The sequence below is a fragment of the Methanoregula sp. genome, assembly GCA_026625165.1.
In the GTDB taxonomy this organism is placed as follows: Archaea; Halobacteriota; Methanomicrobia; order Methanomicrobiales; family Methanospirillaceae; genus MVRE01.
Genome location: CP112999.1, coordinates 1,151,580 through 1,207,886 on the forward strand (window position 1 = coordinate 1,151,580; position 56,307 = coordinate 1,207,886).

The window sequence follows — 56,307 nt, forward strand, 5'->3', positions numbered from 1 at the left end:
ATGCGGGCATCAGGATCAACCGCTCCATCCTGAGAATATCCGGGATTTCACGAAAAAAATAAAAGAATGTCTGGTACGCGTTTAAAAGATCAGATACCAAGAGTTCGTTGCGCAACTCTGGTACAAGCCCGTCAAGTTTTTCTGCGAGCATCCCTTCATCCTCCCCACACTCATCAAGAAGCCGGTCGGCAATTTCGATAAGTTCGTGATATGGGACGGTGCATGCAGCCTTGTATATCATATTCAATTGAATTCCCATTTAAGGAAAATAATTGGATCGTATTCTAGAGTATACTACAATAATAAACAATATGTACACCAGCAGGGAATGATTACAGGTGAAAGACGAGCACATTGACTGGCTGATCTACCACCTAATCGAACCCATGGGTCCGGTGACAGTAGAGGAACTCGCTAAAAAAAGTGGTCTGGATCCTGCCACGGTCGAAAAGTCAATTTTACGGCTTGAAAATGACCTGCTCGTTGAACAATACAAAGGCAGGATACGCCTGCTCTCTTTTGGTGAATCCCTGATCCGGTGTCAGGTGAGATACGACCCTGCCCTCCCGTACACAATCGAAAACGGGGTCATAAAAGAAAAAAAGAGGCCGGACCCTTGACCCGTGTAGCAGTCCTGCGGATTGGCCATCGACCGGAGCGTGATCAGCGGGTTACCACGCATGTCGGGCTGACCGCCCGTGCGCTGGGCGCGGATGGGATGTACCTTTCCGCGGATGACAAGGGGGTGGTGCAGAGCATCGCTGATGTCGTGGATCGCTGGGGCGGGGTATTCTATTGTCAGGATAAAGTAAAATGGCGGCGATGCATCCTTGACTGGAGGAAAGAGGGAGGCTCGGTTGTTCACCTTACAATGTACGGGTTGAAACTGCCGGATGTCATCGGGAAAATACGTCGTGAGGACAAGGTCCTTGTGGTTGTTGGTGCCGAGAAAGTTCCGGGTGAGATTTTCGGGCTTGCGGATTATAATGTCGCGGTCACGAGCCAGCCCCACTCGGAGATTGCAAGCCTTGCTGTCTTCCTTGATAACCTCTTTTGTGGAAATGAATTGACCCGGGAATTTGCCGGTGCAAAAATCCGGATTATTCCTTCTCCAGCAGGGAAAAAAACGGAGTGAACATGAAAGGGCGTGCGCTGGTAGCCGGGTTTGCCACCCGCCATGTGGCGCAGTCAGCGTTCCGTGCCGGCTATGCTGTCTGCGCGGTTGATCATTTCTGCGATCAGGACCTGAACTGGTATACACAGGACCATATAAAATTTGATGAACTCGAAGAACTCCCTGCGGCAGTAGAGGAAATGTCAAGCAGGCACCAGTTCGATTTGCTAATTGTGACAAGCGGTGCAGAAGACCTGCAAACCGATCTTTCTATTTGTGGCACATCCCGTGAAAAGGTCGCAATGTTCCTTGATAAACTCGATACACAAGCCTTTTTTGAGGAACTTGGAGTGCCTGTTCCCGGCCTTATGAAGGGGGGGGATTACCCTGCCATGGTAAAACCCCGACGGGGTGCAGGGGGTTGGCGCAATGCCATCATCTCCGGAACGGAAAATCTTGTTACATGGCAGAAGCTCTATCCGGGTGTACCCTACCTGTTGCAGGAGGTAATTGAGGGTATACCCTCAAGTGTGTGCTGTGTGACTGATGGCACACGCGCCCGCGCGATCACCACAAATGAGCAAATTCTGAGGGGAGAGAACGGTTCATCATTCGGATTTTCCGGATCCATAACTCCGTTGATACACCGGGAAAAAACCCGCATGATGACCCTTGCAGAGAAAGTTGCAGCAGCAAGCGGTTGCAGGGGAACAATCGGTGTTGATTTTGTGTGTGGAACCAAACCCTGTGCAATTGAGATCAACCCCCGGTTTCAGGCAACTGTGGATACGGTTGAGCAGTCAATGGGATGCAATATGTTTCAGCTTCATGTGGATGCATGCCGGGGAGTTCTGCCGAAATCTCTCCCACGGCCGTTACAATTTTCTGCCCGAAGCATACTTTTTGCGGACCGTGATCTGACCCTTCGATCCAATCTTGCGCGTCTTTCACCTATTGTCGCAGACATCCCGTATCCTGATACATACTTTGAAAAAGAACAGGCAATTGTAAGCGTCTATGGATGGGGAAAGACCAAAAATGCAGCTCTTCTGTTGCTGGATAAGCATATTAAAACGGTTCAACAATATCTACGGTGATGGATGCCGCTGAAGATATGTTAAAGGATCCGGCGATCCGTGCGTACCTGCACAGGTTGATCGGTGATGAAGGGCTCGATCTCCTGATACGTTTCCCTGATGAAGGGGAGCATAGCGATGAAGACCTGGCAGCAAAGACCGGGATCAACCTCAATACCGTAAGGCACACCCTTTATACCTTGTATGAAAAGCGGCTGGCAGAATATCACCGTATAAAGAATAATGAAACAGGCTGGCTCACGTATCTCTGGCAACTCAGGGTTGACAAGATATACGATGCCATCCGGGAAGACCTCCAGCTCGTCCTTGATAAACTGGAACACCGTGCCCAGTTTGAAGAAGAGAACGATTTTTACATATGCAAGGACTGCGGTATCATCTATCCCTTCACCCGTGCACTGGATAACGAGTTCAAATGCACGGAATGCGAGAACCATATTGCGCACTTTGACAATGATGCGCTCCTTGTTGCCCTCAAACAACGTGTCCGGAGCATTCAGGAATCACTTGGTCATGTCCAGTCCTCGTGAACAATACGAGGATTTGCTGCGAAACGCCGGTTGCAGCCCAAAAGTGATCGCGCACTGCAGGGCTGTCACGGATTGCGCGCTTGAGTATGCAGGGAACAACCCGCTTATTGACCGGAACCTGCTTGAAGCTGGAGCCATGCTCCACGACATCGGGCGCGGGAAAACGCATTCTATTCATCATGCACAGACAGGGGCAGATATATGCCGCGCCCTTTTGTTTACTGAACCGGTGGCCCGGATTGTCGAATGCCATACCGGTGCAGGCCTGACTGCTGATGAGTGCACTCTCCTTCACCTCCTCCCCCGCAACTGTACTCCGTGCACTGCAGAGGAACGGATTCTTGCACATGCTGATAACCTAATGGTGGGGACTCATAAAGGCAGGATTGAGGGGACGCTTGGTTCTGCCATCCACCTCAGCAGGAAAATCCGAAGACGGCTGTACCACCTTGCACTCGATGTCGAGTGTTTGTGCAAAAAATAAAATTAAAAAAATATTCAGATGATAACCTGTTTAACCTGATGCAGGGCACGAATTTTTTCAACAACACCTTGTGGCAGAGGTTCTTCGACAATGATCACAAGCTTTGGTTCTTCTGAGAGGTGAGGGTCTGTCACAAAAATCTGGCGAATAGAGAGAAGATGATCCGAAAGTACCCTTACCGTCGCACCGACAATTCCGCGCTCGCTGGCATTTTTCGGCAGAACTGTGATGACTGAATACCCTAGCGCTTCAGCCACATGGCTGAGGTCCGGGGTGGCACGCATGTTGATAAATATCTCTTTTAACACGGGGCGATCGAGAATGCGGTGCGCTGTCGAATCCACGACACGACGGTCTGACCCGATTGCCTTGGCAACAGCAGTTGCAGGGACCTCAATACCATTGCAGCTGATCCTGCCATCCTCCGTAACACCAAATCCATTTTCCAGCAAAAACCTGACAACCCGGCTCTGTGAAGGGGAATCCGCAAATTCGTGGATGATGTCTGACCACATACAAAGCACTGGGCATGGCGTATATAAATATACATCTATGCTGGTTGAGCAGCATTCCGATAATGGTTTCGAGGGTTTAGGTATTTTTATTCACACTGAATAAAGATAAAATCCTTTTTTGGAATGTTAGCCATACAGCGTCCGTATTTGATTTTTAAAGAGCGGACGTTACATAAATTTCTTTAACATAGACAGCCTCTTTGTTATGGCATAAAAGCGAGGGTTGCCAAGCCAGGTCAAAGGCGCAAGGTTGAGGGCCTTGTCGCGCAGGCGTTCGAGGGTTCAAATCCCTTCCCTCGCATCGTTTCTTATTAAATTTTCACTTTATAGACCATTCATTACGCTGTCTTTTTTAATTTTCTGGATCTTTCAAATAATTTAAAAAAGTTATTGGGAAATTGCCGGAACATCATACGATCCAATGCCGGATTGCAGCTCGCCCTTTGCAATGACCCAGCCGTGGTTCTCTCCAGATATCATGGCGGAGATCGAGTTTGTGTACCGGTTGTACGCAGGTTCGAAAATCTTCCACTCGTTCTTCCCGGTGACCGTAGAGCTGATCTCTACCTTCACGATTTGGGAGGACTCGTAATCCGCGTAAACCGCGCTTTGGTACTGGTGACAGATCCCACCGAACCCTGAGTTTTTGAATTCAGGGCAGCTGACCTCTTTTGATTCCTGTACCGGCCGGAGCACGATATCACTATCCTGTGGAGATTTCGTATCAATGACCTTGCTGGCTCGTGCATCGGAAGAGGCATGTACGCTGAATCCCGCCCCGCCGCCCCCTAAAATGACCGGTGCCTGGATCTTTAACATGGTCGCCTTGCTGGATCCAAGAAGCGTGGTATCCCACCCCACAGGAATCCCTGTAAAGTTCCCGATGCTGAACTGCTCGACAAACGGTGAATTACCATTCGGGTTTGCCGGCACCGGGATAAAGAACGTGACGTTCCGCAACTCCCCGCTCGTTGAGATTGTCAGAGTGTACGAGTACGTGCTGACAAGCGTCCTCCGGTACTCCTTTTCCACGTAGGAACCGTAGAGTGTGGTTCCGGCAAAGATGACAATAATCACAATAAAGATGGAAGCTGCGATTTTGATGATCTTATCCATACTCTCCCCTTTTTTAGAACAAAATGGTCCTGCATTATACACAGGTATTCATCTTTCCATTAATGAAAACCTGTCGGAAATCGACAATTCACACTTTTATCGATAAAGATGAACAAGCAGATTATCGGATGTTTAAGGCACTATACCTTTATCCTGCGGCGTGAAATCATGTTATGATGACAGGTCGGACTACACTCGTCCTCTCTAATGTCACATTGCCGGATGGAAGGGTCGCAGACATTTCCTCTGGCGGGGGATACGTCACCCATATCGGTTCGGCGCAATCGTGCGATCGAATTATTGATTGCACAGGTCTTCTGGCACTCCCGGGTGCAATCGACATGCATGTCCATATGCGCGGGGGCAAGCAGTCTGCAAAAGAGGACTGGCAGACCGGCAGCCAGAGTGCCCTTGCGGGAGGTGTGACGGTTGTTGTTGATCAACCAAATACCGTCCCACCGGTTACCTCCCCCATGGCACTACAGGACCGGGTCCAAGATGCAAAGGAACATTCTCTCTGCCATTTTGGAATTAACAGCGGGGTAAATGCCAAAACCTCTCTTGAAATGATGTGGCAGGCAGGAGCGCTCGCGTTCGGGGAGATCTTTTTTGCTCCATCAAGTTATGGAGAGGCGATTGGAAAAGAAACACTTATACAGGTATTTGAAAGGATCTCGTCGCTGGGGGCACTTGCAACCATTCATGCCGAAATGATCTCTCCCGTACCGGATCAGGACCTTCGATCTCATGACCGGGCCCGCTCATCTGATGGAGAGACCGAGGCGGTCAGAACCGTGAATCAATGCAACAGATCCAGGTGCAGGGTGCATTTCTGCCATCTTTCATCGTCCGCTTCAATTGAAGCCGCATCAGGTTCAGTGGAAGTGACACCACACCACCTCTTTCTATCACAGGACTCCTTTGATCCCTCAAGTGCATTTGGCAAGGTAAACCCCCCTTTGCGCACTGAAAACCAGAGGAGAGATTTATGGAAAAGATGGGAACGCATCGATGTGATCGCTTCCGACCATGCTCCCCATACGGCAGATGAAAAACATACGGCATTTCCTGACGCACCTGCGGGCATCCCAGGAGTTGAAACCATGATGCCCCTCCTTGTTGCAAAGGTTATTGAACGGAAAATATCAGTTCTATCGCTGGCCAAGAAAACATCGTTTACCCCCGCAAATCTTCTCGGTATTCCTAAGGCGGGATTTTCCATTGGCAATCGCGCGGATTATGCCTTATTTCCCAAATCACCGGTACGGATTACCATAGATACCCTTCACAGCAAATGCGGATGGACCCCCTATGAAGATCAAATGGCCGTATTCCCAGATACGGTTATCATGGGAGGAGAACCGGTTTATCACAAGAGGGAATTTCTGGAAGGTTCACCCGCATGGTTCCCGGGAGCCGGTTATCGTTATACAGGACAATAACTCCCTGGAAGATACCACCCCAAAAACATAAATATTGGAGGCGCACAGGTGAGATGGTGCCGAGATAAGCGCTTCCATAGGTCCCCGGGTGATCGATTGGCGGATGCCTGGATGTGATCCATGGGACAACCCGGTTGCGCGACAGGCACTGCCCGGCAGAGGGTTAATTCATAGGTGATGAACGGCAGCATGCCACAGGTGATCCACGTGTGTTAATGCCGGGCAACATTCTCTTTCTTATAAAGGTGACCCGTGATGCCATCATGTGCTGACGCGATATCCAATACAAAGAACGGTATTATCATCACAATTGAAGTTACAGCAGGAAGTAGGTCCAATACTTTTCCAGCCGGATTTAACAGATGGAGAAAAGCTATCGGGTGCCGGGTGACTGCTCCCGCACTGGAGGGAAGAGCAAACCGGGCAGTTATTGCTGTGATTGCAAAAATGCTGGAGATTCCCGAAAGCACAGTCCATATACAATCTGGCGCCACTTCACCGGTTAAGAAAATTCTCATTGAAGGGATGAGTAAGCCTCATATTGTTTTATGGCTCGAGTCCCTGCTTGACTCCTGAACCCTTCAATTCAATTATAAAACTTGTTAGTTTATGGATATCCTTTAAGTAATTTTACACAAAATATATTTTTTATACCTATGATCAGGCATTTCATTCATCGCATGATCCATGGGGGTGCGTTTACTTGTATTCACCGGATACTACCAAGTACCTTATTCATATCAACCTCACCGCTGAGGGGGTGGTCGAGAAACCCGATGTAGTTGGTGCCATATTCGGCCAGACTGAAGGGTTACTCGGCGAAGACCTTGACCTGCGTGATCTCCAAAGGACCGGACGTGTCGGAAGAATTGACGTCCAGATAACAAGCAAGAAAGGCGAGACAAAGGGAGAGATCATGATCTCCACATCCCTTGACCGGGCAGAGACTGCAATCCTTGCCGCTTCGCTTGAGACCATTGACCGGGTCGGACCCTGCGTTGCTCGCGTAACCGTTGGTTCAATCGAGGACATACGTGTCAGCAAGCGTAAAAAGATTGTGAACCGGGCAAAAGAGATCCTGATTGAACGGTTTGATGACGGTACTATTGACAGTAATGAACTTCTCGACGATGTGCGGCAGAGCCTTCGTATTGAAAAGATCGGCTCGATTGGCGAAGAGAAGATGCCATCAGGACCAAACGTGCTGGACTCGGACGCAATCATCATTGTTGAGGGAAGGGCGGATGTTTTAAATCTGCTCCGTTTTGGGATCAAGAATGCCGTAGCGGTTGAAGGGACCAATATCCCAAAAACCGTCATTGACCTGTGCGAGAAGAAGACTGCAACTGCATTTTTTGACGGGGACCGCGGTGGTGAACTTATTCTCCGCGAACTGTTGCAGGTGGCAGATATTGATTTTGTTGCTTTCTCCCCGCGCGCAAAAAGCGTGGAGGACATGACCCGCAAAGAGGTGATCAAGACCCTCCGTAATAAGGTGCCTGTCGAATACATCCGCGAACATTATTTCGAAGACAGCGCCGAACTTCCCCCGGATCTCAAACTGGGGCGTGGGGGAGAAGATTTGGCATCACCTGAAAAAAGTGCAAAAATCTTCTCCACCGGAAAACGGGCACGGGAATCTGCACACCGGATACCCCAGACTCTGCGGGACCATATGGATGATGTGAGGGGTCAGCACCTCGCACGGTTCCTTTCTTCAGACCTTATCATCATGCGGGAGATCAATTCTGATGAGATTGAGAAAGCGGTAGAGACTATTGATGACACGGTAACCGGGCTCGTGGTCGACCGCTCAGTTGACCAGAGACTGCTTGACCGTTTGGTGGTGAAGGGGGTGGAATATGTCGCTGCCCGGGATTTCAAAGGAATCATTAAACGCCCGTTGAATATCAGGCTTATGAAAATAGGTTCATAGTCTTTTACCCAGACAAATTATTTAACATCAGGTACACTACGCTGATCTCCGGATGTGGTACGATGCACAAAGAAGAACTAATCCAGCTTCATCAGATGCTCTACGACGTCAAAACCTATCTAGAAACATTAAATCCGAATCTGAAATTCACCCAATATCTGTCACTGAAGATCACACCCTCCCAGCAGCACAAGAGCAAGATGGAGCACAAATACGCCATTTTTGTGCTCGGAACTGAAATTGCCAATGCCATGAAGGATGTGGATTACACTTCATCAAGCCGTATATCTGCACGGATGAAGGAGCTTGCCGATAAGGCATTAAAAGAGATGGAATATTCATAATCCATTATCTCCCTTTTTTGCCTGATACCATTTTTAAAAATTTTTCTACAATTTTTTTTAGGGCATATCTTAAAATTTTTGAAAATTCGATTAACGGATATGAAATATTTTACGGGCACCGATAAAGGACTCGATCTCAAACAGGTTAATTCCGCTGTTGAGCATGCATTTGCCGATCACGGGAACGGCCTTGTCCGTATGCCCCCCAAGATGTATGTAATGCTCCCACAGGGGGATTTCCGGACGATGCCCGCTTACCTTCCCTCTCTGGGCGTTGCCGGTGTTAAGGTTGTTAACGTCCATCCCCATAATCCTGAAAGGGGATTACCCACAGTTATGGCGCTCACAATCATCCTTGATATTCCGACGGGAAAACCGGAGGCAATCATCAACGCAACCCAGCTCACCGATATGAGGACAGGAGCTGCAGGTGCAATCGCGTGTAAGTATCTTTCTCCAAAAAAAGAAGTTGTTATGGGGCTTATCGGAACCGGCAGACAGGCTCAGGCGCAGGTAGCTGCCATTGAGCAGGAGATTGCAATCAGCGAGATACTAGTATGGAGCAGGAATCCTTTGCATGCCGAGCGGTTCTCAACCAGTATAAAAGGGATCGATTGCCATAGTGCATCCATCGAACGTACTTGTGATTGCGATGTTCTGGTAACGACGACCCCCTCAAAGGAACCGGTGGTAATGAGCGATCTTGTTCACGAAGGGACGCATATCAATGCCATCGGAGCAGATGCCCCGGGGAAGGAAGAGCTGGACCCGGCGCTGCTTTCGCGTGCTTCCGTCTTTGTTGATGATATCGCGCAGGCTGTCCATTCAGGAGAGATCAACGTTCCCATTAAAAAAGGGCTGTTTACAGAAGAGAATATTTCCGGTACCCTTGGAGAAGTAGTGATTGGGAGAAAAAAGCGGAGGCGGCCTGAAGAGATAACAATCTTTGATTCAACTGGGCTTGCAATCCAGGACCTTGCGATAGCAAAGATCGCGATGATGCATGGGACAGCTATCGTGCTGCCATTTCCCTGAATAAACAAAAAGGAAAAATTATTTTGTTTTTTTAGCAAATTTTTTCCAGACCTGTTCCCGGTACACTGGACCGCTGTTGTATGTGCAGAAGGGAATGAGCCTGCCATCCGGTGTTGCATAATGGATGCAGCACCGCTGAACACGTTCGAGGTCGTAGTTGTACCGGTCCATGAAGTGCATGGTACCGATAAAGAGCGCATTCCAGTGAAATTCCCTGAGAGCATCAAAGTTCTGCCCGATCAGTGTCTTTCCAATCAACTTCCAGAACTCAGCAGTATTGCTCTGATCACCTTTCTTCACAGAGTCATGAAGGTTTTTAACGCCCTCGATCAATGCCTTGTATTTGTTGATGGTCCCGCCTTTTTTCAGGGTATCTGCCATTTTTTCAATCGATTCAAAAAGGCTCTCGACATCAACCATTCGGTTTACGGTAACCATTCCATCCTTGGTAATAAAGACATACGTGGCCGCCCCACAGTGCTGGTGAGCAGTAAACCTGACCTGAGGCTTCCCGGTGTATGACTCAGCAAGGTCAGAGAACGGCAGGACGCAGGGGACCGGATAAAAATCATCCTTTTTAATAATGCCATGCGTCTGTGCCTCGATTCCGCTTAATACTTCAGGAATGGTAATTCGAGATTTTTTAATGTCATCGTCACTTGCTGCACCCGTAAACGCGACTGGCTGGAAATTGACGCCGCGCACAACAGAGATATGATCGGCAGCAAACCGGATTATTGCTCCAAGCTCCCCGTCATTTTTTCCACGTATAACGGTGGGCACGAGAACGCACCCGAGACCGACGTTCTGAAGATTCTCAATCGCCTTTTTATGCATTTTTAAGAGGGGGTTGGTCTTTTGGGAAATTCCATCAAAGTGGAGGTATAATGTGTTCAGCCCTGCCTCTTTAAGTTCGCGGACATATTCAGGTTCTTCTGCTATCCTGACACCATTTGTGGCTATTTGTACCTGTGGAAACCCCATCTCTTTTGCCTTTTTGATGATCTCAACGAGATCTCCACGCATTGTGGGCTCTCCTCCGGAAAACTGGACTGCGGGAGCAGGTACCGGTTTTTCAGAGCGTAGCAGACTCATCATCCTGACTACATCATCAAAGGAGGGCTCATATTCAAAGCCGCATGCCCGGGCATTCGCAAAGCAGAAATCGCAGTCGAGGTTGCAACGGTTCGTCAGGTCTATATTTGCAAGAAGGGTCTGCGAATGGTGGTGATTGCATAATCCGCAAGATGAAGGACAAAGGTCATCGGGGACAATGTTCTGGGGGTTTGATACCCCGGTTCCTACTGCATCGTATCGTTCGAACCGGTGATACATGACAGGATCAGACCAGTAAATGTTCCGGAATGCCCCGTGCTCTTTGCATGTACGCTTCAGCCAGATCTTCCCCTCTTCCTCAACGATATCCGCCGAAATTACGGAGTTGCATACGGGGCAGAGACTTTTTGTACGTTTGATGAACATCCATGTCCCCCTGTCATCTGTATTTTGTCAGGAAACCAGATGGAGTAACTTTAATGTTGGTATCTGCTGTTTATTACAGGTATTGGAGTGCTACATTATTAGTATTGAGTTCTTCATATTACCATTGTTCTCGGCGATTTGGATTATGCTGCCCGCGTACGTCCCCAACCCGGTTGCTGCATTGTGTGGAGGAGGGACTCCTGTGGACTTTGGAAAGACCTCTTCTGACAACCGCCGTATCCTCGGCAATGGCAAAACATACCGTGGCCTCTTTTTTGGAATTCTTGCAGGTATCGGGATCGGCCTTCTGCAGATCTGGCTCTCGAACACTTTCGGTTTACCCGAACTCCCCCGACACACCCCTCTCTCAATTACGCTTCTTGCATCCGGTGCACTAATCGGAGATATGTGCAAGAGTTATTTTAAACGAAGACTCGGTAAGGAGCGGGGCGAGAAATGGCCGATTGCCGACCAGTATGACCTCGTCATTGGCGCCTTCATCCTTATGCTTGTATTTGATCCTTCGTGGCTTTTTACAAATGTGACGCTTCTTACCTTCATCATTATCCTGATTCTCACCCCAATCCTTCACAGGGTTGTCAATATGGTCGGTTATTTTATCGGAGTTAAAGAGGTACCATGGTGAACCGGATTGCAGACATGCTCATACAATTCAAGGCAGTTGAGTTCGGCGACTTCACGCTTGCCTCAGGTGCAAAAAGCCCGTATTATATCGATGTTAAATCAGCGGCAACAAACCCGGAACTTCTTGTTTCTATCGCAGCGGCAATTGCAGAGTCATCTGAGTTTGAGATGGTGGCTGGCGTGGCAATCGGGGGTATCCCCCTTGCTGTGGCAACAGGAATCTTCACCAAAAAACCGTATGCAATCATTCGCGCTTCGGAAAAAGGCCACGGTAAAAAGAATACTATCATCGGAGACGTAAAGAAAAAGACAATCCTTCTTGTCGAAGATGTCACAACATCCGGGAGCTCCGCGCTTTATGGAGTTGAGGTATTGAGGGGCGCCGGAGCCCGGTGCGAAAGGGTTGTCACCGTGGTTGACCGTGGCCAGGGGGCAGAAGAAATGCTCTCGTTGCACGGCATCCAGCTTGTACCTCTTGTGAGGATTGTGGAACTGCTTTAAGCATAAGAAATTTTTAGAAAGGGATCGTAGATATGGACATGAAAATCCTCGTGGTCGGCGGAGGTGGGCGCGAGCATGCCATCGCATCCTCACTTTCCCGTACCAGCGGGGTCAATCTGTTTTCGGTCATGACAAAAAAAAACCCGGGCATCTTAGGGTTGGCAAAAAAAACTCTCCTTCACAAAGAGACCGATGTTCCTGCAGTGATCCGGTTTGCCAGGGACATCCGCGCTGATTATGCATTTATCGGACCAGAAGCCCCGCTTGAGGCAGGTCTGGTTGATGCACTTGAACATGAGGGCGTGGCATGTATCGGCCCAAGTCGTGCAGCAGCGAGACTTGAGACTGATAAAGGGTTCTGCCGTGAAATGATGGAGCGGCACAAGGTTGCCGGTTGTCCCAAATACCGCATATGCCATAGCGTTGATGATGCTGTCTCGTTTGTCAAAAATTTTGGAGGTGACCTTGCGATAAAACCGATCGGGCTCACTGGCGGTAAAGGAGTGCGGATTATGGGCGAACAGGTCGACATGGCTGGTGCAATTACTTATATTCAGCAACTGGGCGGAAACGTTATCCTCGAGGAGCGGTTGATTGGTGAGGAATTTACCCTGCAGGCATTTGTTGACGGAACGCACCTTGTCCCTATGCCTCTTGTCCAAGACCATAAACGTGCATTTGAAGGCGATATGGGACCAAACACCGGGGGCATGGGGTCGTATTCCATGCCGGACCACATGCTGCCTTTTGTGAACAAATCTGACTATATCACTTCCCTCAGTATTATGAAATCTGTGGTTACAATGATGAAAAAGATTGGACAACCCTACAAAGGAATACTATATGGGCAATTCATGAACACCACAGAAGGCCCCAAAGTCATAGAGTTCAATGCACGGTTTGGAGATCCCGAAGCAATGAACGTACTCTCGCTCTTGACATCGGACCTTGTGGATATCGTCACGGATATCGCCGGGGAGACGCTCTCATCGGCAAAGGTGACGTTTGCCCATGCAGCTACCGTCTGCAAGTATATAGTCCCGGAAGGCTATCCCGATGCTCCTCATGCAGGTGACAGGCTTACCCTTGGCACGACAGGTTCAGCCCTGCTTTATTATGCCAATGTTGATGAAAAAAACGGACAACTGTTTACCCAGACCTCAAGGACACTCGCTTTCGTTGGTGTGGGTTCAACTCTTATTGAGGCAGAGGAGAAAGCTGAACGTGCGGCATCATCTGTGACCGGACGCATCCGGTACCGCAAAGATATAGGAACAACCGATCTCCTCAAAAAGCGATGTACCCATATGGAGGAGCTGCGATGAAGAAGGATTTTATCTCGATTCTTGACATTTCGGAGGATGAACTAAAAAGTATCCTTTCTGATGCAATGCATTTAAAAAAGCTCAGAAAGGCCGGGACCCCCCATGAATTCCTGAAAGGAAAAAGCCTTGCCATGATCTTTGAAAAATCTTCGACAAGGACCCATATCTCCTTTGAAGTCGGAATGAATGAACTGGGAGGACATGCCCTTTTTCTCTCGACTCGGGACCTGCAGATCGGGAGGGGCGAAGAGATCCGGGACACCGCACGTGTTGCCTCTCGCTATGTATCAGCAGTGATGATCCGCGCATACAAGCAGAGCACTATCGAGGAGTTCGCACGGTATGCGACCATACCGGTCATCAATGGTCTTTCAGACCGGGAACACCCCTGCCAGCTCCTTGCAGACATCATGACCATAAACGAGCACTTTAAAGAAATGAAAGGATTGCGGGTCGCGTGGGTAGGTGACGGTAACAATGTCTGCAACTCCTTCATCCTCTCATCAGCCCTGACCGGTATGGATGTGTACGTGGCAAGTCCAAATGGATACACCCCGAAAAAAGATGTCCTCGATCATGCTAGAGAGATCGGAGGCAAGATACATGTATCACGGTCACCTCAAGATGCTGTCAGGGATGCAGATATTATCGTAACCGATACGTGGGTATCAATGGGTGATGAGGATAAACACGATGAACGGATCAAGGCATTTTCCGGATATACTGTAGATGAACACCTGATACGGCTCGCATCTTCTGATGTCCGGGTGCTCCATTGCCTCCCCGCCCATCGTGGAGAGGAGATCAGCGACGGGGTCATTGATGGGAACCAGAGCCTTGTCTGGGATGAAGCGGAAAACCGGCTGCACGCACAAAAAGCCCTGTTATTATCGCTCCTCAAAAAAAGTTAGGGGATTTACAATTGATCAGGCTGGTCTGATAAAATCATCCAGCCGTTGGAGCAGAAATTTTTCAACCTGCTCCATAACTTCACGTTTGCCACGAAATGCAAGGAGCTCGCGTTCATCCCCTTCCATATTTGCAAACCGCATCCGTTCCTTTCGTTCCACTATCTGGACATCAAATTTTTTCATCACTTCAACGATGATTGAACGCGGCACCCCTGGCGGGATGAGCACATCAAACAGAGGTTCTGATTTAAGGTCGTCTGCCATATTTCTTACCAGCCTTATTTTCCAATTTTTATCCTTCGGTTCATAATGCAGGGGCCACCCCGCACACCCCCGACAGGATTTTTTGGTTTTCCCAGCGAGTTCATGCACCTGCCCATGAGCGCGGCGCCACGGGCAAGTCCGTCATCGACAAAGACCAGATGGTCGATTGGGTCGTCAAAGAGGTCGCGTTCAATAATTCCCTCAAGAATATAATCCGGTTTTCTACCGGATATCGCTGCCCTCCCGGTGAACCCTATGGAGGAATTACGGGGCACAAGATTCTGATCCACGGCCACATCGATGAGGCGCAGTGCCATCCTTGCACAGACGCGGTCCACTACCTCATTCAATGTTGCGAGGTTATATTTCTTATAAATTTCCGAGCCAAGCAAAACAAGCCGATCAAGGTCGCTGCTGTTTACTCCGCAATCGCACCCGATCATCGCAATACCGGACTCCTGCGCGAGCTTCGCATTCACCGGCACCCTCCCGAAACGGTCGCGGTCCGGAGGAACAATTCGAATATCGATATACTTATGGCTTTGTTCAACATACTCGTCCACCACCTTACGGTTACCACCTCTGAACAGTCCGCCCGATACACTGTGCTCCCCAAAGACATCGAGCGCGGTGCCAGTTCTCTGATGGACAAGCCCAGTTCCCCGCACGATTGCATCCGGGATAGCACCTGCGAGTCCGCAGAAATTTCCAATTGTCTTGGCAAACGGGTTTTGTGCGTCAGGAGCTATATCGCTGGTAATCCTCCCGTCAAGAGTTGTGCCAAAATCTATTGAAACACAGGGATTACGGAAATCCACGGCAGTCCATTTTGCACCTTCCTTGATCCCTGCCATCGCAAGTTCCCCCTCCATCTCGTTTGCAACCATTTCAACCCCGGTCGAGCCAACTGGAGGGATCACTCCGGCAACTGCGCCAACAAAGACCACCTTGTCTGCAAAACTGAATGGCTGTAGCTTTTCAGACTGGTTTTCTTTTGACATCGGCGGCGTCATTTTCCGGGGCGGGACACCTGCAATCAGGCAGCCGTTTGCCAGGGCGATAACAAAATCACCTACCTGATCAGGGGATTCCATTTCCGCAACCACACCGGTACTGCGGACAACAAAATCCAGATCCGTATTCACATCAAGGTGGGCTTCCTCATGGCACTTGAGCAGGGTGTCCCGCACCAGTTCTGTCACAGATTCCCGTGTCAGTTCGGTTCCGTCCAGCGTCTCACCAAATATTGTCTCACCGGGTTTTGGCTTGCGGATATCCCGTGACATGCTCACGTGTTTATTGATAACATATGACATCCCGGTTTCGAGGTTTACACCGGTGAGGATGCATTTGGTAGTCGTATTACCCATTTCTACGGATGCCACAATAAAATAAGGTTTATTTTTATATTCGGGAAACATCATCCCTGGGCCATGGACGATTGAGGGAGGAGGGGGGCTCTGGACAATATGGGGTTTTGGTTTGATGAAGCGACTAAAAAAACTCGCGCACATAGTAACCGATTTTGATTGTATCTTGTTATAATTTTCTATTCGATAAGACAGATGAAAAAGGTCGAAAATCGCACAAATTCTTTGCCAGGGCAAATTTCATCCATTTTATAATCCTCCTTGTCCTTCAAACGCAAAGCATTAACATATCAAAACACCATGAAAGGGTAACGGCAGTCAATTCCTGTCGAGAAGGAGGGAAAACGATGGTGACACTAACTTCGGAAATGAAAGAAGTATTTGCCAAGAATAAACCTTATGCTATTGCCACAGCATCTAAAAACGGGATCCCCAATGTAGCACCGATGAGCACGGTGCAGCTTGTCGCTGATGATACGATCTGGATAGGGGACAACTACATGGTAAAGACGCTTGCAAATGTGAAGGAAAATCCCCATATGGCGCTCTATGTATGGGACCCTGAAAAGAAGCGTTGTTTCCAGATCAAGGGAACCGTCACCGTGAATACCAGTGGCCCTGATTATGAAAAAATCAAGGCGCAGATAAAAGCAAAGGGGCCTCACTATCCTGCAAAGGGATTACTGATCTTAAAGATTACTGAAATATTCGATTGTACTCCCGGACCAACCGCTGGGAAAAAAGTAGCTTGATTTTTATTTTTTATTTTTAGCTCTTTTATTTCTCATACCCTGCACCATACGTGCCTGTATACCATAGTACTGGGAAACACCGATTGCATGGCACTGGTCAAGTGAGGTGCTGTCAAACGAGACCATATCATCTGAATACAGCGCATCCGGCGAACTCCTGCCAAGAACGCGGACACTGCCCTTAAATAATCCGATATCAACAGTCCCGTTTACCCGCTCCTGTGTTGTGTCGATAAAAGAATTGAGTGCAAGATACAAAGGTTCGTACACCAGTCCCATATATGCAAGTTCTGACCACTTGTCATCCACCATGCGTTTGAACGCGAGTTCCTCACGGCTGAGTACAAGGCCTTCAAGGTCCCGGTGGGCTGTCAGGATTACAGTTGCTGCGGGATGTTCATAGTTTTCCCGTGCTTTAAGACCAAGGATCCGGTCCTCAATCATGTCATTCCGGCCGATGCCGTGTTTGCCTGCAACCGCGTTTAAGTGCTCAATGAGGTCATATCCCTTCATCTTTTTCCCATTCACCGCAACAGGAACCCCACGTTCAAACGAAATTTTGATAGTTTCCGGTGTATCAGGGGCTTTTTGCGGGGATACTGTCCACAGATAGATTTCTTCAGGGGGATGGTATGCCGGATCTTCCAGTCTGCCACCTTCAATGCTCCGGCTCCAGCAGTTCTCATCCATACTCCATATCTTGCCTTTTTTTACAGGCACTGGTATCTTGTGTTGTTTTGCATACTCAATCTCCCAGTCCCTGGTCAGATTCAGTTCCCGTATAGGTGCAACCACGTCCAGTCCGGCTCCCCGGATTATAAAATCAAACCGAAGCTGATCATTGCCTTTTCCTGTACACCCATGCGCAACTGCCGCGGCTCCTTCTTTTTTCGCGATACTCACAACTTCTTCTGCTATCAGCGGGCGCGTAAGTGATGTGCCCATCGGATAGCCTTCGTAAGAACCATTTGCCTTAATAGCGGGAAAAATATGGTTTTTGACAAACTTCTCCCGTGCATCGATGGTATAGTGTTTGTCTGCAAGTTTTTCTCCTTTTTCTGCTGCTATTCTGATCTCCTCATCCCGTTGCCCGACATGCACCGCAACAGTTATGATACGATCATAATCATATCTCTCCCTTAACAGAGGTATGCAGATAGATGTATCAAGCCCGCCGGAATATGCAAGAACAATAGTCCCTTTTGACATAGATCAACCCAAAATACATGATTTTTAATAGTTAATAATCCCACTTTTTTTTAAAAAAAAGGGAAACAACAGAATAAAAATTTTGATTTTTAAATTATTGCACGGTTATGGTTCCCTTAAACGCGCCGTTGGTAGTTGAAATCCAGTCGTAGGTCCCTGTCTTGTCAAATGTGTAACTGAACGAGCCTCCAGTGTAAATAGCCGGGGATGTAAACAAACCCTCTACTTTGATGATATTTTCCCGTGCCATCATCTGATTTACCCATTCAACTTTAGTTCCTTTCTTAACAACAACCGTACCGGAAGGGTCTACAGTATTATAATTGGTCAATTTAATGGTGACAACGATCTGAGGGGTAGGAGTTGCTGTTGGTGCAGCAGTTGTATTTACCGGGGCGGGGGCTGCTGTGGTCACTGCTGCTGTTGGTACAGCAGTGGTTTCCACTGCTGTTGGTGCAGCAGTGGGTGCGGCAGTCGCCGGGGGTGTGGCAGGTTGCGAAGTACATCCACAGAGCAGAATCCCGACAAACAGGATCATCAGGACAACAAGTAATTTCTTCATGCATCTCTTTTTTGTTATTTCGGTATATAAGCATATTCAATTCTCATCAGGTAACCAACATAATCCCTGACATAAACTCCCTATTCAGGATGCTAAAAAATGCAGAATTGAACATTAAAAAGGATAAACAACGAAAAATTTTTAATTATTTATTTTAATATAAATGCTTGAGCTTCCCGATAACACGATCGACCTGCCCCACAGCCGTCCCGATATATGTATCAGGAGACAGTAACCGCTCGAGGTCCTGTTTTGAGCAGTACCGCATCACTATGCTATCCACCGCAAGCACCATCGCAAGCGGCCGGTTTTCGGCAAGCGCCTGCATGCTCGCAAGACGCACCCGTTCGTGGGCGTCCTGCCGGTTCATACCCTTTTTGGTGAGCTCGATCATGACCGATTCTGCCATATTGATACCCTGCAGAAGCGCGAGGTTTTTGCGGATCGCAGCACGGTTGATCAAGAGCCCTTCTAGCACAGTTGTCATCAGCTGGAGACAATGATCGGTGAGGATCGAGGCTTCGGGAAAGAGCACACGCTCGCACGAGGAGTTGGTAAGGTCACGCTCGTCCCAGAGTGTATTATTCGCAAGCGCCGGTCCAACCGCAGACCGGATGATACGTGCCAGTCCGCAGACCTGCTCGGACCTGATCGGGTTGCGCTTGTGCGGCATTGTGGATGAGCCCACCTGCTTTGCTCCAAATGCTTCCTCAACCTCCCCGATCTCTGTGCGCTGGAGAGAGCGCAGTTCAATGCCGATCTTGTCAAGTGTTGTCGCCACACCGGCACAGAACATGAAATATTCCGCGTACCGGTCACGGGATATGACCTGGTTGGAGACGTCCACCGCACCTATCCCCAGATTTGCCATCATCGTTGCCTGGACCTCTATACCTTGTGAACCAAGTGCCGCCTGAGTGCCAACGGCACCGGTCATCTGCCCGACAACCACACGGGAGCGCATCTGGTCGAGCCTTTCGATATGCCTGCCGACTTCGCTCGCCCAGATTGCAAACCGGAGCCCGTAGGTCGTCGGGACTCCATGCTGCCCGTGCGTCCTGCCGATAGCAACAAGCGTCTTTGTCTCGTCCGCACGCCGCAGCAGGACCTTGAGGAGCCGACGGAGCTTTTCATCGATCAGGTCGAGCGTTTGCCTGAGCTGAAGACCGGTTGCCGTATCAAGGATATCGTTTGAAGTTGCACCGTAATGCACCCACCCGCCGCCATCCCCGCATACCTCAGAAATCGCCCTGACGATTGCCATCATGTCATGGCTGATATCTGATTCAATCTCTTTGGCTCGTGCAAGCGATGCCCTGCCTGCATTCTGCGCGATCGCGTCGGCAGCAGATGAAGGGATCATCCCCTGTTCTGCTTCAGCCTGCGCGAGCGCAACCTCGGCAGCTACGATGCATGAAAACCGGTTCTCTTCGCTCCAGACAGCGCGCATCTCTGCTGTGCCGTAACGCTCCTCGATGGGGTGGACTGCCATGTGAACAGATCTGTATTAGACCATAATAAAAAGAGTCCGGACAAATGTGTATACCATGGATGCATTCGACGCATTCTTCCCGTACGTTGAATACCGCCCGCACCAGCGCGAGATGCTGGAATTTGCAGCACAATGCGCACGCGGGGGCGGTATCGCAATGGTCGACGCACCGACCGGCAGCGGAAAATCAAGCGTTGTCGCATCCCTGCTCGCCGAAAGCAAGGGGCGCAAGGTGGTTATCGCGGTGCGCACGATCAGCCAGCTGAGCACATTCATCCGTGAACTTACGCTGATTAAAAAGAAACAACCCCAGCTCAGGACGGCATATCTCATTGGGAAAGCAAGCATGTGCCCTCTTGGTGGCGAAGGGGATGTGTACCGCAGGTGCGAAGGTGTTAAGGTGTTCTCATCGTCCCTCATGCGCGACCGTGCGGAGAAAGGCGTGCTTGTACCGTCAAAAGATCCTTTCATCATCCAGCAGATCCGGCGCATGGACAGGGAACATCCGCTCATCTGTCCCTATTTTATCCACAGTAAATCCTTCGTTCAGGCTGATACCGGTGGTCTGAAGATGGTCCCCTCAAATTCCCTGCGCATAAAAGCGGACCATATGGCCGGGCAGCAGGTGAGCCCTAGTGAACTGGCGGAGTACTGCAGTGACCTATGCCCGTACGAACTGATGCTGCATGCCGCGCGGAACGCCGATGTGATTATCCTGAACTACCATCACCTCTTTGATAACGCGATACGGGACCAGCTTTACCTGTCTCTCAACATCGAACCGGAGGATGTGATGCTGCTGATCGATGAAGCACACAACTGCGGGGATGTAATCCAGTCCATAGGAAGCGTGGGATTGGCAGAACACGATCTCGAAAAGGCATCCCGCGAATTGTCCGGCATGCGGAGGCGCCACAAGGGTGCCGATGCGGTTCAGCATGTGCTTCCCCGGCTCACCGGTTTCATAAGGGGGCTGGGTAACTCGACCGAGGCAGAGGACTGGTTTGACCCTGCCATTTTTGACCGGATGGTAGTTAAAGGCTCGCTGTATAAGGACCTTGAGGAGATCGTCGATGAAGTGATGGGTCTGGCCGAATCTGTCCGAGAGAAGAACCAGAAGACCGGGGATTACCGGGAGACTGCTATCGAACGGCTGACATTATTTTTATTACGGCTTTCGCAATCGGCGCATGATCCTGCCTACCTCACAATCTACCGCAGGGATAATGAGGGGATTACACTGGAAGTAAGAAATATTGACCCTTCCGCACCCCTTCAGGAGATCTGCAGCTCCCATGCCTGTTGTATGTTGATCTCAGGAACCCTGTCCCCAGTCCAAAGTTACCGACGGTATTATTTTGGCAGCCTGGATGTGAAGACCCTGATCCTGCCAAACATGTTCCCTGAAAAGAACCGGCTAATCTGTTGCGCCAGTGATGTTACAACAGCGTTTTCGTTGCGGCAGGACATGAAAAATTATGAAAAAATTGAACAGTATATAATCGCTTTTTCTGCGCTACCAGGAAATGTTGCAGTGTATTTTCCCAGTTACCAGATCCTTGAATCATTTGCACAAAAGTGTATACCGGGAATCAGGAGAAAAACAGTATATATTGAGCCCAGGGGTGCCACCGATGCCGGGTCCGCACTTTCGGAATTCATGTCATTGCCATCCCGGGGCGGGGCGGGCGTGATGTTTGCAGTCTGTGGAGGAAAGTGGAGCGAGGGTCTTGATTATCGTGGTGAGATGCTCGCCGGGGCAATGGTTGTCGGGCTCCCGCTTGCACCATTTAACCGTGTCCGCAGGATGGTGATCGAATATTTCCGGCATAAATTCGGATCGGAAGGGGAATTCCTCTGCTACACGCTTCCGGCGATTAGCCGCGCCCTCCAGGCGCTGGGCAGGGTGCTGCGCACCCCGCAGGACCGCGGTGTGCTGGTGCTGGCTGAACGACGTTTTTTGGAAAGCCGGGTGAGAAACGCGCTTCCCGGCTGGATATCTGATGAGATGATCGAATCCGACATCAGTCGGTTCCGACAGGTTGTGTCTGCATGGAAGTGAACGGGGGATCATGCCGGTTCGGGCTCTGGTATGTCCATGTCTGGTGGAGCGGAAACCTGATCCACAGGGTGAGATTTTCAAAAACCGGTATCCCAGGCCCGGTTCCAGCTCCATTTCTCCAGTATTGTGCCGGATTACCAGTCGACCTCTCAATATTCAAAAGCATCGCCCGAAAAGGGGACACTCTTTATGCAAAAATTTACCGTGCAGTACAGGATGTGCCTTATGGTTCACAAGCGACATATGGCGAGATCGCGTTAATAGTTGGCACCGCTCCCCGGGTTATCGGTCGGGCAATGATGCAAAATCCCACTCCTCTTGTTGTTCCCTGCCACCGGATCATCGGAGCGCGGGGTTTGGGCGGTTTTACGCCTGATATAGAGATCAAGGAGGCACTGCTTGCGATGGAAAAGAAAGGATTACAGAAGAAATAGCCATGAAGAAATGACCAGAGATCTTCGTTACATTGAACAGGTTTTCCTCCAAATCCTGTACTGCAATCAAAAGATGCAATGAAAGTACTTGTACTGTGAAATTTATTTTACTGTAAAATTATTTGTACAGAAAATCGATGCAGCCGGGATTTCACCAGCGGAAAAGGGGGATATTGCATGAGATCTGCAGTCGTGTTGGTAGGGGGAGAGGCAAGGCGTGTCAACGGACAGGAAAAGTATTTTTTCATGTATGAAGGAAAGACATTCATCTCCCGTCTCATCGGATCGCTCTCGCAGGTGGTCGACGAGATCGTGCTGGTTGCCCGCGACCCGGAACAATGCTCCCGGTTTGGTCATTTCGAAGCCGTCCGCTGCATCACGGATATACGGAAAGGGATCGGCCCTGTGGGGGGGCTCCATGCCGGTGTGCTTGCGGCAAAAGGAGACCTGATATTTGTTGCGGCGTGCGACATGCCATGCATCAACCCGGACGTTGTTGATTGCCTTTTTGACCTCATCGGTGGTTCTGACGCAGCAATTCCCTGCTGGAACAAGGAGATGTACGAACCCCTGCATGCAGTCTATTTGAGAAGCGCCCTTTTAACCTATCTAAAAAGCCATGAGTCGCGATCATTGCGTGATATGGTCAGGAACTTAAAGACGGTCTACGTGCCAGTTGAAACGCTTCGCAGGTATGACCCCGCTCTCACAACATTCACCAATATCAACCGTCTCGAGGAACTGGATCAGTTCAATAGTACAGACACGGTATAAGGGGGCAAAACCTCCAAATCGTTCCGATGGCCGTTTTTCTAAAGTATATATATATTGAGTTTGTAAGGTATTGTTTGATTTATTGTCTCTGAGCCGCGGGTGTTAAAAATCAAGGTAATGAAGAATCCAAAAGGATACATCCCGTAAGTAAATGAAAACAAACGAAGGATACCATATGGATATCAGCAGACATGTGACAAACGATCTCATCGAACTTTTTATTGTAACTGCCGCAGTCATCGGTGCAATCCTTTCATCGGTCTTTTCCCTGTCGCATGGAATCTTTGAGGTGTTCCCATTCCTTTATATTCTTCCAATAATTCTTGTCGTTTATTTCTACCCGGCATATGGCAAGCTGTTCACGCTATGCATCGGCCTTGTCTATATCGTGCTGGTCTGGTTCTACTCCACAGCCTATACAAACCAGATAATCATTGCTGCTGCCTGGTTTGCAATTTTTATTATCATTGGCGTTGTGGCATCTTCATATGCAAACCGGCTGCGGGACGAGGAAAAAAAGATCAAAAAAGTCCTGGAAACCGCACAGGACGGGATCTTCTGCTTTGAGCTCCGCTCCAACCGCCTACATGAGATTAACTCTCGGTGTGCACGAATGCTCAAATATGAAAGGGAGGAGCTTTTGGGAAAAGATCTTTCCCAGATCTGGTGGAGCGAAACGGAACGGGCGGATTTTATTTCCTGTATCAGGATTGGACAGAGCCCGTGTAAAAAGGAAGTCCTGCTTGTATCAAAGGATGGCTCCCCCAACCACTATCTCATCTCCGCAATCCTTACCACAAACCATGTTGTTATATGTTCCGCGATCGACACGGCAATCCAGAAAAATGTGAATGAAGATATCCGCCATGTTTTCGAAGAACTGGAGCAACAAGTCAGGGAGCGGACTGCCCACCTGGAGAAGAGCAATGAGCAGCTCAGGGCAGAGATCGAAGAACACCGGCGTATCGAGAATACCATTCTGAATGGGAAACAAAAGAACGATCGCGGGGAGCGGGAACCATGATGGATCGGGTGCTGAACCGGCAGGTATTCTGGATCTCTGTCATCGGACTGACGGTCATTGGGGCGGTTTATTCAACGATATATTCCCTCACCCATGGAATCCTCGATGTATTCCCGTTCCTGTATTTCATGCCCATCATTCTCGTAGTCTATTTTTACCCAAAACGGGCAGTGGTATTTTCACTTCTGCTTTCCACAACATATATCTTCATCGTCTACTTTTACGGGTTCTCCGATCCGAAACTTGTTGCCGTATCCACTGCATGGTTTGTAATCTTTATCACGATCAGTGTAGTGACATCATCATTTGCCATCGGGCTCAGGGCGCAAGAACGGAAATTCCAGCGAATCTTCGAAAACTCACAGGCAGGCATTTTCACATTTGACTGCCGCACCCTTATTATGAGGGAAGTCAACGAAAAATGTGCGCGATTGCTCAGGTACGAGTGCGAGGATCTTATCGGGCGCCACCTTTCCGTCATTTTACCGGAATCCATGGAACGGGACAGGTTCATTTTAAATTTGAGGGAGAGGTCAGTCACAGGAGAAATTGAACTACAATTTGCCGCCCGCGACGGCACAGTTCGCCAGCTCCTTTTAACAGCTTCAATTGTACCCAATTTCATTGCCATCTGTTCTGCGATCGATATTACCGAACGAAAACTTGCAGAAAAGGTCATCCAGAAAGCGCGAGAAGAACTGGAGATCCGTGTGAGTGAGCGGACCAATGAACTGACCATGGCAAACGAGATACTCCGGGCAGAGATCTCCGAACGTAAACGTTTTGAAGAGGCAATCCAGCTTGCAAACAAAAAATTAAACACCCTTTCGTCCATCACCCGTCATGACATCCTCAACCAGATTACAGCACTGGGTATGTATCTCTCGCTTGCCAAGGAAATTGAAAGTGATCCTGCCGTTAATGAATACCTTGTCAAGATCGAACAGATCACCCAGCTGATCCAGAGGCAGATCCGTTTCACCCGGGATTACCAGAATATCGGTACGACAACCCCACTCTGGCAAAAGGTTCAGCTCATCATAGACAACACGGTCACGGACCTGCAGTTTGGCAAGGTCGCACTCGAAACTGACCTCAATAATCTTGAGATTTATGCTGACCTGCTGCTGGAGAAGGTCTTTTACAACCTCATGGACAACGCCCTGCGTCATGGTGAGAAACTGACAAAGATCCGGTTTTATTTCCGAAAGGATGATGCAGGAATTACCATTGTATGCGAAGACGATGGCGTGGGCATCCCGGAGCATGCCAAGGAGAAAATTTTCCGGAGGGAGTTTTATCGGAACACCGGGTACGGGCTCTTCCTTGTTTTAGAGATCTTAGGTATCACCGGACTGTCCATTAAAGAGACGGGAGAACCCGGAAAAGGTGCCCGGTTTGAGATTGTTGTGCCCCCGGGTTCGTACCGGTTCGGGAAATAAAAGTACGGTATGAAGCCCGTTTAAGCATCATGTAAAGAGCCCGAATTTTAAATTAGGAACAAAGAAATTTTATTATTAATTCTTAATAAATCACTCATTTCAAAGGTCATGATGACACCTCTCTATTAAGGAAACTTGAAATAGGGTTATGAAAGGGATATGTAAGAGATGATATATTAGCCAGAGCCTCCCCTTTAAATTCTTTTTTAAATTATTGTATCCCTGAAATCACCCCAATGTTTATATATTCATATACGCAATATCGTGGTATACATTGTAATGTCCGGATTACGGGCATAATAATTGAGGTGTACAAATGAAACTCATGAAAAATGATGATGCAGTATCACCCGTTATCGGTGTGATCCTGATGGTAGCTATTACGGTTATTCTTGCAGCAGTCATCGCTGCATTCGTGTTCGGCATGGCCGGCAACATCCAGAAGACTAAGGTCGTTGCGGCGACGGCAGCCCAGTCAGGAAATAATGCAATTATTACCTACCAAGGGGGACAGGATGGTCCAGTTGTGAATTGGACTTTCGTGACTGTCACAAGTTCAACCGGAACAGTACTCAAAAATAGAGCTTCACTTGGAAACACGACTGGATCTTCTATTACCATTTCCGGAGCGACTTCGGGTCAGGATCATGTAGTTGTTACGGCTGACTTTTTAGATGGAAGTTCACAGGTCGTACTTGATACTTACGTATAAATTCTCCCTTTTTTTGAAATTCAATTTTGATTTATTGATTCCGATATCAATTCGCATTTCTTTATTATTTATTGATGTGAAGCAATTGTATTGAGCTGCATATTTTATCCAATATAATGCCCGATTGGCTCGAGAGTCATCTTCTCCCGCTGGATTGCATCAATAGCCAGCGCTGCCGCACGCGCTGCCTGAATCGTCGTGATATAAGGGATGCTGTAATCCACCGCAGCCCGCATGATCTGGTAGTGGTCCAGCCGTGACTGTTTGTCGGTGGGGGTGTTGATGATGAGCCGGATCTCCCCGTGGCGCATCATATCGATGACATTCGGCGAGCCCTCCTGCACCTTGCGCACGAGATGTGCTTCAATCCCTGCTCCGTGAAGGTACTCAACCGTGCCTTCCGTTCCATAGAGTATCAACCCAAGGTCGCGCAGTTTTTGTGCAATCGGTATCACCTCGTCTTTCTGTTCCATGTTGACAGAGAGGAAGATGTTGCCCTTGAGCGGGAGTTCGTTGTCTGCCGAGATGGATGCCTTGTAAAATGCGAGCCCGAAGTCATAATCGATACCCATCACCTCCCCGGTGCTCTTCATCTCCGGACCCAGCATCGTATCAACACCCAGCAGTTTGTTAAACGGGAGCAGCACTTCCTTGACGGCCACATGCCTGATCTCCCGTTCGTGGTACCCGAGATCGCACAGCTTCTTGCCGATCATCACCTTTGCGGCAATCTTTGCAATTGGGAGACCGGTCGCTTTGGATACAAACGGTACAGTCCGGCTCGCCCTCGGGTTTGCTTCGAGGACATAGACAATATCATCCTTAACAGCAAGCTGGAGGTTTACCAGCCCGATGACTCCAAGTCCAAGCGCAATCCTGCGGGTATGATCGCGAACCTGTTCAAGAACTGCGGGGGAGAGGGACTGGGTGGGGATCACACACGCCGAATCACCCGAGTGGATGCCTGCCTGCTCGATGTGCTCCATGATGCCTCCAATCAGTATCTCTGTGCCGTCACAGACCGCGTCTACATCAAGCTCAATCGCGTTCTGGAGATAGGAATCGATCAGCACCGGATGGTTCCGGCTCACCCGTACCGCCTCCTTCATGTACCGCTCAAGTTCAGTCGCATCATAGACGATCTCCATCGCCCTGCCTCCGAGAACGTACGAGGGGCGGACCAGAACCGGATACCCAATCTTCTCTGCTTTTTCCTTTGCATCGGATTCGGAATAGGCGGACGTATTTGGCGGACTTGGAATTTTGAGCTTGTCAAGCAGGACGCTGAAACGGTCCCGGTCCTCGGCAATATCCATCGCATCCGGGCTTGTGCCAAGGATCCTTGTGTTAAGCTTAAGGCGCCTTATCTCCTGTTCGATAGGAACGGCGAGGTTCACCGCATTCTGTCCGCCGAACTGGACCATGACCCCGGCATAATCATCTTTTTTTAAGATATTTACCACATCCTCAAGCTGCATTGGCTCAAAGAAGAGCCGGTCTGATGTATCAAAGTCAGTGGACACAGTTTCCGGATTATTATTGACGATATGTACTTCAACACCCTCTTCCCGCAGCGCTTTTACGGCATGCACAGTGCAATAGTCAAACTCAATCCCCTGTCCGATACGGATTGGCCCCGATCCGAGGATCAGGATCTTCTGTTTTATATTAGGGACTATCTCACAAATCTGCTCGCGGGTTGAGTAAAAATACGGCGTGCTTGCAGGGAACTCCGCTGCACAGGTATCCACCATCTTGTAGGTAGGAACACCTGCCATCTCTTCGATAATTTCTTGTGAAATCCCGGTGATCTTTATTAGCTCACCATTGGAAAACCCGTACCGTTTTGCTGCAATGACATCTGTAGCGTCATGGTTCTCAACAAGGTGCTTTTCCATCTCAACGATGTTTTTGATCTTTTCTAAAAAGAACGGGGTGATGGATGTGAGCTGGACAATCTCGTCTATTGAAAAATCCTGCCGGAATGCATCGAAAAGGCAGTGGAACCGCTCGTCAGTCGGTCGGGAAAGGATCATGCGGATCTCGCTGTGGCTCGTATGGGGGGTGTCATCCGTGTCAATCGAGCGCTTCGCCTTCATGAATGCCTCTTCAAGGGTTCTGCCGATTGCCATCACTTCACCCGTACTCTTCATGGATGTAGAGAGCGTACGGTCGGCTCCTTTGAACTTGTCAAAAGGCCAGCGGGGAACTTTGACGACAATATAATCTATTGTTGGTTCAAACGATGCCGGGGTACAACCGGTGACTGTATTCATAATTTCATCGAGATGAAGGCCGATTGCGATCTTTGCGGCGACACGTGCAATGGGATAGCCGGTTGCTTTTGATGCAAGTGCTGATGAACGGGAGACACGGGGGTTCACCTCGATGACCCTGTAGTCCCCGTCTTGGAATGCAAACTGGATGTTGCAGCCGCCCTGGACATCGAGTGCACGGATGATCTTGATTGCAGCGCTGCGTAGCTTCTGGAACTCGTCATCCCGCAGGGTGAGTATCGGGGCGACGACCACACTCTCGCCAGTATGGATACCCATGGGGTCCACGTTTTCCATCCCACAGACAATGAGGCAGGTATCGGTTTCATCCCGCATCACCTCGAATTCGACTTCTTTCCACCCCATAACGCTCTGTTCGATAAGCACCTGGTGTATGCGCGAACGGGAGAGCCCCAGTTCAACAATTCTCACCAGTTCCTCGCGGCTGAGAGCGATTCCGCCACCGGCACCGCCCAATGTATATGCCGGACGAACAACTGCAGGAAGGCCCACTGCGGCAATCGCTTCGTCAATCTGGCTGAGACTATTAAGGATCGTACTTTTTGGGACAGGTTCGCCGATTGACTGCATAAGGTCCCGGAATTTTTCCCGGTCTTCTCCTTTATAGATCGCCTCAAGCGGGGTACCAAGGATTTCAACTCCCTTGAGCGCCCCCATCTCGGCAAGTTCGGCAGTAAGATTGAGTCCGGTCTGCCCGCCCATTCCGGAAAGGATCCCGTCGGGTTTCTCCTTTTCGATGATCTTTGCAATGATGTTTGATTTGAGCGGTTCAATATAGATCTCGTCGGCCATTTCGGGATCGGTCTGGATTGTTGCCGGGTTGGAATTGACAAGGATAACCTTCAGGCCTTCCTCGCGCAGCGCGCGGCATGCCTGCGAGCCGGAGAAATCAAATTCAGCTGCCTGCCCGATCTGTATCGGCCCCGATCCGATGAGCAGCACCTTTTTTATATATGCTTTTTTTGGCATCAGGAGATCCTCCTGAAGAGCGAGTCAAAGAAATGCTCTTCTGTGTCCCTCGGACCGCCAAATGCTTCGGGATGGAACTGAACGGTGGTGAGCTTAAGATTTTCATTCTCAAACCCTTCTACCGTGCCGTCATTGACATTGGTGTACGAGATCCTGCACCCTTCAGGCAGAGATGCGGCATCTACTGCAAACCCGTGATTCTGTGTCGTGATAAAGATACGCCCGTCCCTGTACCGCACGGGCTGGTTGGCTCCACGGTGGCCGAACTTGAGTTTGTAGGTGTCTCCCCCAAGAGCCAATGCAGCGATCTGGTTTCCCATGCAAATCCCAAAGACAGGCAACTGGCCGATCAGGGTTTTTGTGCATTTTATTGCCGCTTTTGCCTGCTTTGGATCGCCAGGGCCGTTGCTGATAAAAATGGCGTCCGGTTTACATGCAAGGATATCATCAGAGATGACATTGTGGGGAAAGACGTAAAGGTCGGCACCCCGTCGCACAAGGCTTGTAATCATGTTCTTTTTTATGCCAAGGTCTATGATCGCGATCCGCTTTCCATTCCCCTTGATATGATATGGCTTTTTACAGGACACCTGCGGGATGGGGGTGATATCTGAAATATCCGGCGCCTTCTTTGCGAGCCGTACAGCATACTCACCGTCATCACTGCCGACAACAAGTGCTGCCCGCATCGTGCCATGTACACGGGTTTTTATGGTAAGGGCACGGGTATCCACACCCGTAAGGCCGTAAAGTCCCTGTTCTTCAAAAAATGTCCGGATTGAGGGTAAGGCGGCTGGTTTTTCACAAATCTCCTTTGTGACACACCCAAGGGCGCAGACTTTTGGGTTCTGGAAGTTCTGCAGGTCAACCCCATAGTTCCCGATGAGCGGGAATGTAAACATCAGGATCTGGCCGAAATAACTTGGATCGGTGAGCGATTCCATATAGCCGGTCATCTGGGTATTGAACACCAGTTCGCCGGCGACTTCACCTTCGACTCCAAATCCCTCCCCGACAACAGACTGACCATCCTCAAGACCCAGAACCGCCTTCATGATTTCCATATGTAGTGTGCCCGAATAGTTATTAACGATAGTGTCGGTGCATTAACCTTTTGACCGTCGTTGATCGAATCGATAATTTTTCTTATGTTGGACAATGGAATATTATTGCAGGAATAAAAATTCCTTAATTATCTCCCTGGTTTTGCCATTGGTTTTATTCAATCGGGTTCCCATGAACGAGGCATATGAATAAAAAGATGAAGGGTTGATATTCACATGCCTTATCTTAAAAAAATTGATTAAAAGGTGAAGTTCATGGGAACAATAGGACGCAAGATTGTTGATACCAATGTCGCGGAACTTGTCAAAATTCTCAACAAGGCATTCAGTGACGAATGGCTCGCTTATTACCAGTACTGGATTGGTTCCAAAATCGTGAAAGGCCCGAACAAGGAGGCAGTAATTGCCGAGCTCACCCTGCATGCAACGGAAGAACTGGCGCATGCCACCCTGCTTACGACAAGGATCATCCAGCTTGGCGGAACACCGGTAACAAAACCTCAGGAATGGTACAAACTTACCAATTGCGGGTATGATGCCCCCGATGACCCGTATGTGATCAAGGTGCTCGAACAGAACATCAAAGGGGAGCAGTGCGCCATCAGGACATATAACGCCCTGTTAAAAAAGACCAAAGACAAGGACCCGGTCACTTATAACATCGTCCTTACAATCCTGCAGCAGGAAGTCGAACACGAGGAAGACCTCCAGGCACTGCTTGAGGATATCGAAGTGATGATGCGGGAAAGGTGAACGCTTTTTTCCTGTCATAATCCAGAAGGACGGGAAACTTATTACCCGATTTAAAGTGCCCGATGACCGGGGAACCTGAGGTTTGAAATTTCCTTTCTTATTTGTGTTCATGGATCCCTCATCCTGCAACTCCTGTTCCGATGAAATGTGACAGGTATCACCGGGTTGCCATAAACCCTCTATCCCCATTTTTAAATACTATTCATCTCAATCTTCTGCCATTGACAAGAATGTGAGATGTATCATGAGCGTCGAACATGTGAGCGGCAGGAAGGCCGGTAACCTGATGCTCTATGCCTTAAGCACCTGCCAGTGGTGCAACAAGACAAAAGAGCTTCTCAGGGACCTTGGTGTTGAATTTGATTTTGTCTATGTGGACCTGCTCGATGAAAAGGAACAGGACCGGGCACTTTCAGAAATGGAACGATGGAACCCGAAGGGATCATTTCCGACGCTTGTAATTGATAACGCAAGATGTATTATCGGGTACCAGGAGAGTCAGATCAGGGAGGAATTTGGAAAATGACGCTCCCTCTTAACCCTGATTCACTTGTCGATGCAACATATACTGCTTTAAAAAAAGAGGCGGAAGACGGGGGGTACCGGTTGAACCCGGATATGGATTTTACAAAAAACCTTGTCGGGGGGCTGCTTAAAAATGAACAGCGGTACGGTTACCGGGCCTGCCCCTGCCGCCTTGCCACCGGTAAAAAAGAGGAGGATCTTGATATCATCTGCCCCTGTGATTACCGGGACCCCGACCTCGGTGATTATGGCGCCTGCTATTGTGCATTATACGTGAGCGACGCAATAGAAAAAGGCACACAGAAACTCGCACCGGTTCCAGAGCGCCGCCCCTCGCGCATAGATCGGAAAAAACCGAAGTCACCTAAAACTGCCGCGACAGCCCTGATACCGGCACTGCCGTTTCCTGTCTGGCGGTGTAAGGTATGCGGCTATCTCTGTGCCAGAGAACAACCCCCGGGGATCTGCCCGATATGCAAGGTACCAAAGGACAGGTTCGAACGTTTTATCTGAATAACCCTATTATTTTCTTTACCCAAAAATTATTGCAGAATTCCCAACCCTCAAATACCGTCTGCGCCAACCTAGGAGGTATGTCAGATACAGTCCATATAGAAATTGCCGGCTTTGAAAATGCCGACTGCTCCCCGTTTCCCTGCAACGAAGAGCGCACCTGCAGGCTCGTTGAGTGCTATCCTACCGGGAAACTGACTGTAGCATTCGATGCTCTCAAAAAGGTGCTTATGGATGAGTACGGAAACAAAATATCCATACAACTCACCCTGCTTGACAAGGGTACACCCCCCCAACTGCAGTCAATCATCGAAACCCACCACCCGGCGCTCCCCATGGTTATCATCAACGGCAGGGTGACACCCATCGGCAGGATTGCGCTGGAACGAATAAAAAAAGAGATTGAAAAAGTCCTGTGATTTTATACAATTTTTGATAGCGCACCGCTCTCAAGATCATAGTAGAGCCCGTGGACAGAGATCTCTTTTTTTATCAGAACCTCCCTGACCAGCGGGTACGTTTTCAGATGCTCGATCTGGAGCCGGACATTCTCCTGCTCGATCATCCGTAATCGTTCTTTCTGCTCAGCCGCTGTTGAAGGTTTTTTAATCTTTGTGTCAACCCGTTTCTTTGCTTCAGCAGCGTTGTTCAGCCAGTTGGGGATGTAAACATCCTCCAGCTCCTTGTCAAGGGCCTTGATTGCGCCGCAGTCCGAGTGCCCGCAGATGACGATGTGCTGCACTTTCAGGTGCCTGATCCCGTATTCAAGGACCGTTGCAAGGTTCCAGTCGTTTGCCGGTGCCATATTCCCGATATTCCGGTGCATGAATAACGTACCGGGCATCGTATTGGTGATGTGCCCGGTCTGGATTCTTGAGTCCGAGCACCCAATCCAGAGAACCGGTGGTTGCTGTCCTTTCACAAGCTCCGAATAACGTTCATGGTTCTGTTTGAATGCAGTTTCCCTGAATTTTGCATTTCCAGATAACAAATGGTCGATCATGGTATCTTCTGTCCTTTGAGTATGTATCAATGCGATGACAGGACCATTGCCTGTCCTGTAATTCCGGGTGGGAATGCAGGATCAATGAACCTTTCGGAATAATCCCGCACCATATCAGGTTAAAGGATATGCCAACCCGGCCTTCTGGCCATTAGGTTCTCTTTTTTATCAATCCCGCACGCCCATCTGCCGTGCAATCCTGTCAGCGAGGTGCTTCCCGTGAGAACCGTCCCAGTACAGTTTATTGCAGTGCGGGCAATAGAAAAAAGTAAAGATCTGGTTGTCTTTTGGAGCATAGTCAGCTCCTGCAATCTCGTCACAGGAAGCCTCCCGTAATTCCGTGTTGCAGAGGGAACACCGGGTCATCCGTACTTCCGGTTCGATGAAGGCACCATCCCGGAGCTGGGTCACCTGCCGGATCACATCATCGGAAGTTATAAGGACTCCTGCCGGCCCGGCACGGGTTGCCAGTTCGCGGTCCCGGGTAAGCAGAAGACGCCGCTGGTCATGTGCAATCCGCAAAAGGAGGGTGTCTTCCGATGAATTTCCCTCTGACAGGCTGTTTGCACTGATGGTATCATATCCCATGAGCCGGAGATACCGGCACAGGGTGCCGAGCATCCGGTCTGCGACAAATCGCGTCCTGCCTTCCTGTTTATGTGACATGTGTTACGATCTCAATGGTTTCCCCGCAGTTCCTGCACTGGTGCCCGTCGAGTTCCCGGATACTGCCTGAAAATCCCTGCCGCTCGATAAGGGTAGCCCCGCAGGACGGGCAATATGTATTTTCGTACGGGCTGCTGAAGACATTGCCGAGATATGGGAAGCGCAAACCCAGCGCCTTTGCCTTGTTGTAGATTTTTTCAAGCGTCGCAACAGGTGTTGCCCCGCGATCGGTCATCTTGTAGTCCGGGTGGAATGCGGAGAAATGCATCGGTGTCGCCGGGCCGAGGTGATCGATCACCCAGGCGATGAGCGCAGACTGCTCCTCCATGCTATCGTTCAAACCCGGGATGACAAGCGTCACGGTCTCGACATGCATGCCAAGTTCCCTTGCAAGCGCAGCCGAATCAAGCACCGGCTGGAGCCGGGCGCCGCAGACTTTACGATAGAAATCATCGGAAAATGCCTTGATGTCCACCCGGAACGCGCAGAGCATAGGGGCGAGCTCCCGCATCGCCTCTTCGGTGATATACCCGTTTGTCACATAAACCGTTCCCAGCCCTTTTGCCCGGGCAAGCGTGCCCATGTCAAGGGTATACTCGTACCAGATTGTCGGCTCATTATAAGTCCATGATATGCTTGCGCTCCTGCTTCCGACAGCCCGCGCAACCCCTTCTTCCGGAGGAAGTGCCCGCAGCATTTCCGTATCGGGTTCCGCCCGCGATATGTGCCAGTTCTGACAATGCCGGCAATGGAAGTTGCAGCCGATGCTCCCCAGCGAATATGACCGGGTACCGGGAAGAAAATGGAAGAGCGGTTTTTTTTCAATCGGGTCGATTGCCTCGGCGCTGATCTTTGCATATGTGGAGGCATAGAGCGTCCCCTTCCGGTTGATCCGGACCCCGCAGATGCCATGCCCGCCTTCTTTTATCGTACAGCGATGGCTGCAGAGCGAGCACGATACCGTATCGTTTTCCTGTTTCTGGTACCGGAGCGCTTCATGCATTACGGGATATCCCCCATTAAAAACCTGTTATACTCTTTTTAGTTCATCGTCTTTATCATCAGCCTCAAGGACAAACGAGCCGCGGTATTTGCATGCCTTGCAGAGGTATACCTGCCCGATATATCCCCCCGCAACCGGGAATATGTCAGGGCTTTTGCATACGGGGCAGTAGATCATGTTCAACAACTCTATATGACCATCCGGCACAAAAACTAGTGCAATGAAGAAGGTTGTCATCTCGCTGGGTGGTTCTGTCCTGATGCCTGCGCTTGAAAAAAACCGTATCAGGAAGTACGTTCCCGTGCTGCGGGAGATCGCATCCCGCCACCAGATCTTCGTGGTAGTCGGAGGCGGCGGGGAGGCGCGACGGTATATCGAAGCAGCCCGGAGTCTCGGTATTGACGAAGGTACTGCAGATGAGATCGGGATCCTGATCACCCGGCTCAATGCCACCATGCTTGTTGCCGCGCTGGGCGATGACGCCTATCCCCGGGTTGCGGAAAGCCATGCCGAGGCCAAAAAGTATGCCGAGCACAAAAAATGCGTGGTCATGGGCGGGATCACCCCGGGGCAGACCACTGACGCGGTTGCGGCCGTACTTGCCGAGCGTGTGCATGCCAGCGTGTTCATCAACGTGACATCGGTCGATGGCATCTACTCCGCGGACCCGAAAAAAGACAAGAATGCTGTGCGGTACGATTACCTCACCCCGCGCCATCTCATCGAGATCGTGGGAAAAGCACAGCTGGTCGCCGGCATCAATACAGTCCTTGATATCATCGCTGCCCGTGTAGTTGAGAGAAGCGGTATCCCCCTTGTCGTGCTGGATGGTACAAATCCCGAAAACCTGCGCTCCGCGGTGCTCTCAGGTACCTATACCGGCACAATTGTGAGCGACAAGAAGGGCAAACCGCTGCCGGTATAACACGAGCGAACGGCAGGTATTTGTAACGTACTGCGCAATACTGTAGGAGCGCAGGGGTAGTAGGGTAGCCTGGTCCATCCTAGAGCGTTTGGGACGCTTTGACGGCGGTTCGAATCCGCCCTACCCCATTGTTTCATGCAAAAAACCACTGCCAAAAAAATATATTCGCTCCTTGTGCAGCGGTATCCCGATGCATCCGGTTCCCCTGCAATGCACAGCAGGGGTTCGCCTTTTGAGGTCCTGATCCTGACCATCCTCTCCGCACAGACAACCGACCGTGCAGTGCTCCTTGTGAAAAAACCGCTATTTATCAAATATCCAACCCCGGCTGCTCTCGCACAGGCAAAGATTGATGATGTTGAACGGATCATCCACAGCCTCGGGTTCTTTCATGTGAAGGCGCAGTACATCATCGCGGCATCACGGACTTTGCTTTCGGACTTTCACGGAATTGTTCCAAAGACGATGGACGAACTCCTGAAGATCCCGGGTGTCGGGCGCAAAACTGCAAACATCGTCCTGTATCACGCGCTGGGTAAAAACGACGGTATTGCAGTAGATACCCATGTCCGTAGGCTTGCCCAGCGGATCGGTTTTTCAGATAACAGTGAGCAGGACAAAATTGAGCAGGACCTGATGGAGGTATTTCCACGGGAACAGTGGGGTGACCTCACCGATCTCCTGATCGCTCACGGGAGAGCATGCTGTAATGCAAAAAAACCCCGGTGCAATGTATGTCCTGTCAAGCGTTACTGCCTTTATGCCAGGGCTCAAAAAACCTGATTCTTGAAGGCGGGCTCACTGAAAATCTCTGATAACAAATCCGTAAAATCTTCCCCGGGTTGCCCTTCACTCCTGAGAACGGCAGATATTTACCAGAAATATTATTAAAATTTACTTTTTCTGCTGACAAAAATGCGTTTTTCAATACCCGATAAAAATACGGATAACCGAGAATGATATAAAACCGATTAAGGCGCTGACGGGGATTGTGAGGATCCATGCCCACATGATAGTCCTTGCAACCCCCCACTTCACCGTGCTGATGCCCATGGTCGAACCAACTCCCATAATTGATGAGCATATAATATGGGTCGTACTCACCGGGATCCCTGCAATGGATGCCCCAATAATAGTTGTCGCGCCGGCCGTCTCTGCCGCAAATCCATGCACCGGGCGCAGTTTCGTGATCTTGTATCCCATGGTCTTCACGATGCGCCAGCCGCCGGCTAAAGTCCCAAGAGCGATAGCCGCATGGGCGGCAAGGATCACCCATAACGGGACGGGCAGGTGGTTCGGGTCGACACCGGCACCGAAATACCCGATGGAAAAGAGCAATGGCACGATAATGCCCATGGTCTTCTGGGCATCGTTTGTCCCGTGGCTGAAACTGTATGCCGCGGCCGAAAAAATCTGGAGCTTCTTGAAATAGTGCTCGGCGGACGCCTTGTTGGCTTTTTTTGTCAGGTTGAGTACCACCGCCATGAAAACGAACCCGCAGGCAAGACCGATGACCGGGGAGACGATCATGAACGTGGCAACGAGCTCGACCGTTGACCACTTGATTGCCGTGATTCCTGCTGCTGAAATACCTGCTCCCGAGACGCCGCCAATAAGCGCGTGGGATGAGGAAGTCGGGAGGCCAAAATACCAGGTGATCAGGTTCCAAGAGATCGCACCAATGAGGGCTCCGAGCACGATAAAGGGGATTACTGCTGTTTCAACCAGTTCGAGCTGGATGATTTTGCTGATCGTGCTCGCGACAGCAACCCCGAATCCGAATGCTGCGATGAAGTTAAAGAATGCGGCAAACGCAACCGCTCTTCTTGGAGACATGACTTTTGTGGAAACAACCGTGGAGATCGAATTGGCAGAGTCATGAAATCCGTTGGTAAAATCGAAAATGAGAGCGATCCCGATGATGACGACGATGAGTTCCCACGTTGCTTCGATCATGTAATCCTCTCACAGGTTCCTGCTAATGAACTCACGAGTGCCGGATCGCGATGTCGGAGAGTACGTTTGCCACATCTTCGCAGTTATCAGTCGCCGTCTCAAGATGCTCGTAGATATCCTTTAATTTTATGATCGTGATCGCGTGCTGGGTCCTGAAGAGGTCGGTTATCGCGTGGGCAAGCACATCGTCAGCAAGATTTTCCAGCCTGTTCACCTCGATGCAGCGTTCCTCAATATATTTTGGGTTCTTAATCGAGCGTATGCCCCTGATCGCACTCTCGAGTTCTGCAGTCTGCATATGGATCAGCTTGGCGAGTTCTATCATGTGGACATCGGTCGTCTCAATACCGTAATAGAACATCTTTTCAGTTGCCCCGTCGATATAGTCCAGCACCTCGTCGAGCGTTGAGGCTAGGCGCGAGATCTCCTCAGGTTCAAGCGGGGTGATGAAGGTCCGGTTCAGCTCCTCGTAGATATTATGAGTGACCTGGTCCCCCCTGTGTTCGAGATGTTCAATTCCCTGCCGTTTCTCTTTTACACTTGTGAAATCCTCAGTCAGGTTCAAAAGTTTTCCCGCTGCCTCCTTCACGATCCCGGCCTGCTGCTCGAACAGGTCAAAAAAAACCTTGTCCTGTGGTATTAACAATTCCCGAATTCCCATAATAACCCTACCGATCATCAGGCAGGGAAGGTAAAAAATGTGGCGATTTTACCATCAGGCAAGACCTTGAATGAGTGCTGCGATGAGATAATACCCTCCAAATGATATAATGAGGGCGAGGGGGATGGTGATCACCCATGCGGTCATCATTTCCCGGACTACATCCCACTGCACCGCATTTTTCCCCCGGGTTGCACCGACACCGACAATCGCGCCGGAAATGACATGCGTCGAAGAGACCGGGATCCCGAATACCGTGACAAGCGTGAGGACTCCGCTTCCGGTTGTCGCGGCACAGAACCCCTGGTATGGCCGGATTTTCGTGATCTTTCTTGCCATCTTGTCCACCACCTGCCACCCGCCAAAACACGTGCCGAACCCCATCGCGATTGCCGACAGGAGCACTACCCAGACGGGAACGTCAAATGCGGACAGCATCCCGGCAGAGAAAAGGAGGGCGGTGATCACACCGACTGCATGCTGGCCGTCGTTTGCACCATGGCCTGCTGCCTGGAAGAGGGAGGCGATAACATGGAGGGGCTGAAAGATCCTGCGCATCCTGTTCTGCCGGGAATGCCTGAAGAGATGCGAGACAAGGATATCGAACAGGAACGCGGCGGTCAGGCCGAGTATCGGGGAGATGAAAATAAACAGGACGATCCCAAGGATACCGTTCAGTTTTAAGATGCCGAGTATCATCAGGACAGGAATTGCGACAGCTGCACCGCAGGTCGCACCGACACCGGCAACGGGTTTCCAGTCTCCCTTGAGCATGACCGTAATAATCACCAGCGTTAAAGCACCTGCACATGCACCGGCGATCCCCCCGATGATGACAATATCCAGGGATTTTAAGGACGGAAGTACCACTGCGGATAATCCTGAAGCACCAATACCGGCGCCAAGGATCGCTCCCACCATTGCATGGCTGCTTGAGATCGGGATACCAGACCGGGTGGCGACAAAGACCAGCACAATCGAGACCAGCATGGCAACCACAATGGAGAGCGGGGTCAGTGCATCCGGTGCGATGATCGCTGTACCGATCGTGTGCGCCACAGCGGTTGTAAAGATAAACGGGCCTAGCATGTTGCAGATGCCGGAAAGAAGCGTCGCCTTAAGCGGGGAAAGCGCCTTTGTGGCGACAACGGTTGCAATCGAGTGAGATGCATCGTTGAGCCCGTTGACGAAGTTGAGTGCAAGCGCAAGAACGATCCCGAAAAGGATGAGCGGTTCCATATCGTTCAGCTGTGGCTCATCGAGATGTCATTGAGTGCATGCCCGACATCATTGCACTTTTCCATCACCCTGCCCATACCCTCAAAGATATCCTTTAACTTGATGATGAGCAGCAGGTCTTTTGTCTTGAACAGGTCGAGCACGGCACGTGACTGAAGCTCGATCGAAAGGTTGTAGAGCCGGTTGATCTCGCCGGCATGAGACCGGACTTCTTCGGGTTTGTCCAAGGTAGCAAGGCTTGTGATCGCATGCTGTATCTCGGTTGCCGACAACAGGACAAGGTACGAGAACTCCTTTAATACATCACTGGATTCCGTCAGCCCGTACGTGCAGATCTGGTTGGTTACCCGGTCGATCCTGTCCAGAACATCGTCCATGACCGGTGCAAGACGGGCGATCTCTTCCGGTTCGAGCGGGGTAATCAATGACTCATCGAGTTTCTCGTATACCTGCCGGGTGATCTCGTCACCGTTATGTTCGATCTGCCGGACCCGGTGCGCCTTTTCCGTCCCGCCCGGCAGTTCATGGGTGATCTCGTTAAGTACAGTCGCCGCTTCACTTATCGTTCCTGCCATTTTGGCAAACAGTCTAAGAAATACGCGGTCTTCGGGAAGTATCAGGTCACGGATCCGCATGATCGTTCCTACATCTGTGCTGTCCCGCGAGCATAAAAATAGTATGGCTGTTGTGCGAAGGATTTGCGAAATATCAGCGACGATAAAACCATGGACCGAGCGGGAATTGAACCCGCGGCCTCTTCCATGCCAAGGAAGCGATCTACCCCTGATCTATCGGCCCGCTCTTATGTAGTTGTATGGCATTGGTTAAAAGAATTGTTTATGAGGTACCCCCCTGTTTTAAGGAGGGGCAACAAGATTCCGGGAAAAAACCCGAAGCATCATTTTCGGTTCGGATGGGGGTAGGACTTGGGAGAATGTCATCCATTCATCCTCGATTATCGATGATGCCTCCCGGGTACATTCATCCAGTGCGCCGGATTTCCTCACAAGGCCGATTCCCTCAGAAAGAGACTTTGGGTTCGATCTCAGATGACGGGAACAGAGGATCCTGCAAAGTCTGCTGCTTTCACGGGTTCCAAGAAGGTCGAGAGCCCTGACAATGACATACGTCAGTTTGCCGGATGCGAGATCGTCATACCGGCCGTCACCAGCATCTTGAGAACCGGTGAAACAGTGGATATCATTCATTATCTGGAACGATACCCCCAGTGCACTGGCAAAGGATACGCATGCGTTCCGTGTACGTTTGTCAGCACCTGCAAGGATGCAGGCTGCCTTTGCAGCTGCAATCGCCGGAGATGCTGTCTTGAATGTATACATCTGCAGGATCTTTTCCGGCAGGTGATTACTGGACCAGGCAGCAAGGTTTTTGCTTGAAAGATTTTTTGTCCAGAAGATATCCTGTGCCTGCCCGAAGTGGCCTTTAATGAACATATCAAGTGTGAGGTTATAAAACTCAAGCCTTTGCTGATCGGTCAAGCACGGGTGCCAGCCGTAAAGTACAGAGGGGAGGAAATACAGGGTGTTTGCGGCATTGACAGCGACATCGATGCCATACTTCTTATGTATGCAGGCGTCCCCTCTCCTCGTTGTCGCATTGTCCTCGATATCATCGATGATTAAGGTCCCGGTATGCGTCAGTTCGGGAACGACTGACAACAACATCCTGTACTTTTCCGAACTGACACCGAGCGCCTCGAGCATGAGTGTACTAAATACCGGCCGCCAGTACTTTTTCTTCCGGGAGAGGAGGTCCCAGACCGGAGCTGTGATCACTGCGTTGCATGCGGTCGTTTCGTGCCGATACCTGGGAGTCCCGGCGAACTGCCTGTACCGGGCCGGAGTCATTCTCGGTGGGAAGAATGACCTGATGCAATCATCGATCCTAGTGGAATGGAACTGCAGGTACTGGTTGAAATCGAAGATATACCCGTATCCCTGTAACTCGAGCCTTGCGTTTGCCGTAAACCGCCTGCCACTAACGATTCCGGTTGCTGTGGCCACACCTTCCCAGAATGCCCGCATGTAGCCGAACAGGGGGATCTCCTGATCGTCTGTAAGTGCATCGACCGTGATTGTTGCAGAAATTTCCGGAATTTCAAAGCGCCAGCTGACGGGAAACCGGATATGTGTCCTTTTACTCTCCCAGAACCGGGTCGGGATAGCGGTGAAATTACGGTAAAACCGGGTTCGTTCTCCTTCCTTGAACACGGCGATGAACTGCCCTACAACCTTTTCGCTCTGCATATCGCGGGAGATGAAGATGATCCAGTCGGATCCGTCATCGCCATTCATCCCGACCCAGTCCCATCCATAGACATTCCCCCCGGATTGCTGGGAGAGGAACCAGCTGGTATTTCCCCACTGGTGATCCAGCCATGCCGTTCCACAGACCTCCTCGTTTCCGTACGTGCCGTTCAATTGAAGACGCGGGTACGTGGAATATGCCATACGATGTTGAAACGAAGAGCCAGTACCGTCGATAAAACCACGGGGGCTCACCGGGGTGAGGGAAAAACAGCACGGCACCTGACTTACCGGCGCGTCAAATGCGACGTGAAACCGGGATTCTGACTGGGAAAACAAAAAATCTTTCCAGCAGATGGAAAAAGGTTCCAGCGAGACAGAAGCCCGCTTTTGTTCTAGTGAGAGCGGCGAGGGCGGGCCGTAGGAACGGAGTTCATCGAGGTACGTATCGATAAAACAGGGATCAAGGTTGGACTTCCTGTTCTTTTTTTTCTTTTGGGAAACAATCCACTTCAATGCTTCCTGCTCGCCCCGGCTGACAACGTCGTGTTGGCCGGTGGCGGGGTTGAGCATTGACAGGATCAGGTAATACCCGTCGGAAGGGTTTTTTTTCTTTTGGGAAACAGTGTAGCGAAATATCGTTGCAAGAAAATATTGGCGGCCTGAACACGGAGCATCAAAAGATCCGTGGACAAACCACCATTCAATGGTGCTGCCGAACTGAGGGGATTCGCTGGCAATTCCTAGATTTCTTTGGGAAACTGCGGTTTTTTTGCCTGGTTTTTTCCTGTTCTGTGGGTATGTGATCGTGCTTTTTATTTTCCTTCCGGCAGCCATTGAAAAGAATGGGAAAGCATCGCCTATAAAGACCTTGATCATTCATCTGGAACCAACAAGTGAGCCTGAAGGATCCCTGATTCTCTATTTGGTAATTTCAAGAGTTCCTTGAAAAAACCGATGCTTCGGAAGATACTGATGGCAAGCTGCAACAGATTATTTTATCCTTCCTGCCTGCAGGAAAATATGTGAAGGTACCCCCTGAAAGAAAAACATTTATTGCCTATATCATATGATTCAGAAGCATGCGATCTGGCATCCTGATCATCCTCCTCTTACTGACACTCTTTCTTATTCTCGTTCCGCCTGCTGCTGCGGTGCACCCCCTGGCGCCAAAACATGTAATGATCATGGACGACAAAGATTGGGCGCAAAGGGCGCAGGAAAGCGCATCACAAGGATATCCCGAAACCGCGTACCAGGAGTATGAACGGGCGATTTCCGAATTGCATGACGAATATTGGGATAAAACGGCAGGTATCTCTAAAGATCGTGATAGATCTTATTATGACCGTTATTCTCTATATGCGCTGGGAGCGGCAAATGCTGCCCATGAGGTAAACACAAGAGCAGGGGGGGATCCACAAATAGATAAAGAGGTTAATGACTTTTACAGTCAGGGGTCATTAGGGTACTTTAATGGTTTATCTGTTGCGGCACAATGGAGAGTGAGAGAGGATCGCAGGAGACAGGATTTCGAATGGTCCAACAATGAACTGGAGGAAATGATTAAAAACCAGCGCTCGGGCGTAACATTTCCCTGTTTCTTTGGATTGGTCATGAACAAATCCCCCTTCGCAAGTGAAGTTCAACGGATCCGGGATTTCCGTGACGGCCCGATCTCTGACAGTTACATCGGGTCCCGGTTCATGAAGGCATTCAATGCATGGTACTACTCCTTCAGCCCGGCAGTTGCCGGGTTTATCTACGAAAATCCGTCAGTAACACCGGTGATGCAGGCTGACTTTGCCCCGCTCATCGGGATTGTCCTTATTTCTCAGTGGGTCTATTCCGTGCTCAGTTTCAACACTGAAATCGCAGCACTCATCGTTCTTGTCACGGGCGGAGCGCTCTATGGACTTATCTACCTCCTCCCTGCCCTCTTCCTCGGCATCTGGGCAGCGGGAAGAAAGGGGTGGAGTACCCCGGCACCTGCGGTGCTGAAACCTGTGGCAGCATTGTGGGCGGGAGTTCTCGTTCTGGTCATTGTCAGTGCCATTGCCAGAATCGATCCTGTTGCCATACTCAGCACCGGGCTGCTGGTTGCGGTCACGGTGATCCTGACCGCCAGTGCAGGTGCACTCCTCCTCTCATGCCATTGGGGAACAAAGAAGGAAAATCGTCTATAAGAACCTCAATTTTTAAAAAAAAATCATAATCTTATCAGAATACAAAAAAGAGATAGATTGTTTTTAGTGTTAATGGAGGGTCATCGATATTTAACGGAAAAAGGAAAAGGTAGAAGTTATCCACCAGAATCGATGCGAGCCCTATCAGGACACCTGCGATTGCGACAAACGCGATCTTCCCGGTTGTCTTTTTTATCATATACACCGAATACCCGCCAACAATAATGGCAGCAAAACCAAGGAGATACGGGTAGAGTATCCATGACAGGATACCAAGGATAAGGCTCCCGATCCCTGCCCAGTTCCGGGCCAGTTTGACAGCAGGAGTAGCCGGCTGCACAGCGGGCCTGCCTTGCTGTGGGATGACCGGCTGCTGTACAGAACCTGCAGGTGGGATGTAGTACGAGGAGGCGACCGGATGGGCTGCCGGTTGCTGAACGGGCGGGGCAGTGGCCGGTTGCGCTGCTGCCTGTTTCTGCTGCCCGCTACTGACCGGGGGAATATACCATGATGGTTTTTCTGAAGGCTGGACCGGCTGCTCCGGTGCCTGCGCAAACGCCGGCACCCATGCACTGCCGGTCCATTTCAGCCAGCTGCCGTCGGCCGGGCTGATCGCCCACCATGTGCCGGTATTGTCCTGGTACTTGAGTTCCGCTATTCTCCGGTTGAATTCATCCAATCCGATCTGGCCGTAGTCAAGCTGGCTTTTTGCCATGCGGTATGCCGCTTCTGCTTCCTGTGCGTTCATCGTAGATCCCCGTTGCGGGTAAATGGGTTCTCTTCCGGTAACCTGATCCTGATAGGAGGATATCATTTTTCTGATTACATAAATATGGCGGGACGGCAGGCCTGAACCAGCTACCACAATTAGTTTTTCGGGGAAAAACGCAGGAAATCCAGAAAAACCGGACGCCCGGTTATGGAAAAATGATGCCCTTACGGCTGTCAGGGAAGTAAAAGAGGGATCGGGGCAGTATCTGGTCTGTGCCCTTTTCATTATGGCAGGCCGGGCAATGGTATGCCAATCCTCCTGACGTCCCGGCCTACCGTATGATGGTAAAGTATAAAGGATATGGTACGGAATTCACATACATGAGATATCCCGGTTTTTTTCTTATACTTCTGGTTATTTTTATCTCCATGACCATCATAGTGCCGGTTCTTGCAGATGATTCTGCAGATAGTACAACGGGCACGCCCCATGTCCGAACATGGCAGAACCCAATACGCAGGTCATGGGAGGCAAGACATCGCGTGTTCTTTTCTGCCGATGAATTTATAGCGGACGGCGATCGGGCCAAACAGGGTGGGGACTATTCTGATGCGCTGGGGAGCTATAACACGGCCATCGATACTATCCAAAAAAGCGGGATTTTGTCTGACACAGAAAAAAACCGAAAACTCGCAGAGATTTACCGGCATAAAGCTGATTTATACCGGGTGCGGCAGGACGTGGGTGATGACGCTCTTGCTGCCCGTGCAGACGAGAAAGCGCAATCGTATGTTGCCCAAGGCACGGGTCACGACATCTGTCCTGTATACCTCACGTATTACCTGACACCTCTTGCCGGGACGGTCGAACAGGTTAAGGAATTCCGGGATGGCCGGATAAAGAAGAGTTATACCGGTTCCCGGTTCATGGAAGGATTCAATTCGTGGTACGACTCCATGAGTCCGTCAGCATCGGGATATATCCGCGAACACGCGGCGGTTAAAACCCTGAATGCATTCAACCTTGCACCGCTCATGGGCATCGTGATCTTTTCGCAGGAGATCTACACCCTCGCCGGCTTCAATGTCGAGTTTGCAACCATCTGCACTCTTATTGCCGGCGGAGCGCTGTACGGTGTTCTCTACATCTTCCCCTATGCCTCACTGGGAATGATCGTTGCGGCTGGAAGGGGGTGGCGCATTCCCGGAACGGGGCGCATGAAACCGGTAGCTGTTATCTGGATGTGCACCCTTGCAACGCTCTCTGTAGGAGTTGTCTTCTCGCTTGACATATTGACGGTGATCAGTTCAAATCTCCTTGTTGTCTGCTCAATGTATCTTTCAGCAGGTGCCTGCTCGCTTGTATACTGCAGGTTCATGCGTGGGAGCCCTGCCGGGGATACCCATTTATCGCTCTATCGGATGGCAACCAGCGGCCCCTTATGCCTGAATAACCCTCCCCGTTTATAAGAAATAAAGAAAATCGAATGACAATCTTAGAGCTCATGGCACCAGCCAGAACGTAAGCAGCATTCCCTGAGATGGCGGGAACAGGATAAAATAGAAATTATCTGTGACGATCGATGCGAGCCCTATCAGGACACCTGCGATTGCGACAAACGCGATCTTCCCGGTTGTCTTTTTTATCGTATACACCGAATACCCGCCAACAATTATGGCAGCAAAACCAAGGAGATACGGGTAGAGTATCCATGACAGGATACCAAGGATAAGGCTCCCGATCCCAATCCAGTTTCGGGCGGGTTTAGTGGCTACCGCCGCTGCCGGCTGCTGCGCGGCGGGTTGCTGTGCTCCACTGGTTGGGGGAATGTAGTATGATGACGGTGCCGGCTGGGGTGATGGTTGTTGGACCGGGTGCTGCACCGTATGGGTTGCTGCAGGTTGCCCAGCCGCCGGTTTCTGCTGTCCGCTGCTGACCGGCGGGATGTACCACGAAGGTTTTGTTGCGGGTTGTTCCGCAACAGGTTGCGGTGCAGCCTGCCGGGGAGCCGATTGCACCGGTGCCTGAGGGGCTGCAGAAGCAGGTTGTGCGAATGCCGGTACCCATGCAGTTCCTGTCCACTTCAGCCAGCTGCCGTCAGCCGAGCTGATTGCCCACCACATGCCGGTGTTGTCCTGGTACCGGAGCTCGGCGATCTTTTTGTTATAATCGTCAAGCGTGATCTGCCCAGTATCAAATTGGGCTCTGATTGATTTGTATGCAGCCTGTGCTTCATTTGCATCCATGGGATATCAGTCTCCTTTTTTAGGATTGGGTTACCTGACCCTCGCGGTTTTTTAAGAGGTTTATAAGAGGGTATCATCGCTTTAAACCCATAAACATACTGGTTAGGGGAGACTTTTTTAAAAGTGATGTCCGGGTGCAGGCAGCCTGCCAGAAAATAAAAAATTTCCGGTCCTGAGTTCAATACCGCTGCCGGTAAATGACCGGTTCATCGATTACCTTGTAGGTCTTTCCTGATAAGAACCTGACAAATACTTCGACCCTGTCAGTGCTCTTTGTACCCATCAGGTTGACTTCCGGGAATTCCATCCGCGTGTCCATCTTTGCGGTAACAACATTGCCATCAGCTTTTGTCAGCCTGACCTCGATCTCCTTGACCATCGATTTTCCCGGCCCGCCTTCAAACCTCACAACCACACGTCCCGCACCGTCTTTTGGCTGGACCGAGAAATACACTTCGGAGTTTTTCGGGGGCTGTTCGGTTGAACCTGAAGGAAGGACTGTTTCCGTGGCAGCAGGACTTGTCATGGTCTGGGTTGGTGAAGGGGATGACGGAGGGGGCAAACCTGTAGTGATCGAAGATTGCCAGACCGCAAGGAGCGGAATACTGACCAGCCATACCATTCCGATCACTGCAACGACAATAAAGAGCCCGAGGACAACTGCCCGCACAAGCACCCACCGCACCTCAGGAGCTCCTCCCCGGGGGGCGGGTATTTGCGGTTCAAAGGGAGGTTGTGGAAGGACAGGCGGTTCTGGTTGCATAGTATCCATATGAGTACCTCATGTTATAAAAAAAAGGTAATTAATGTTTCATTGCTGAAGATGCAGGTTTTGCGCTAATTATTAGAAACCAGACGTCAAACAACTGACAGGGACGATATGGACTGCGATCCTGGCAAAGGCCGGAAGTGTAGTATGAGGCGCACATGACACTGGGTATCATCGGAGGGACCAGCCTCCTCTTCTCCCGGCTTCCCCATCTCAAAAAAAGCCGGGTTCATACACCGTTTGGAAATACGGAGGTCCTCTGCGGCGATGTGGTGATGCTGATGAGGCACCAGGAGGGCCTTCCGCCGCACAGGATCAATTACCGTTCAAACCTTGCAGCGCTCGCGATCTCGGGTGTGGACAGTGTTGTGGCATTCGGTTCCTCGGGCTCGCTCAAAAAAAGGATTGCACCCGGTTCTGTCGTCATCCCGACCGATTATATATCGATGACCGATATCCCGTCAATCCATGACCATGCGATCGACCATATCCGCCCCGAGCTCTCGCAGGAACTGGCATCCCGGCTCTCGCACATCATCCCCGGAGCGAGACTGGGGGGGGTATACATCCAGACACGGGGTCCGCGGATTGAAACTGTTGCCGAAGTACGGGCGCTTGCAAAGGTTGCCGATATCGTCGGAATGACCGTCGCATCCGAGGCAACGCTTGCATGTGAACTGGGCATGGCGTTTGCCGCGGTCTGCACGGTTGACAACTATGCAAACGGGCTGGATAGTGAAGTGCTCACGTATGATCACATCCTTGAGACATCCCGTTCAAACCGGCACCGGACCGAAAAGTTTGTATCCAGTATCATCAGGGAACTTGGTTGATAAGGAGTTGGCAGGGCATGGACGAAATTTTTTCCAGGAGTTATCCGCTGTTGATCAGCAATGTCAGGGTGGACGGGCGTGCGACAGATATCTTTGTCAATGATACAGGTGCCATAGCCGCAATCGGCACGGACATAAAGAAACAGTACGCACGCGAATCCGAGTTCATTATTGATGGTGACGGCGCGATTGCGCTCCCGGGGCTTGTCAATACCCATACGCACGCAGCGATGTCGCTGCTGAGGGGATATGCAGATGACATGTTCCTGCAGGACTGGCTTTCTCAGAAGATCTGGCCCCTTGAGGCGCATCTCACCGGCGATGACGTTTACTGGGGAACAAAACTTGCCTGCCTCGAGATGATCAAGACCGGCACGACGGCGTTTAAAGACATGTATTTTTTCATGATGGATGCCTGCCGCGCGGTTGAGGAGATGGGGATCCGCGCCGTTCTAGCCTATGGTTTTATCGACCTTTTTGATGCAGAAAAACGTGAAAGGGAGATAAAAGCGACCGATGAGTTCTGTACTCATGTAAGGCACCTCGGCAACCCGAGGATCCGGGCGGCAGTCGGGCCCCATGCCGTCTATACGGTGTCGCCGGAATCTTTAAAATGGCTTGCCACGTACAGTTCGGAGAATAAAATCGGTATACACATACACCTTTCCGAGACAGAAAAGGAAGTATCCGAATGTGTCGGGCAGCACGGTATGCGCCCTCCCGCGCTCCTTGACTCCTGCGGGATTCTCACACCACGGACGGTTGCCGCACACTGCTGCTGGGTTGACAGACCCGAGTGCCGCGTCCTCGCAGAGCGGGGGGTGCATGTGTCCCATAACCCGTCAAGCAACATGAAGCTTGCCACCAACCGCGCCATGCCGTACCACTGGCTGAAGGATGCCGGCGTTAACGTCTGCCTCGGGACAGATGGCTGCGCATCGAACAACAACCTTGACATGTTCGAGGAGATGAAAGCTGCCGCGCTCCTCCAGAAATTCTACTGGAACGACCCGACCCTGCTCCCGGCACCCGATGCGCTCCATATGGCAACTGCTGCGGGCGCCCGGGCACTGGGCTTTGGCAATGGCATACTCGCGGCAGGACAAAACGCAGATCTAATCCTCGTTTCTGCCCGCACATCATGCAACATCCCAATGCACAACCCAACGTCAAACCTTGTGTATTCCTGCAGCGGGTCCGCAGTGGAGACCGTACTCTGTAATGGAAGGGTCGTGATGCTGGAGCGTGAAGTGCCGCATGAACAGGAGATCCTTGCAGGCGCACAAAAAGCATCGTCCAATCTTGTGAAGCGCGCTACAGATAAAGGATAATTCAGACAGGATATCATGCAAAAAAACAAAGCGCCGGATTGTTTCCGTACTATGGCATTTTCCTGCTGCGCCATCCTGGTACTGTTCTGTGTGTTTTCTGCTGGCTGCGTTGATAATTTCACCATACCTGATGTCAACAGCTTCTCATTCCCGAAATTTTCTGAGAGCGGGGGATCCCTAAAGGCATATTTCCTTGATGTGGGGCAGGGGGACTCGACACTGATTGTTTTTGGGAACACAACAATCCTCATCGATGCCGGGGAAACGGACAAAGGAGATATCGTTGTCGGCAAGCTCAGGTCGCTTGGCATCTCCCGAATCAATCTGCTGGTAGTCACCCATCCGCACTCCGACCATATCGGCGGGATGGAGAAAGTGCTTGGCGCATTTGCCATCGGGCAGGTGCTTGATTCGGGGATGCCGCACCCGTCACCAATCTATGAACGGTTCCTTGATACAATAGAGGAAAAACATATCCGGTACCGCATCGCACAGCAGGGGCAGACCATCGACCTTGACCCTGCACTCAGGATCGTGGTGCTCTCCCCGCCCGGACAGAGAAACTCCGATGACCTCAACGACAATTCCATTATCCTTCGTATCTCGTACGGCACAGTCGATCTGCTGCTGACCGGAGATGCCGGGAAAGGGACCGAGGAGCAACTGGAAAAAACCGGCTATGCGCTGGACTCTGAAATCCTCAAGGTCGCGCATCACGGGAGTACGCATTCGACCGGCACGGCATTTCTCGGGCGTGTCCACCCAGAGGTCGCGGTGATCCATGTCGGCGCAGGCAACCAGTACGGGCACCCCTCCGAAGAAACACTTGCAGCCCTGAAAAATGCCGGAGTGAGTGTCTATCGCACTGACAGGGACGGGGACATTCTGGTCACGAGCGACGGGATATCATACAAGATCCAGACCGCATACGGCGCGGTTGGAGTGCCGTTTATTCCGGCCACACCAGTTACTGTGAGCCCGGTGAAATCAACAACAGTCAGCACCACCACGACCCCGTATGATGTAGTGATCAGCGCAACGCAGTTCAACGCACCTGGCGATGACCGTGAAAACCTGAACGGGGAGTACATCCGGATCACCAACCGTGGAACAGGTGTGGTGAGCATGAACGGGTGGACACTATCGGACCGTACAGGAGCACGCCCCTACATCTTTCCCGCGTTCCTTCTCCTGCCGGATTCCTCGGTGTTTGTCTACACCGGCACCGGTGCGATCAATGACACCGCGCTCTTCATGGGACAGACAGCTCCCGTGTGGGGCAACAACGGCGATGAGGCGGTACTTAAAGATGACCGCGGGAACGTGGTCGACCGTCGCTCTGAAAGCGGGGGGACCTGATGGTGCAGGCAACTGTTGACCGGATCGAGGGAGATTTTGCAGTCCTCGTGCTGGACACCCGCACACAGCATACCGTAACCCTCCCCGCATCCATCCTTCCCGCCGGGTGCAGGGAAGGAGACAGGGTAAGCCTCACGCTACAACCGGATCCTGATGCAACCCGCAGGGGGCGGGAACGGATTGCAGGAACTATAGACAGGCTCACCGGAAAATAAAAGGTCCGCATTGGAAGATACAATTTTTATCGGTGCTCACGACCGGGAACCCCGATGGCATATTAAATAATCGGAAATCATTTGAAGAAAAGCAACTAACTACTGCATCAATGACACACTGTAAAAAACACCCGGATCACAAGAGCGACACCCCATGCAAGCTCTGCCTTGAGCCCTACTGTACGGACTGCACATCCCATCACTTTTTTATTTGTGAAGGGTGCTTTTACAAGGTCCTGATCGTGCTGTTGATTTTCATGATCATCATTTCGTATGTTGCATGGTTCGGAATTTTATAAGGCTACTTTTTTTTGACCCGGCATGTCAAGGCAACCGGATTCTGATTCTTCATGGTATTGATCCTCGGAAATAGGAACATCGGTATGTCGCTTGCCGAACTGCTCCCGGATATTCATAATGAATGGGATGAAGGCAGGATTTCTGGATGCTGATTTTCTTGCGGGATAAAAAAGGGGATCTTCATTGAGCGTAAGAAAACACTTTTATTAGTTTACTGCGATTCTGTATAGTCAGATGGGATGAGTTCCATCCATGATATGCGGGGTCGTGGCCAAGCCCGGAATGGCGACGGGCTCCAGCGGTCTTTGCATCGTTCTCACACAAAGCAGATGATGAACAATGGGTCTACTGAATTGACTTCGTTCACAATTGTGTGAAGGAAGTCATCGAGAAACTCATCAGAGTTTCGAATTGGATGATGACCCGTTGGAGCACTGATGCATGTCGGAGAGACCCGTCGATCGTGAGTTCAAATCTCACCGACCCCACATTTTCTGACTTATTTTACCCTGTTTTGATATCTTTATCATATGCGACGGTTACATTATAAAATAGGAGAAGAGAAATTCCATGTATCTTATAGGAGAAGCCCTCATAGGTGACGGTGCGGAACTGGCACATATCGACCTGCTCATCGGCGACAAGGAAGGCCCGGTCGGTGCCTCCTTTGCCAATGCAATTTCCCAGCTGTCGATGGGGCACACGCCCCTGCTCGCGGTTGTGCGCCCGAATCTGCTTACAAAACCAGTCACCCTTGTGATACCCAAGGTCACGTTAAAAAACATCTCGCAGGTCAACGAGATGTTCGGGCCGGTTCAGGCGGCAGTCGCAAAGGCTGTCGCTGACTGTGTCGAAGAGAAAGTCTTTGAAAACGCGAAAGTGGATGTGGAAAATATCGTCATCCTTGCATCTGCGTTCCTGCACCCGGACGCAAAAGACTACAATAAGATCTACCGGTACAACTACGGTGCGACGAAGCTTGCCATCAACCGGGCGTTTGAAAAGTTCCCTGACACAAAGACGCTTGTGTTTGAGAAAGACCGTGCCGCCCACGCGATCATGGGGTTCAAGGTGGAGCGCCTCTGGGACCCGCCTTACCTGCAGGTGGCAATTGATCTTGTGGACATGGGCAGGGTTGCTGCAGTGCTCACACAGGTCCCGACAAACGACCACGTGATCATTGAGGCGGGTACACCGCTTGTCAAGAAGTTCGGGCTTGGCGTCATCTCCGAGATCCGCAAGCTGCGGCCCAACGCGTTCATCATCGCGGACTTAAAGATCCTTGATACCGGCAACCTCGAAGCCCGCATGGCAGCCGATGCCTCAGCGGACGCAGTCGTCATCTCCGGACTCGCCCCGACTTCCACGATGGAGAAGGCGATCACCGAGGCCCGAAAGGTCGGCATCTACTCGATCATCGATATGCTGAACGTGCAGAACCCGGTCAAAGTGATCGAGAAGCTCAAGGCCAAGCCGGATATTGTCGAGCTCCACCGTGCGATCGACACCGACGACACCGCCCATGCATGGGGCGACATTGCGGCACTCAAGAAGGCAGCCGGCGGCAAGCTCCTCATAGCAACTGCGGGCGGCATCCGCGTCAACGTGGTCAAGGACGCTTTGAAAGCGGGCGCCGACATCCTCGTGGTCGGCCGTGCAATCACCGCGAGCAAGGACATCCGCCACTCGGCCGAGGCATTCATCGAGCAGCTCGATAAGGAAGAGATCGACCAGTTCCGGGTTATGACGGATTTCTGAATTACCACTCAATCTTTTTTTTTTGGTTTGCCACGTTACAAACAACAGAACCTTCTGTTGCTCTAAAATCCTCAAGCGATCTCCTTATTATTCCGAAGTTCCAATGAAATGATAGGTTTGGGATTTCCATGCAACCCTTCAAGATCATTGTCGAGAAACACCCGGACGGTTATCTTGCCTACCCTGTCGGCATGAAAGGTGTTGTCATCGGCGAAGGTGATACCTATGAGGAAGCGGTTGCCGATGTTACCTCTGCAATCAGGTTCCATATCGATACTTTCGGGAAAGACGCATTCTGTGAGGACGAGATCATCGACACGCGGCTTGCCGAGGTCGTCGTCTGAATGAAATTTCCGCATGACGCGCCCAAGCAGCGGGTCATTCATGCGTTTCAATTGCTGGGGTTCCGGGTCGTTAGGGTTGGGAATCATATCGCACTGGAACGGGCAAACCCGGACGGCTCAAAGACTCCCATGACGATGCCGAATCACGAAACAATCAAAGGATCCACCCTGATAACCATATGCACGCAGGCCGGCATTCCGCGGGATATTTTTCTGGAAGCATACGGGAAGAGCTGATCAACGGTTGGGTCGGCACTCAAGAAAGCAGCCGGTGGCAAGCTCCTCGTCGGACCGCAGGCGGCATCCGCGTGAACGTGGTCAAGGACGCACTCAAGGCCGGCGCAGACATCCTCGTGGTCGGCCGTGCAATCACCGCGAGCAAGGACATCCACCATGCGACTGAGGGTTTCCTCGAACAGCTCGACCGCGAAGAGATCGACCAGTTCCGGGTTATGACGGACTTTTAAGCCCGTCATTATGTATATTTCAATTTATTTTTAATCGTTAAGGTTCGGTCGGCGCACTCCACCGCGATGTTCAAGGCGCCAACATTTTTGTTATTAAAAGTTGTCAAATCTCTGATTTTCTTGATTCATAGTATTTTTTAAACTCTGATATTTGCTGCCGTGTTGCAAGAAACAACTTCATGTTACCATACTTATAAAAATCAAAATCATCATAATCCAGAGCTCGGTTAAACGTTCTAATTGTTATTTCCTTATCAGAAAATTCAATTATTTGAATCATCTTTTCTAGGGTGGGTTCAATTTTTTTATCATAAGCCCTTGCACCGATTTGAATTACCATATTTAAAATAATTTCACCAAATTTCCAATCGTATATGATTGAATTGTCCCCAGCAGCACAAAAATGTAAGAAATTACTCACTTTTATCAGATTTTCATCTGATTTTTCTGAGATTCTTATGCAAATTTCATAAAAAACCAATATGCAGAATTTTGCACCTTGGAATAGTGGATCTTTAAAAATATCATCAACACTTTTCGCTGTTTCAAAAGGGAAACGGATTTTTTCAGTAACTTTATTAAATGTTGTCTGATACTTTTTTTCCCATTTTTCAATAAAATTTTGCTGTGCAGCGAAAATAGTTATTAGCCCTTCATTAATAACAAATGGATTTTGTGAAAAATTTTCTAAATTTTGACCTATCGTCCTTATAACGAATATTTTAGAAAATGCATCTATTCTTCCAGATTCTTTTAGTAACGAATATATTAAAAAAGATGTTCGGGGAATATCGTTGTTATCTAATGCATTTTTAATTAGGAGATTAATTTCTGTTATATCATTTAAAATGGAGTCCCCCCATTGTCCTTTTACATGTCGGTTAAATACCCAAATTCGAAATGTGTCAGTAAAATTCGTCAAAGTAGAAAGAAAAGTCCTCTTTCCCACTTGGAAAGATATTGTCGCAAATGCTGCCGCAGTATTGATATCTACCATATGATTTTTTTAAATGATAATTAAAAATAAAAATTTTCTTATCAAGTTCTTTTAAAAAAATTAATTTTTTAAAGTTGGATTTTTCGGCTCTGTAGAATTCCTCAATACGAATAAGAACTGAAATTGTTAACATCATTCTTGAGAGGTTATAGAGGATCACTTTAATTTTGATCTCCTTGATCTGGAGTCTGTATTTTCGAGCCTTGAGGGCTTCTCCGAACTTTCTTTTCAGGACGGAGAATACCGTTTCGACCTTATTTCTCTGATGATACTTATCTTCATCGAATGACTGAGCGATTCGTCTTCGGTAATACCCGGAGATTCGTTTCCGTTTTCTGTTTCTGACCGGGATAAGGGAACAGGAGTTGAGGGAGT

At 50.1% G+C, this 56,307-nt stretch carries 60 protein-coding genes, 4 tRNA genes and 2 pseudogenes (2 of these 66 running past the window's edge); 40 read left to right on the top strand and 26 right to left on the bottom strand.

Translation table 11 applies throughout. From position 1 onward, the window contains the following. Positions 1–241, bottom strand: partial view of a hypothetical protein gene (locus OS112_06035; protein WAC04033.1) — the 5' portion only. 173 nt of this gene lie to the left of the window's left edge; the window shows 241 of its 414 coding nt (coding positions 1–241); the start codon lies at positions 239–241; its stop codon lies beyond the left edge, outside the window. 97 nt (positions 242–338) lie between these two features. Between OS112_06035 and OS112_06040 the strand changes: the two genes are divergently transcribed. The 5 genes from OS112_06040 to OS112_06060 are packed head-to-tail and all read left to right on the top strand — an operon-like array spanning position 339 to position 3,225. Beyond that, positions 339–620 (top strand): MarR family transcriptional regulator, encoded by a 282-nt coding sequence (locus OS112_06040; GenBank protein WAC04034.1) that lies wholly within the window; start codon positions 339–341, stop codon positions 618–620. Continuing rightward, the gene (locus OS112_06045; protein WAC04035.1) at positions 617–1,135 is read left to right on the top strand and encodes a tRNA (cytidine(56)-2'-O)-methyltransferase; all 519 of its coding nucleotides are present in this window, start codon (positions 617–619) and stop codon (positions 1,133–1,135) included. Before OS112_06040 ends, OS112_06045 begins: the two co-directional genes overlap by 4 nt. Positions 1,136–1,137: 2 nt before the next feature. After that, the gene (locus tag OS112_06050; protein WAC04036.1) at positions 1,138–2,211 is read left to right on the top strand and encodes an ATP-grasp domain-containing protein; all 1,074 of its coding nucleotides are present in this window, start codon (positions 1,138–1,140) and stop codon (positions 2,209–2,211) included. Continuing rightward, positions 2,211–2,741, top strand: a complete 531-nt coding sequence (locus OS112_06055; GenBank protein WAC04037.1) for a transcription factor — start codon at positions 2,211–2,213, stop codon at positions 2,739–2,741. The genes OS112_06050 and OS112_06055 overlap by 1 nt, the downstream gene beginning before the upstream one ends. Next, on the top strand, positions 2,725–3,225 hold the full coding sequence (locus tag OS112_06060) for an HDIG domain-containing protein (protein WAC04038.1): 501 nt from the start codon (positions 2,725–2,727) through the stop codon (positions 3,223–3,225). The genes OS112_06055 and OS112_06060 overlap by 17 nt, the downstream gene beginning before the upstream one ends. Positions 3,226–3,239: 14 nt before the next feature. On the opposite strand, the gene OS112_06065 is transcribed toward OS112_06060, so the two are convergent. Then, positions 3,240–3,740: a regulator of amino acid metabolism, contains ACT domain protein gene (locus OS112_06065; GenBank protein ID WAC04039.1), complete on the bottom strand. Its 501-nt coding sequence runs from the start codon at positions 3,738–3,740 to the stop codon at positions 3,240–3,242. Positions 3,741–3,956: 216 nt separating this feature from the next. On the opposite strand from OS112_06065, the gene OS112_06070 reads away from it, so the two are divergent. Beyond that, positions 3,957–4,041: transfer RNA gene (locus OS112_06070), tRNA-Leu, on the top strand. 86 nt (positions 4,042–4,127) lie between these two features. Here OS112_06070 and OS112_06075 read toward each other — a convergent pair. Beyond that, positions 4,128–4,856, bottom strand: coding sequence for a hypothetical protein (locus OS112_06075; protein WAC04040.1), 729 nt, complete (start codon positions 4,854–4,856; stop codon positions 4,128–4,130). Positions 4,857–5,029: 173 nt separating this feature from the next. Here OS112_06075 and pyrC point away from each other — a divergent pair, with 173 nt between their 5' ends. From pyrC to OS112_06100, 5 genes are all read left to right on the top strand, one after another. Continuing rightward, positions 5,030–6,298, top strand: coding sequence for a dihydroorotase (pyrC, locus tag OS112_06080; protein WAC04041.1), 1,269 nt, complete (start codon positions 5,030–5,032; stop codon positions 6,296–6,298). Between the two features lie 255 nt (positions 6,299–6,553). Next, on the top strand, positions 6,554–6,874 hold the full coding sequence (locus tag OS112_06085; protein ID WAC04042.1) for a DUF167 domain-containing protein: 321 nt from the start codon (positions 6,554–6,556) through the stop codon (positions 6,872–6,874). A 127-nt stretch (positions 6,875–7,001) separates the two neighbouring features. Further along, positions 7,002–8,234, top strand: a complete 1,233-nt coding sequence (gene dnaG / locus OS112_06090) for a DNA primase DnaG (GenBank protein ID WAC04043.1) — start codon at positions 7,002–7,004, stop codon at positions 8,232–8,234. Between the two features lie 62 nt (positions 8,235–8,296). Further along, positions 8,297–8,578 (top strand): UPF0058 family protein, encoded by a 282-nt coding sequence (locus OS112_06095; protein ID WAC04044.1) that lies wholly within the window; start codon positions 8,297–8,299, stop codon positions 8,576–8,578. Between the two features lie 99 nt (positions 8,579–8,677). Next, entirely contained in the window at positions 8,678–9,613 is a 936-nt protein-coding gene (locus OS112_06100) for an ornithine cyclodeaminase family protein (protein ID WAC04045.1), read from the top strand. A gap of 18 nt (positions 9,614–9,631) precedes the next feature. Here the strand turns inward: OS112_06100 and OS112_06105 are convergent, their stop codons facing one another. After that, complete coding sequence (locus OS112_06105; GenBank protein ID WAC04046.1) at positions 9,632–11,095, bottom strand: radical SAM protein; 1,464 nt, start codon at positions 11,093–11,095, stop codon at positions 9,632–9,634. Between the two features lie 145 nt (positions 11,096–11,240). Between OS112_06105 and OS112_06110 the strand changes: the two genes are divergently transcribed. From OS112_06110 to argF, 4 genes are read left to right on the top strand one after another with little or no spacing between them, the layout of a single operon-like run. Then, complete coding sequence (locus OS112_06110; protein WAC04047.1) at positions 11,241–11,741, top strand: CDP-2,3-bis-(O-geranylgeranyl)-sn-glycerol synthase; 501 nt, start codon at positions 11,241–11,243, stop codon at positions 11,739–11,741. Then, complete coding sequence (pyrE, locus tag OS112_06115) at positions 11,735–12,241, top strand: orotate phosphoribosyltransferase (GenBank protein ID WAC04048.1); 507 nt, start codon at positions 11,735–11,737, stop codon at positions 12,239–12,241. Before OS112_06110 ends, pyrE begins: the two co-directional genes overlap by 7 nt. A 32-nt stretch (positions 12,242–12,273) precedes the next feature. Further along, positions 12,274–13,566 (top strand): phosphoribosylamine--glycine ligase, encoded by a 1,293-nt coding sequence (purD, locus tag OS112_06120; GenBank protein WAC04049.1) that lies wholly within the window; start codon positions 12,274–12,276, stop codon positions 13,564–13,566. After that, complete coding sequence (gene argF, locus OS112_06125) at positions 13,563–14,477, top strand: ornithine carbamoyltransferase (protein WAC04050.1); 915 nt, start codon at positions 13,563–13,565, stop codon at positions 14,475–14,477. The genes purD and argF overlap by 4 nt, the downstream gene beginning before the upstream one ends. Before the next feature lie 15 nt (positions 14,478–14,492). Here the strand turns inward: argF and OS112_06130 are convergent, their stop codons facing one another. Together OS112_06130 and OS112_06135 are read right to left on the bottom strand one after the other, a co-directional pair. Next, positions 14,493–14,741, bottom strand: a complete 249-nt coding sequence (locus OS112_06130; GenBank protein ID WAC04051.1) for a hypothetical protein — start codon at positions 14,739–14,741, stop codon at positions 14,493–14,495. A 14-nt stretch (positions 14,742–14,755) separates the two neighbouring features. Then, positions 14,756–16,255, bottom strand: coding sequence for a methanogenesis marker 14 protein (locus tag OS112_06135; GenBank protein WAC04052.1), 1,500 nt, complete (start codon positions 16,253–16,255; stop codon positions 14,756–14,758). Between the two features lie 203 nt (positions 16,256–16,458). Between OS112_06135 and OS112_06140 the strand changes: the two genes are divergently transcribed. Further along, positions 16,459–16,863, top strand: a complete 405-nt coding sequence (locus tag OS112_06140; protein WAC04053.1) for a pyridoxamine 5'-phosphate oxidase family protein — start codon at positions 16,459–16,461, stop codon at positions 16,861–16,863. 3 nt (positions 16,864–16,866) lie between these two features. Here the strand turns inward: OS112_06140 and OS112_06145 are convergent, their stop codons facing one another. The 3 genes from OS112_06145 to purB form a co-directional block, all read right to left on the bottom strand. Continuing rightward, positions 16,867–18,072 (bottom strand): argininosuccinate synthase, encoded by a 1,206-nt coding sequence (locus tag OS112_06145; protein WAC04054.1) that lies wholly within the window; start codon positions 18,070–18,072, stop codon positions 16,867–16,869. A 94-nt stretch (positions 18,073–18,166) separates the two neighbouring features. After that, on the bottom strand, positions 18,167–18,634 hold the full coding sequence (locus OS112_06150; GenBank protein ID WAC04055.1) for a hypothetical protein: 468 nt from the start codon (positions 18,632–18,634) through the stop codon (positions 18,167–18,169). Between the two features lie 154 nt (positions 18,635–18,788). Next, entirely contained in the window at positions 18,789–20,126 is a 1,338-nt protein-coding gene (gene purB, locus OS112_06155) for an adenylosuccinate lyase (GenBank protein ID WAC04056.1), read from the bottom strand. Between the two features lie 55 nt (positions 20,127–20,181). Here purB and OS112_06160 point away from each other — a divergent pair, with 55 nt between their 5' ends. From OS112_06160 to OS112_06185, 6 genes are all read left to right on the top strand, one after another. Then, positions 20,182–22,188 carry an ATP-dependent DNA helicase gene (locus tag OS112_06160; GenBank protein WAC04057.1) on the top strand — a complete coding sequence of 669 codons (2,007 nt, stop codon included), beginning with the start codon at positions 20,182–20,184 and terminating at the stop codon, positions 22,186–22,188. Continuing rightward, on the top strand, positions 22,179–22,622 hold the full coding sequence (locus tag OS112_06165) for an MGMT family protein (protein ID WAC04058.1): 444 nt from the start codon (positions 22,179–22,181) through the stop codon (positions 22,620–22,622). The genes OS112_06160 and OS112_06165 overlap by 10 nt, the downstream gene beginning before the upstream one ends. A gap of 177 nt (positions 22,623–22,799) precedes the next feature. Continuing rightward, a complete protein-coding gene (locus OS112_06170; GenBank protein WAC04059.1) occupies positions 22,800–23,396 on the top strand; it encodes a molybdenum cofactor guanylyltransferase in 597 nt (198 codons plus the stop codon). 151 nt (positions 23,397–23,547) lie between these two features. Then, positions 23,548–24,420 carry a PAS domain-containing protein gene (locus tag OS112_06175; GenBank protein ID WAC04060.1) on the top strand — a complete coding sequence of 291 codons (873 nt, stop codon included), beginning with the start codon at positions 23,548–23,550 and terminating at the stop codon, positions 24,418–24,420. After that, on the top strand, positions 24,417–25,862 hold the full coding sequence (locus tag OS112_06180; GenBank protein WAC04061.1) for a PAS domain S-box protein: 1,446 nt from the start codon (positions 24,417–24,419) through the stop codon (positions 25,860–25,862). Before OS112_06175 ends, OS112_06180 begins: the two co-directional genes overlap by 4 nt. Positions 25,863–26,178: 316 nt before the next feature. Then, positions 26,179–26,574, top strand: a complete 396-nt coding sequence (locus tag OS112_06185; GenBank protein WAC04062.1) for a type IV pilin N-terminal domain-containing protein — start codon at positions 26,179–26,181, stop codon at positions 26,572–26,574. 104 nt (positions 26,575–26,678) lie between these two features. On the opposite strand, the gene carB is transcribed toward OS112_06185, so the two are convergent. Next, positions 26,679–29,840, bottom strand: a complete 3,162-nt coding sequence (gene carB, locus OS112_06190; protein WAC04063.1) for a carbamoyl-phosphate synthase large subunit — start codon at positions 29,838–29,840, stop codon at positions 26,679–26,681. Continuing rightward, entirely contained in the window at positions 29,840–30,895 is a 1,056-nt protein-coding gene (gene carA / locus OS112_06195; protein ID WAC06148.1) for a glutamine-hydrolyzing carbamoyl-phosphate synthase small subunit, read from the bottom strand. The genes carB and carA overlap by 1 nt, the downstream gene beginning before the upstream one ends. Positions 30,896–31,159: 264 nt before the next feature. On the opposite strand from carA, the gene OS112_06200 reads away from it, so the two are divergent. From OS112_06200 to OS112_06215, 4 genes are all read left to right on the top strand, one after another. Next, positions 31,160–31,657: a ferritin-like domain-containing protein gene (locus OS112_06200; GenBank protein ID WAC04064.1), complete on the top strand. Its 498-nt coding sequence runs from the start codon at positions 31,160–31,162 to the stop codon at positions 31,655–31,657. Positions 31,658–31,901: 244 nt separating this feature from the next. Then, positions 31,902–32,183 (top strand): glutaredoxin family protein, encoded by a 282-nt coding sequence (locus tag OS112_06205; GenBank protein ID WAC04065.1) that lies wholly within the window; start codon positions 31,902–31,904, stop codon positions 32,181–32,183. Further along, on the top strand, positions 32,180–32,695 hold the full coding sequence (locus tag OS112_06210) for a ferredoxin:glutaredoxin reductase (GenBank protein WAC04066.1): 516 nt from the start codon (positions 32,180–32,182) through the stop codon (positions 32,693–32,695). Before OS112_06205 ends, OS112_06210 begins: the two co-directional genes overlap by 4 nt. Positions 32,696–32,775: 80 nt before the next feature. Then, positions 32,776–33,114 (top strand): hypothetical protein, encoded by a 339-nt coding sequence (locus tag OS112_06215; protein ID WAC04067.1) that lies wholly within the window; start codon positions 32,776–32,778, stop codon positions 33,112–33,114. A gap of 2 nt (positions 33,115–33,116) precedes the next feature. On the opposite strand, the gene OS112_06220 is transcribed toward OS112_06215, so the two are convergent. From OS112_06220 to OS112_06235, 4 genes are all read right to left on the bottom strand, one after another. Next, on the bottom strand, positions 33,117–33,698 hold the full coding sequence (locus tag OS112_06220; protein ID WAC04068.1) for a carbonic anhydrase: 582 nt from the start codon (positions 33,696–33,698) through the stop codon (positions 33,117–33,119). A gap of 168 nt (positions 33,699–33,866) precedes the next feature. Continuing rightward, positions 33,867–34,364: a hypothetical protein gene (locus tag OS112_06225; protein ID WAC04069.1), complete on the bottom strand. Its 498-nt coding sequence runs from the start codon at positions 34,362–34,364 to the stop codon at positions 33,867–33,869. Continuing rightward, positions 34,354–35,367, bottom strand: coding sequence for an AmmeMemoRadiSam system radical SAM enzyme (gene amrS, locus OS112_06230; GenBank protein ID WAC04070.1), 1,014 nt, complete (start codon positions 35,365–35,367; stop codon positions 34,354–34,356). The genes OS112_06225 and amrS overlap by 11 nt, the downstream gene beginning before the upstream one ends. A gap of 27 nt (positions 35,368–35,394) precedes the next feature. Then, positions 35,395–35,544: a hypothetical protein gene (locus OS112_06235; GenBank protein ID WAC04071.1), complete on the bottom strand. Its 150-nt coding sequence runs from the start codon at positions 35,542–35,544 to the stop codon at positions 35,395–35,397. A gap of 43 nt (positions 35,545–35,587) precedes the next feature. Between OS112_06235 and pyrH the strand changes: the two genes are divergently transcribed. The 3 genes from pyrH (at position 35,588) to OS112_06250 (ending at position 37,075) form a co-directional block, all read left to right on the top strand. Further along, positions 35,588–36,292 (top strand): UMP kinase, encoded by a 705-nt coding sequence (gene pyrH, locus OS112_06240; GenBank protein WAC04072.1) that lies wholly within the window; start codon positions 35,588–35,590, stop codon positions 36,290–36,292. A 53-nt stretch (positions 36,293–36,345) separates the two neighbouring features. Then, a tRNA-Pro gene (locus OS112_06245) sits at positions 36,346–36,420 on the top strand. Positions 36,421–36,427: 7 nt separating this feature from the next. Then, positions 36,428–37,075: an endonuclease III gene (locus tag OS112_06250; GenBank protein WAC04073.1), complete on the top strand. Its 648-nt coding sequence runs from the start codon at positions 36,428–36,430 to the stop codon at positions 37,073–37,075. Between the two features lie 141 nt (positions 37,076–37,216). Here OS112_06250 and OS112_06255 read toward each other — a convergent pair whose 3' ends face one another. The 6 genes from OS112_06255 to OS112_06280 all read right to left on the bottom strand — a co-directional run bounded on the left by OS112_06255 (position 37,217) and on the right by OS112_06280 (position 43,252). After that, positions 37,217–38,248, bottom strand: coding sequence for an inorganic phosphate transporter (locus OS112_06255; GenBank protein ID WAC04074.1), 1,032 nt, complete (start codon positions 38,246–38,248; stop codon positions 37,217–37,219). A gap of 31 nt (positions 38,249–38,279) precedes the next feature. Further along, on the bottom strand, positions 38,280–38,909 hold the full coding sequence (locus tag OS112_06260) for a DUF47 family protein (protein ID WAC06149.1): 630 nt from the start codon (positions 38,907–38,909) through the stop codon (positions 38,280–38,282). 54 nt (positions 38,910–38,963) lie between these two features. Further along, a complete protein-coding gene (locus tag OS112_06265) occupies positions 38,964–40,148 on the bottom strand; it encodes an inorganic phosphate transporter (protein WAC04075.1) in 1,185 nt (394 codons plus the stop codon). 5 nt (positions 40,149–40,153) lie between these two features. Further along, positions 40,154–40,783 (bottom strand): DUF47 family protein, encoded by a 630-nt coding sequence (locus tag OS112_06270; GenBank protein WAC04076.1) that lies wholly within the window; start codon positions 40,781–40,783, stop codon positions 40,154–40,156. Positions 40,784–40,874: 91 nt separating this feature from the next. Further along, positions 40,875–40,946 (bottom strand) — tRNA-Ala (locus OS112_06275). Between the two features lie 59 nt (positions 40,947–41,005). Beyond that, entirely contained in the window at positions 41,006–43,252 is a 2,247-nt protein-coding gene (locus tag OS112_06280; GenBank protein ID WAC04077.1) for a polyprenyl synthetase family protein, read from the bottom strand. A 245-nt stretch (positions 43,253–43,497) separates the two neighbouring features. On the opposite strand from OS112_06280, the gene OS112_06285 reads away from it, so the two are divergent. Continuing rightward, on the top strand, positions 43,498–44,601 hold the full coding sequence (locus OS112_06285; GenBank protein ID WAC04078.1) for a hypothetical protein: 1,104 nt from the start codon (positions 43,498–43,500) through the stop codon (positions 44,599–44,601). Positions 44,602–44,635: 34 nt separating this feature from the next. Here the strand turns inward: OS112_06285 and OS112_06290 are convergent, their stop codons facing one another. Next, on the bottom strand, positions 44,636–45,349 hold the full coding sequence (locus tag OS112_06290; protein ID WAC04079.1) for a hypothetical protein: 714 nt from the start codon (positions 45,347–45,349) through the stop codon (positions 44,636–44,638). A 392-nt stretch (positions 45,350–45,741) separates the two neighbouring features. Between OS112_06290 and OS112_06295 the strand changes: the two genes are divergently transcribed. Further along, positions 45,742–46,782, top strand: a complete 1,041-nt coding sequence (locus tag OS112_06295; GenBank protein ID WAC04080.1) for a hypothetical protein — start codon at positions 45,742–45,744, stop codon at positions 46,780–46,782. Positions 46,783–46,815: 33 nt separating this feature from the next. Here OS112_06295 and OS112_06300 read toward each other — a convergent pair whose 3' ends face one another. Both OS112_06300 and OS112_06305 read right to left on the bottom strand, forming a co-directional pair. Further along, entirely contained in the window at positions 46,816–47,559 is a 744-nt protein-coding gene (locus OS112_06300; GenBank protein WAC04081.1) for a hypothetical protein, read from the bottom strand. Positions 47,560–47,737: 178 nt separating this feature from the next. After that, a complete protein-coding gene (locus tag OS112_06305; protein WAC04082.1) occupies positions 47,738–48,244 on the bottom strand; it encodes a hypothetical protein in 507 nt (168 codons plus the stop codon). Positions 48,245–48,486: 242 nt separating this feature from the next. Between OS112_06305 and OS112_06310 the strand changes: the two genes are divergently transcribed. The 9 genes and pseudogenes from OS112_06310 to OS112_06350 all read left to right on the top strand — a co-directional run bounded on the left by OS112_06310 (position 48,487) and on the right by OS112_06350 (position 54,935). Next, positions 48,487–49,161: an MTAP family purine nucleoside phosphorylase gene (locus tag OS112_06310; GenBank protein WAC04083.1), complete on the top strand. Its 675-nt coding sequence runs from the start codon at positions 48,487–48,489 to the stop codon at positions 49,159–49,161. Positions 49,162–49,178: 17 nt separating this feature from the next. Then, positions 49,179–50,492: an amidohydrolase family protein gene (locus OS112_06315; protein WAC04084.1), complete on the top strand. Its 1,314-nt coding sequence runs from the start codon at positions 49,179–49,181 to the stop codon at positions 50,490–50,492. Positions 50,493–50,507: 15 nt separating this feature from the next. Further along, entirely contained in the window at positions 50,508–51,851 is a 1,344-nt protein-coding gene (locus tag OS112_06320) for a lamin tail domain-containing protein (GenBank protein ID WAC04085.1), read from the top strand. Then, entirely contained in the window at positions 51,851–52,066 is a 216-nt protein-coding gene (locus OS112_06325; GenBank protein ID WAC04086.1) for a DUF3006 domain-containing protein, read from the top strand. The genes OS112_06320 and OS112_06325 overlap by 1 nt, the downstream gene beginning before the upstream one ends. A gap of 561 nt (positions 52,067–52,627) precedes the next feature. After that, positions 52,628–52,854: transfer RNA gene (locus tag OS112_06330), tRNA-Trp, on the top strand. Between the two features lie 82 nt (positions 52,855–52,936). Then, positions 52,937–54,124 (top strand): bifunctional 5,6,7,8-tetrahydromethanopterin hydro-lyase/3-hexulose-6-phosphate synthase, encoded by a 1,188-nt coding sequence (locus OS112_06335; protein ID WAC04087.1) that lies wholly within the window; start codon positions 52,937–52,939, stop codon positions 54,122–54,124. Positions 54,125–54,252: 128 nt separating this feature from the next. Next, on the top strand, positions 54,253–54,468 hold the full coding sequence (locus OS112_06340; GenBank protein WAC04088.1) for a type II toxin-antitoxin system HicB family antitoxin: 216 nt from the start codon (positions 54,253–54,255) through the stop codon (positions 54,466–54,468). After that, positions 54,469–54,705 carry a type II toxin-antitoxin system HicA family toxin gene (locus tag OS112_06345; GenBank protein ID WAC04089.1) on the top strand — a complete coding sequence of 79 codons (237 nt, stop codon included), beginning with the start codon at positions 54,469–54,471 and terminating at the stop codon, positions 54,703–54,705. 15 nt (positions 54,706–54,720) lie between these two features. Continuing rightward, positions 54,721–54,935, top strand: a pseudogene (locus OS112_06350) (orotidine 5'-phosphate decarboxylase). 103 nt (positions 54,936–55,038) lie between these two features. Here the strand turns inward: OS112_06350 and OS112_06355 are convergent. Both OS112_06355 and OS112_06360 read right to left on the bottom strand, forming a co-directional pair. Further along, the gene (locus OS112_06355) at positions 55,039–55,932 is read right to left on the bottom strand and encodes a hypothetical protein (protein ID WAC04090.1); all 894 of its coding nucleotides are present in this window, start codon (positions 55,930–55,932) and stop codon (positions 55,039–55,041) included. A 100-nt stretch (positions 55,933–56,032) separates the two neighbouring features. Further along, a pseudogene (locus OS112_06360) lies at positions 56,033–56,307 on the bottom strand (IS5 family transposase); it runs 610 nt beyond the window's last position.

Excerpts from the sequence above, each read along its gene's own strand:
- OS112_06050 (WAC04036.1), top strand. The coding sequence starts at position 1,138 with ATGAAAGGGCGTGCGCTGGTAGCCGGGTTTGCCACCCGCCATGTGGCG.
- OS112_06055 (WAC04037.1), top strand. The coding sequence starts at position 2,211 with ATGGATGCCGCTGAAGATATGTTAAAGGATCCGGCGATCCGTGCGTAC.
- OS112_06060 (WAC04038.1), top strand. The coding sequence starts at position 2,725 with ATGTCCAGTCCTCGTGAACAATACGAGGATTTGCTGCGAAACGCCGGT.
- OS112_06065 (WAC04039.1), bottom strand. The coding sequence starts at position 3,740 with ATGTGGTCAGACATCATCCACGAATTTGCGGATTCCCCTTCACAGAGC.
- OS112_06075 (WAC04040.1), bottom strand. The coding sequence starts at position 4,856 with ATGGATAAGATCATCAAAATCGCAGCTTCCATCTTTATTGTGATTATT.
- pyrC (WAC04041.1), top strand. The coding sequence starts at position 5,030 with ATGATGACAGGTCGGACTACACTCGTCCTCTCTAATGTCACATTGCCG.
- OS112_06085 (WAC04042.1), top strand. The coding sequence starts at position 6,554 with ATGCCATCATGTGCTGACGCGATATCCAATACAAAGAACGGTATTATC.
- OS112_06095 (WAC04044.1), top strand. The coding sequence starts at position 8,297 with ATGCACAAAGAAGAACTAATCCAGCTTCATCAGATGCTCTACGACGTC.
- OS112_06100 (WAC04045.1), top strand. The coding sequence starts at position 8,678 with ATGAAATATTTTACGGGCACCGATAAAGGACTCGATCTCAAACAGGTT.
- OS112_06105 (WAC04046.1), bottom strand. The coding sequence starts at position 11,095 with ATGTTCATCAAACGTACAAAAAGTCTCTGCCCCGTATGCAACTCCGTA.
- OS112_06110 (WAC04047.1), top strand. The coding sequence starts at position 11,241 with ATGCTGCCCGCGTACGTCCCCAACCCGGTTGCTGCATTGTGTGGAGGA.
- pyrE (WAC04048.1), top strand. The coding sequence starts at position 11,735 with ATGGTGAACCGGATTGCAGACATGCTCATACAATTCAAGGCAGTTGAG.
- purD (WAC04049.1), top strand. The coding sequence starts at position 12,274 with ATGGACATGAAAATCCTCGTGGTCGGCGGAGGTGGGCGCGAGCATGCC.
- argF (WAC04050.1), top strand. The coding sequence starts at position 13,563 with ATGAAGAAGGATTTTATCTCGATTCTTGACATTTCGGAGGATGAACTA.
- OS112_06130 (WAC04051.1), bottom strand. The coding sequence starts at position 14,741 with ATGGCAGACGACCTTAAATCAGAACCTCTGTTTGATGTGCTCATCCCG.
- OS112_06135 (WAC04052.1), bottom strand. The coding sequence starts at position 16,255 with ATGTGCGCGAGTTTTTTTAGTCGCTTCATCAAACCAAAACCCCATATT.
- OS112_06140 (WAC04053.1), top strand. The coding sequence starts at position 16,459 with ATGGTGACACTAACTTCGGAAATGAAAGAAGTATTTGCCAAGAATAAA.
- OS112_06145 (WAC04054.1), bottom strand. The coding sequence starts at position 18,072 with ATGTCAAAAGGGACTATTGTTCTTGCATATTCCGGCGGGCTTGATACA.
- OS112_06150 (WAC04055.1), bottom strand. The coding sequence starts at position 18,634 with ATGAAGAAATTACTTGTTGTCCTGATGATCCTGTTTGTCGGGATTCTG.
- purB (WAC04056.1), bottom strand. The coding sequence starts at position 20,126 with ATGGCAGTCCACCCCATCGAGGAGCGTTACGGCACAGCAGAGATGCGC.
- OS112_06160 (WAC04057.1), top strand. The coding sequence starts at position 20,182 with ATGGATGCATTCGACGCATTCTTCCCGTACGTTGAATACCGCCCGCAC.
- OS112_06165 (WAC04058.1), top strand. The coding sequence starts at position 22,179 with ATGGAAGTGAACGGGGGATCATGCCGGTTCGGGCTCTGGTATGTCCAT.
- OS112_06170 (WAC04059.1), top strand. The coding sequence starts at position 22,800 with ATGAGATCTGCAGTCGTGTTGGTAGGGGGAGAGGCAAGGCGTGTCAAC.
- OS112_06175 (WAC04060.1), top strand. The coding sequence starts at position 23,548 with ATGAAAACAAACGAAGGATACCATATGGATATCAGCAGACATGTGACA.
- OS112_06180 (WAC04061.1), top strand. The coding sequence starts at position 24,417 with ATGATGGATCGGGTGCTGAACCGGCAGGTATTCTGGATCTCTGTCATC.
- OS112_06185 (WAC04062.1), top strand. The coding sequence starts at position 26,179 with ATGAAACTCATGAAAAATGATGATGCAGTATCACCCGTTATCGGTGTG.
- carB (WAC04063.1), bottom strand. The coding sequence starts at position 29,840 with ATGCCAAAAAAAGCATATATAAAAAAGGTGCTGCTCATCGGATCGGGG.
- carA (WAC06148.1), bottom strand. The coding sequence starts at position 30,895 with ATGAAGGCGGTTCTGGGTCTTGAGGATGGTCAGTCTGTTGTCGGGGAG.
- OS112_06200 (WAC04064.1), top strand. The coding sequence starts at position 31,160 with ATGGGAACAATAGGACGCAAGATTGTTGATACCAATGTCGCGGAACTT.
- OS112_06205 (WAC04065.1), top strand. The coding sequence starts at position 31,902 with ATGAGCGTCGAACATGTGAGCGGCAGGAAGGCCGGTAACCTGATGCTC.
- OS112_06210 (WAC04066.1), top strand. The coding sequence starts at position 32,180 with ATGACGCTCCCTCTTAACCCTGATTCACTTGTCGATGCAACATATACT.
- OS112_06215 (WAC04067.1), top strand. The coding sequence starts at position 32,776 with ATGTCAGATACAGTCCATATAGAAATTGCCGGCTTTGAAAATGCCGAC.
- OS112_06220 (WAC04068.1), bottom strand. The coding sequence starts at position 33,698 with ATGATCGACCATTTGTTATCTGGAAATGCAAAATTCAGGGAAACTGCA.
- OS112_06225 (WAC04069.1), bottom strand. The coding sequence starts at position 34,364 with ATGTCACATAAACAGGAAGGCAGGACGCGATTTGTCGCAGACCGGATG.
- amrS (WAC04070.1), bottom strand. The coding sequence starts at position 35,367 with ATGCATGAAGCGCTCCGGTACCAGAAACAGGAAAACGATACGGTATCG.
- OS112_06235 (WAC04071.1), bottom strand. The coding sequence starts at position 35,544 with ATGATCTACTGCCCCGTATGCAAAAGCCCTGACATATTCCCGGTTGCG.
- pyrH (WAC04072.1), top strand. The coding sequence starts at position 35,588 with ATGAAGAAGGTTGTCATCTCGCTGGGTGGTTCTGTCCTGATGCCTGCG.
- OS112_06250 (WAC04073.1), top strand. The coding sequence starts at position 36,428 with ATGCAAAAAACCACTGCCAAAAAAATATATTCGCTCCTTGTGCAGCGG.
- OS112_06255 (WAC04074.1), bottom strand. The coding sequence starts at position 38,248 with ATGATCGAAGCAACGTGGGAACTCATCGTCGTCATCATCGGGATCGCT.
- OS112_06260 (WAC06149.1), bottom strand. The coding sequence starts at position 38,909 with ATGGGAATTCGGGAATTGTTAATACCACAGGACAAGGTTTTTTTTGAC.
- OS112_06265 (WAC04075.1), bottom strand. The coding sequence starts at position 40,148 with ATGGAACCGCTCATCCTTTTCGGGATCGTTCTTGCGCTTGCACTCAAC.
- OS112_06270 (WAC04076.1), bottom strand. The coding sequence starts at position 40,783 with ATGCGGATCCGTGACCTGATACTTCCCGAAGACCGCGTATTTCTTAGA.
- OS112_06280 (WAC04077.1), bottom strand. The coding sequence starts at position 43,252 with ATGGCTGCCGGAAGGAAAATAAAAAGCACGATCACATACCCACAGAAC.
- OS112_06285 (WAC04078.1), top strand. The coding sequence starts at position 43,498 with ATGCGATCTGGCATCCTGATCATCCTCCTCTTACTGACACTCTTTCTT.
- OS112_06290 (WAC04079.1), bottom strand. The coding sequence starts at position 45,349 with ATGAACGCACAGGAAGCAGAAGCGGCATACCGCATGGCAAAAAGCCAG.
- OS112_06295 (WAC04080.1), top strand. The coding sequence starts at position 45,742 with ATGACCATCATAGTGCCGGTTCTTGCAGATGATTCTGCAGATAGTACA.
- OS112_06300 (WAC04081.1), bottom strand. The coding sequence starts at position 47,559 with ATGGATGCAAATGAAGCACAGGCTGCATACAAATCAATCAGAGCCCAA.
- OS112_06310 (WAC04083.1), top strand. The coding sequence starts at position 48,487 with ATGACACTGGGTATCATCGGAGGGACCAGCCTCCTCTTCTCCCGGCTT.
- OS112_06315 (WAC04084.1), top strand. The coding sequence starts at position 49,179 with ATGGACGAAATTTTTTCCAGGAGTTATCCGCTGTTGATCAGCAATGTC.
- OS112_06320 (WAC04085.1), top strand. The coding sequence starts at position 50,508 with ATGCAAAAAAACAAAGCGCCGGATTGTTTCCGTACTATGGCATTTTCC.
- OS112_06325 (WAC04086.1), top strand. The coding sequence starts at position 51,851 with ATGGTGCAGGCAACTGTTGACCGGATCGAGGGAGATTTTGCAGTCCTC.
- OS112_06335 (WAC04087.1), top strand. The coding sequence starts at position 52,937 with ATGTATCTTATAGGAGAAGCCCTCATAGGTGACGGTGCGGAACTGGCA.
- OS112_06340 (WAC04088.1), top strand. The coding sequence starts at position 54,253 with ATGCAACCCTTCAAGATCATTGTCGAGAAACACCCGGACGGTTATCTT.
- OS112_06345 (WAC04089.1), top strand. The coding sequence starts at position 54,469 with ATGAAATTTCCGCATGACGCGCCCAAGCAGCGGGTCATTCATGCGTTT.
- OS112_06355 (WAC04090.1), bottom strand. The coding sequence starts at position 55,932 with ATGGTAGATATCAATACTGCGGCAGCATTTGCGACAATATCTTTCCAA.